Origin of the sequence: Methylocapsa sp. S129, assembly GCF_009765995.1 — a bacterium.
In the GTDB taxonomy this organism is placed as follows: Bacteria; Pseudomonadota; Alphaproteobacteria; order Rhizobiales; family Beijerinckiaceae; genus Roseiarcus.
In genome coordinates this window covers 73,882-129,426 of record NZ_LMUI01000024.1, presented here as the reverse complement: position 1 = coordinate 129,426, position 55,545 = coordinate 73,882, and the positions used below count along the sequence as shown (strand labels likewise).

The 55,545-nt window shown below is 62.5% G+C and carries 60 protein-coding genes (1 of these 60 only partly in view); 44 read left to right on the top strand and 16 right to left on the bottom strand.

Annotated features, from left to right (window positions below):
- Positions 1-77: the 3' portion of an outer-membrane lipoprotein carrier protein LolA gene (locus GSQ90_RS16145; protein WP_158815881.1), read on the top strand. The gene continues 628 nt to the left of window position 1, outside the view; 77 of the gene's 705 nt are visible here — the last part of the coding sequence; its start codon lies beyond the left edge, outside the window; the stop codon is at positions 75-77.
- 141 nt (positions 78-218) lie between these two features.
- A complete protein-coding gene (locus GSQ90_RS16140; protein ID WP_158815880.1) occupies positions 219-1,025 on the top strand; it encodes an exodeoxyribonuclease III in 807 nt (268 codons plus the stop codon).
- A 155-nt stretch (positions 1,026-1,180) separates the two neighbouring features.
- Here the strand turns inward: GSQ90_RS16140 and GSQ90_RS16135 are convergent, their stop codons facing one another.
- Positions 1,181-2,107 carry an SDR family oxidoreductase gene (locus tag GSQ90_RS16135; RefSeq protein ID WP_158815879.1) on the bottom strand — a complete coding sequence of 309 codons (927 nt, stop codon included), beginning with the start codon at positions 2,105-2,107 and terminating at the stop codon, positions 1,181-1,183.
- A 149-nt stretch (positions 2,108-2,256) separates the two neighbouring features.
- On the opposite strand from GSQ90_RS16135, the gene GSQ90_RS16130 reads away from it, so the two are divergent.
- Complete coding sequence (locus tag GSQ90_RS16130) at positions 2,257-2,619, top strand: helix-turn-helix domain-containing protein (protein WP_246731629.1); 363 nt, start codon at positions 2,257-2,259, stop codon at positions 2,617-2,619.
- 175 nt (positions 2,620-2,794) lie between these two features.
- On the opposite strand, the gene GSQ90_RS16125 is transcribed toward GSQ90_RS16130, so the two are convergent.
- Both GSQ90_RS16125 and GSQ90_RS16120 read right to left on the bottom strand, forming a co-directional pair.
- Positions 2,795-3,151: a hypothetical protein gene (locus GSQ90_RS16125; RefSeq protein ID WP_158815877.1), complete on the bottom strand. Its 357-nt coding sequence runs from the start codon at positions 3,149-3,151 to the stop codon at positions 2,795-2,797.
- A 631-nt stretch (positions 3,152-3,782) separates the two neighbouring features.
- On the bottom strand, positions 3,783-4,115 hold the full coding sequence (locus GSQ90_RS16120) for a hypothetical protein (protein ID WP_158815876.1): 333 nt from the start codon (positions 4,113-4,115) through the stop codon (positions 3,783-3,785).
- A 387-nt stretch (positions 4,116-4,502) separates the two neighbouring features.
- On the opposite strand from GSQ90_RS16120, the gene GSQ90_RS16115 reads away from it, so the two are divergent.
- From GSQ90_RS16115 to GSQ90_RS16105, 3 genes are read left to right on the top strand one after another with little or no spacing between them, the layout of a single operon-like run.
- A complete protein-coding gene (locus GSQ90_RS16115; RefSeq protein WP_158815875.1) occupies positions 4,503-5,114 on the top strand; it encodes a TadE family protein in 612 nt (203 codons plus the stop codon).
- Positions 5,115-5,142: 28 nt separating this feature from the next.
- A complete protein-coding gene (locus tag GSQ90_RS16110; protein ID WP_158815874.1) occupies positions 5,143-6,852 on the top strand; it encodes a pilus assembly protein TadG-related protein in 1,710 nt (569 codons plus the stop codon).
- Positions 6,853-6,882: 30 nt separating this feature from the next.
- Complete coding sequence (locus GSQ90_RS16105; RefSeq protein WP_158815873.1) at positions 6,883-7,521, top strand: hypothetical protein; 639 nt, start codon at positions 6,883-6,885, stop codon at positions 7,519-7,521.
- A gap of 120 nt (positions 7,522-7,641) precedes the next feature.
- Here GSQ90_RS16105 and GSQ90_RS16100 read toward each other — a convergent pair whose 3' ends face one another.
- Positions 7,642-9,075 carry an MFS transporter gene (locus tag GSQ90_RS16100; RefSeq protein WP_158815872.1) on the bottom strand — a complete coding sequence of 478 codons (1,434 nt, stop codon included), beginning with the start codon at positions 9,073-9,075 and terminating at the stop codon, positions 7,642-7,644.
- A gap of 216 nt (positions 9,076-9,291) precedes the next feature.
- Between GSQ90_RS16100 and GSQ90_RS16095 the strand changes: the two genes are divergently transcribed.
- From GSQ90_RS16095 to GSQ90_RS16085, 3 genes are all read left to right on the top strand, one after another.
- Positions 9,292-9,750 carry a GNAT family N-acetyltransferase gene (locus GSQ90_RS16095; protein WP_158815871.1) on the top strand — a complete coding sequence of 153 codons (459 nt, stop codon included), beginning with the start codon at positions 9,292-9,294 and terminating at the stop codon, positions 9,748-9,750.
- 97 nt (positions 9,751-9,847) lie between these two features.
- Entirely contained in the window at positions 9,848-10,714 is an 867-nt protein-coding gene (locus tag GSQ90_RS16090; protein WP_210254907.1) for an AraC family transcriptional regulator, read from the top strand.
- A gap of 37 nt (positions 10,715-10,751) precedes the next feature.
- Positions 10,752-11,162, top strand: a complete 411-nt coding sequence (locus GSQ90_RS16085; protein ID WP_158815870.1) for a DUF2000 domain-containing protein — start codon at positions 10,752-10,754, stop codon at positions 11,160-11,162.
- Between the two features lie 30 nt (positions 11,163-11,192).
- Here the strand turns inward: GSQ90_RS16085 and GSQ90_RS16080 are convergent, their stop codons facing one another.
- The gene (locus GSQ90_RS16080; RefSeq protein ID WP_158815869.1) at positions 11,193-12,419 is read right to left on the bottom strand and encodes a DUF1501 domain-containing protein; all 1,227 of its coding nucleotides are present in this window, start codon (positions 12,417-12,419) and stop codon (positions 11,193-11,195) included.
- A 5-nt stretch (positions 12,420-12,424) separates the two neighbouring features.
- Positions 12,425-13,921 carry a DUF1800 family protein gene (locus GSQ90_RS16075; RefSeq protein WP_158815868.1) on the bottom strand — a complete coding sequence of 499 codons (1,497 nt, stop codon included), beginning with the start codon at positions 13,919-13,921 and terminating at the stop codon, positions 12,425-12,427.
- 165 nt (positions 13,922-14,086) lie between these two features.
- On the opposite strand from GSQ90_RS16075, the gene GSQ90_RS16070 reads away from it, so the two are divergent.
- Entirely contained in the window at positions 14,087-14,773 is a 687-nt protein-coding gene (locus tag GSQ90_RS16070; RefSeq protein ID WP_158815867.1) for a response regulator transcription factor, read from the top strand.
- Between the two features lie 20 nt (positions 14,774-14,793).
- Positions 14,794-15,255, top strand: a complete 462-nt coding sequence (locus tag GSQ90_RS16065) for a Crp/Fnr family transcriptional regulator (RefSeq protein WP_158815866.1) — start codon at positions 14,794-14,796, stop codon at positions 15,253-15,255.
- A 27-nt stretch (positions 15,256-15,282) separates the two neighbouring features.
- Here GSQ90_RS16065 and GSQ90_RS16060 read toward each other — a convergent pair whose 3' ends face one another.
- Positions 15,283-15,540 carry a hypothetical protein gene (locus GSQ90_RS16060; protein ID WP_158815865.1) on the bottom strand — a complete coding sequence of 86 codons (258 nt, stop codon included), beginning with the start codon at positions 15,538-15,540 and terminating at the stop codon, positions 15,283-15,285.
- A 153-nt stretch (positions 15,541-15,693) separates the two neighbouring features.
- On the opposite strand from GSQ90_RS16060, the gene GSQ90_RS16055 reads away from it, so the two are divergent.
- The 4 genes from GSQ90_RS16055 to GSQ90_RS16040 all read left to right on the top strand — a co-directional run bounded on the left by GSQ90_RS16055 (position 15,694) and on the right by GSQ90_RS16040 (position 18,682).
- Positions 15,694-16,119, top strand: coding sequence for a metallopeptidase family protein (locus tag GSQ90_RS16055; RefSeq protein ID WP_158815864.1), 426 nt, complete (start codon positions 15,694-15,696; stop codon positions 16,117-16,119).
- Between the two features lie 112 nt (positions 16,120-16,231).
- Positions 16,232-16,798 (top strand): HNH endonuclease, encoded by a 567-nt coding sequence (locus tag GSQ90_RS16050; RefSeq protein WP_158815863.1) that lies wholly within the window; start codon positions 16,232-16,234, stop codon positions 16,796-16,798.
- 236 nt (positions 16,799-17,034) lie between these two features.
- Positions 17,035-18,435: a YeiH family protein gene (locus GSQ90_RS16045; RefSeq protein WP_158815862.1), complete on the top strand. Its 1,401-nt coding sequence runs from the start codon at positions 17,035-17,037 to the stop codon at positions 18,433-18,435.
- A gap of 10 nt (positions 18,436-18,445) precedes the next feature.
- A complete protein-coding gene (locus tag GSQ90_RS16040) occupies positions 18,446-18,682 on the top strand; it encodes a hypothetical protein (protein ID WP_158815861.1) in 237 nt (78 codons plus the stop codon).
- A 284-nt stretch (positions 18,683-18,966) separates the two neighbouring features.
- Here the strand turns inward: GSQ90_RS16040 and GSQ90_RS16035 are convergent, their stop codons facing one another.
- Positions 18,967-19,551, bottom strand: coding sequence for a flavin reductase family protein (locus GSQ90_RS16035; protein WP_158815860.1), 585 nt, complete (start codon positions 19,549-19,551; stop codon positions 18,967-18,969).
- A gap of 124 nt (positions 19,552-19,675) precedes the next feature.
- Between GSQ90_RS16035 and GSQ90_RS16030 the strand changes: the two genes are divergently transcribed.
- Both GSQ90_RS16030 and GSQ90_RS16025 read left to right on the top strand, forming a co-directional pair.
- On the top strand, positions 19,676-20,992 hold the full coding sequence (locus tag GSQ90_RS16030; protein ID WP_158815859.1) for an O-acetylhomoserine aminocarboxypropyltransferase/cysteine synthase family protein: 1,317 nt from the start codon (positions 19,676-19,678) through the stop codon (positions 20,990-20,992).
- A gap of 24 nt (positions 20,993-21,016) precedes the next feature.
- Positions 21,017-21,805: a sulfite exporter TauE/SafE family protein gene (locus tag GSQ90_RS16025; RefSeq protein ID WP_158815858.1), complete on the top strand. Its 789-nt coding sequence runs from the start codon at positions 21,017-21,019 to the stop codon at positions 21,803-21,805.
- A gap of 243 nt (positions 21,806-22,048) precedes the next feature.
- Here the strand turns inward: GSQ90_RS16025 and GSQ90_RS16020 are convergent, their stop codons facing one another.
- The 4 genes from GSQ90_RS16020 to GSQ90_RS16005 form a co-directional block, all read right to left on the bottom strand.
- Positions 22,049-23,071, bottom strand: coding sequence for an NAD(P)-dependent alcohol dehydrogenase (locus GSQ90_RS16020; protein WP_158815857.1), 1,023 nt, complete (start codon positions 23,069-23,071; stop codon positions 22,049-22,051).
- 7 nt (positions 23,072-23,078) lie between these two features.
- Complete coding sequence (locus GSQ90_RS16015) at positions 23,079-23,432, bottom strand: type II toxin-antitoxin system PemK/MazF family toxin (RefSeq protein ID WP_158815856.1); 354 nt, start codon at positions 23,430-23,432, stop codon at positions 23,079-23,081.
- Positions 23,429-23,653, bottom strand: a complete 225-nt coding sequence (locus GSQ90_RS16010) for an antitoxin MazE family protein (protein ID WP_158815855.1) — start codon at positions 23,651-23,653, stop codon at positions 23,429-23,431. The genes GSQ90_RS16015 and GSQ90_RS16010 overlap by 4 nt, the downstream gene beginning before the upstream one ends.
- 123 nt (positions 23,654-23,776) lie before the next feature.
- Complete coding sequence (locus GSQ90_RS16005) at positions 23,777-24,553, bottom strand: hypothetical protein (RefSeq protein ID WP_158815854.1); 777 nt, start codon at positions 24,551-24,553, stop codon at positions 23,777-23,779.
- A gap of 185 nt (positions 24,554-24,738) precedes the next feature.
- Here GSQ90_RS16005 and GSQ90_RS16000 point away from each other — a divergent pair, with 185 nt between their 5' ends.
- Together GSQ90_RS16000 and GSQ90_RS15995 are read left to right on the top strand one after the other, a co-directional pair.
- Positions 24,739-25,227: a hypothetical protein gene (locus GSQ90_RS16000; RefSeq protein WP_158815853.1), complete on the top strand. Its 489-nt coding sequence runs from the start codon at positions 24,739-24,741 to the stop codon at positions 25,225-25,227.
- Between the two features lie 350 nt (positions 25,228-25,577).
- The gene (locus GSQ90_RS15995; protein WP_158815852.1) at positions 25,578-26,579 is read left to right on the top strand and encodes a GGDEF domain-containing protein; all 1,002 of its coding nucleotides are present in this window, start codon (positions 25,578-25,580) and stop codon (positions 26,577-26,579) included.
- Positions 26,580-26,591: 12 nt separating this feature from the next.
- Here GSQ90_RS15995 and GSQ90_RS15990 read toward each other — a convergent pair whose 3' ends face one another.
- The 3 genes from GSQ90_RS15990 to flgF are packed head-to-tail and all read right to left on the bottom strand — an operon-like array spanning position 26,592 to position 29,409.
- The gene (locus tag GSQ90_RS15990; RefSeq protein WP_158815851.1) at positions 26,592-27,230 is read right to left on the bottom strand and encodes a hypothetical protein; all 639 of its coding nucleotides are present in this window, start codon (positions 27,228-27,230) and stop codon (positions 26,592-26,594) included.
- Positions 27,231-27,275: 45 nt separating this feature from the next.
- A complete protein-coding gene (gene fliI / locus GSQ90_RS15985; protein ID WP_158815850.1) occupies positions 27,276-28,631 on the bottom strand; it encodes a flagellar protein export ATPase FliI in 1,356 nt (451 codons plus the stop codon).
- Positions 28,632-28,683: 52 nt separating this feature from the next.
- Complete coding sequence (gene flgF, locus GSQ90_RS15980) at positions 28,684-29,409, bottom strand: flagellar basal-body rod protein FlgF (RefSeq protein ID WP_158815849.1); 726 nt, start codon at positions 29,407-29,409, stop codon at positions 28,684-28,686.
- Between the two features lie 178 nt (positions 29,410-29,587).
- On the opposite strand from flgF, the gene motA reads away from it, so the two are divergent.
- The 17 genes from motA to GSQ90_RS15895 all read left to right on the top strand — a co-directional run bounded on the left by motA (position 29,588) and on the right by GSQ90_RS15895 (position 43,049).
- Positions 29,588-30,484: a flagellar motor stator protein MotA gene (gene motA, locus GSQ90_RS15975; protein WP_158815848.1), complete on the top strand. Its 897-nt coding sequence runs from the start codon at positions 29,588-29,590 to the stop codon at positions 30,482-30,484.
- Positions 30,485-30,488: 4 nt separating this feature from the next.
- A complete protein-coding gene (locus tag GSQ90_RS15970; protein ID WP_158815847.1) occupies positions 30,489-31,430 on the top strand; it encodes a flagellar motor switch protein FliM in 942 nt (313 codons plus the stop codon).
- Positions 31,431-31,534: 104 nt separating this feature from the next.
- Positions 31,535-31,864, top strand: a complete 330-nt coding sequence (gene fliN, locus GSQ90_RS15965; RefSeq protein WP_158815846.1) for a flagellar motor switch protein FliN — start codon at positions 31,535-31,537, stop codon at positions 31,862-31,864.
- Positions 31,865-31,877: 13 nt separating this feature from the next.
- Positions 31,878-32,903: a flagellar motor switch protein FliG gene (locus tag GSQ90_RS15960; protein ID WP_158815845.1), complete on the top strand. Its 1,026-nt coding sequence runs from the start codon at positions 31,878-31,880 to the stop codon at positions 32,901-32,903.
- 18 nt (positions 32,904-32,921) lie between these two features.
- Positions 32,922-34,019 (top strand): EscU/YscU/HrcU family type III secretion system export apparatus switch protein, encoded by a 1,098-nt coding sequence (locus tag GSQ90_RS15955; RefSeq protein WP_158815844.1) that lies wholly within the window; start codon positions 32,922-32,924, stop codon positions 34,017-34,019.
- Positions 34,016-34,471 carry a hypothetical protein gene (locus tag GSQ90_RS15950; protein ID WP_158815843.1) on the top strand — a complete coding sequence of 152 codons (456 nt, stop codon included), beginning with the start codon at positions 34,016-34,018 and terminating at the stop codon, positions 34,469-34,471. Before GSQ90_RS15955 ends, GSQ90_RS15950 begins: the two co-directional genes overlap by 4 nt.
- A 156-nt stretch (positions 34,472-34,627) precedes the next feature.
- Entirely contained in the window at positions 34,628-35,005 is a 378-nt protein-coding gene (flgB, locus tag GSQ90_RS15945) for a flagellar basal body rod protein FlgB (protein ID WP_158815842.1), read from the top strand.
- 6 nt (positions 35,006-35,011) lie between these two features.
- Positions 35,012-35,428 carry a flagellar basal body rod protein FlgC gene (gene flgC / locus GSQ90_RS15940; protein WP_158815841.1) on the top strand — a complete coding sequence of 139 codons (417 nt, stop codon included), beginning with the start codon at positions 35,012-35,014 and terminating at the stop codon, positions 35,426-35,428.
- 3 nt (positions 35,429-35,431) lie between these two features.
- Entirely contained in the window at positions 35,432-35,746 is a 315-nt protein-coding gene (locus tag GSQ90_RS15935) for a flagellar hook-basal body complex protein FliE (protein ID WP_158815840.1), read from the top strand.
- Between the two features lie 10 nt (positions 35,747-35,756).
- The gene (gene flgG / locus GSQ90_RS15930) at positions 35,757-36,545 is read left to right on the top strand and encodes a flagellar basal-body rod protein FlgG (protein WP_158815839.1); all 789 of its coding nucleotides are present in this window, start codon (positions 35,757-35,759) and stop codon (positions 36,543-36,545) included.
- A 94-nt stretch (positions 36,546-36,639) separates the two neighbouring features.
- Positions 36,640-37,059, top strand: a complete 420-nt coding sequence (gene flgA, locus GSQ90_RS15925) for a flagellar basal body P-ring formation chaperone FlgA (protein ID WP_158815838.1) — start codon at positions 36,640-36,642, stop codon at positions 37,057-37,059.
- Entirely contained in the window at positions 37,059-38,153 is a 1,095-nt protein-coding gene (flgI, locus tag GSQ90_RS15920) for a flagellar basal body P-ring protein FlgI (protein WP_158815837.1), read from the top strand. Before flgA ends, flgI begins: the two co-directional genes overlap by 1 nt.
- 79 nt (positions 38,154-38,232) lie before the next feature.
- Positions 38,233-38,757, top strand: a complete 525-nt coding sequence (locus tag GSQ90_RS15915) for a MotE family protein (RefSeq protein WP_158815836.1) — start codon at positions 38,233-38,235, stop codon at positions 38,755-38,757.
- Positions 38,754-39,446, top strand: coding sequence for a flagellar basal body L-ring protein FlgH (locus GSQ90_RS15910; RefSeq protein ID WP_246731627.1), 693 nt, complete (start codon positions 38,754-38,756; stop codon positions 39,444-39,446). The genes GSQ90_RS15915 and GSQ90_RS15910 overlap by 4 nt, the downstream gene beginning before the upstream one ends.
- A gap of 75 nt (positions 39,447-39,521) precedes the next feature.
- On the top strand, positions 39,522-39,971 hold the full coding sequence (gene fliL, locus GSQ90_RS15905) for a flagellar basal body-associated protein FliL (protein ID WP_158815834.1): 450 nt from the start codon (positions 39,522-39,524) through the stop codon (positions 39,969-39,971).
- Positions 39,968-40,702: a flagellar type III secretion system pore protein FliP gene (fliP, locus tag GSQ90_RS15900; RefSeq protein WP_158815833.1), complete on the top strand. Its 735-nt coding sequence runs from the start codon at positions 39,968-39,970 to the stop codon at positions 40,700-40,702. The genes fliL and fliP overlap by 4 nt, the downstream gene beginning before the upstream one ends.
- A gap of 43 nt (positions 40,703-40,745) precedes the next feature.
- Positions 40,746-43,049 (top strand): tetratricopeptide repeat protein, encoded by a 2,304-nt coding sequence (locus GSQ90_RS15895; RefSeq protein WP_158815832.1) that lies wholly within the window; start codon positions 40,746-40,748, stop codon positions 43,047-43,049.
- A 146-nt stretch (positions 43,050-43,195) separates the two neighbouring features.
- On the opposite strand, the gene GSQ90_RS15890 is transcribed toward GSQ90_RS15895, so the two are convergent.
- Positions 43,196-44,317 carry a flagellin gene (locus tag GSQ90_RS15890; RefSeq protein ID WP_158815831.1) on the bottom strand — a complete coding sequence of 374 codons (1,122 nt, stop codon included), beginning with the start codon at positions 44,315-44,317 and terminating at the stop codon, positions 43,196-43,198.
- A 402-nt stretch (positions 44,318-44,719) separates the two neighbouring features.
- On the opposite strand from GSQ90_RS15890, the gene fliF reads away from it, so the two are divergent.
- The 8 genes from fliF to GSQ90_RS15850 form a co-directional block, all read left to right on the top strand.
- A complete protein-coding gene (fliF, locus tag GSQ90_RS15885; protein WP_158815830.1) occupies positions 44,720-46,387 on the top strand; it encodes a flagellar basal-body MS-ring/collar protein FliF in 1,668 nt (555 codons plus the stop codon).
- A 107-nt stretch (positions 46,388-46,494) separates the two neighbouring features.
- The gene (locus tag GSQ90_RS15880) at positions 46,495-47,010 is read left to right on the top strand and encodes a hypothetical protein (RefSeq protein WP_158815829.1); all 516 of its coding nucleotides are present in this window, start codon (positions 46,495-46,497) and stop codon (positions 47,008-47,010) included.
- 9 nt (positions 47,011-47,019) lie between these two features.
- Entirely contained in the window at positions 47,020-48,312 is a 1,293-nt protein-coding gene (locus GSQ90_RS15875) for a MotB family protein (protein ID WP_158815828.1), read from the top strand.
- Entirely contained in the window at positions 48,309-49,463 is a 1,155-nt protein-coding gene (locus tag GSQ90_RS15870) for a chemotaxis protein (protein WP_158815827.1), read from the top strand. Before GSQ90_RS15875 ends, GSQ90_RS15870 begins: the two co-directional genes overlap by 4 nt.
- Positions 49,460-51,031, top strand: coding sequence for a flagellar hook-length control protein FliK (locus GSQ90_RS15865; RefSeq protein ID WP_158815826.1), 1,572 nt, complete (start codon positions 49,460-49,462; stop codon positions 51,029-51,031). Before GSQ90_RS15870 ends, GSQ90_RS15865 begins: the two co-directional genes overlap by 4 nt.
- 49 nt (positions 51,032-51,080) lie before the next feature.
- A complete protein-coding gene (locus tag GSQ90_RS15860) occupies positions 51,081-51,548 on the top strand; it encodes a transglycosylase SLT domain-containing protein (protein WP_158815825.1) in 468 nt (155 codons plus the stop codon).
- A 290-nt stretch (positions 51,549-51,838) separates the two neighbouring features.
- On the top strand, positions 51,839-52,222 hold the full coding sequence (locus GSQ90_RS15855; RefSeq protein ID WP_158815824.1) for a hypothetical protein: 384 nt from the start codon (positions 51,839-51,841) through the stop codon (positions 52,220-52,222).
- 128 nt (positions 52,223-52,350) lie between these two features.
- Positions 52,351-55,545 (top strand): efflux RND transporter permease subunit (locus tag GSQ90_RS15850; protein ID WP_174247494.1); only part of this gene is annotated, 3,195 nt, incomplete at its 3' end.

Here is a 55,545-nt window from a genome sequence, read left to right as displayed (position 1 = left end):
ATATCGACCTGACGACGAAACCGGACGAAAGCCTGTTCACGATCGACGAACAGCGGATGATCGGGCAAAAGCACTGAGCGCTGCGCAATCGTCGCGCCGATAACAGGCCGTTCGAGAGACCTGTGCGGCGCATGGTCTGTGGGCAAGTGCGCGCGCGCTCTTGCAACGGCGCGGGAAGCCGCCATTGTCCGCCCGCTCTCTTGGCATAGCAGGCTCCCTTGCGCTTCACCGTCTCGACCTGGAACATCAATTCGGTGCGGCTGCGCATCGGCCTCGTCGCGCGTTATCTGCAGAAGCAGCAGCCGGACGTCCTGTGCCTGCAGGAGACCAAATGCCGCGACGCCGAGTTTCCCCTGTCCGAATTTCACAAGCTTGGTTATCAGCATATCGCGATCAACGGCCAGAAGGGCTATCACGGCGTCGCCATTGTCTCGCGCTTTCCCATCCATTCCAGCCGGAAGCGCGAATTCTGCGGCAAGGGCGATTCGCGCCATATGCATGTGACGTTAGGCGGGGCGGCCGCGGGCCTCGACATCCATAATTTCTACGTGCCGGCCGGCGGCGACGAGCCGGATCCCGAAATCAACGAGAAATTCGCGCACAAGCTCGCCTTCCTTGATGAAATGGAGGCGTGGACGCGCAGCGACAAGATCGCGGCGGGGCGAGCGATCCTTGTCGGCGATCTCAATATCGCGCCGCTCGAACATGACGTCTGGAGCCATAAGGCGCTGCTCTCGGTCGTCAGCCACACGCCCATCGAAGTCGAAAAACTCAACGCGGTCCAGGCGGCGGGCGAATGGGTCGACGCCTTGCGCAAATTCGTGCCCGATAGCCAAAAGCTCTATACGTGGTGGAGCTATCGCTCGCCGGATTGGGCGCTCGCCAACAAGGGGCGCCGGCTCGACCATGTCTGGGTCAGCCCAAAGCTCGGCGCCAATCTGCGCGCGATGGAGATATTGCGTGACGCGCGCGGCTGGGAGCGCACGTCCGATCATGTCCCGATCATGGTCGAACTGGACCTCTAGCGCGCGCCGCAAAGAAGCGGATGCCGGTTTGTCGCGAAGCGCGCGCGTTTTCGGGGAATATAGAGCCTGTTGCGATTCAATCGAATCGTAACAGGCTCTACGCGCCGCTCTCTCCCCGCTATGCGTTCGCTTTTGGGAAGCCGAGCTGTTTGCAGCTAACGCGGTGGGCCGATCTCTGCGTGGCTCAACGGTCGGCCCGCCAAAAGCTTATTCTGGACGAACTCGGCGACTGTGGCGCGGAAGGGGGTGGTTGGCCGCCCAATCAGCCGGGCAAGGTCGCCGCCACCCTCAAATAGCGCCCCCTTCGCCACGCCCGCATCGGTGTCCGACAAGATCATGGCGAATTTTTCGGGCACGCCGGCACTAAGCAGCGCCGTTCGGTAATCTTCCGCGTTCATGTTCCGGTAGGGGAGCGGCTTGCCTGAGGACTCCGCCACAGCGGCGACAAAATCCGCCAGCGTGTAGGAGGCGTCGCCGGCCAACTCGTAGGTGCGGCCGGCATGGTCGCCGCCCGCCAGCACGACCGCCGCAGCCCTGGCGTAGTCGGCCCGGGCGGCGGACGAGATACGGCCCTCCCCGGACGCGCCGAGAAACGCGCCATGCTGCAAGGCGGGCGCAATCCTCCACGTATAAACCTCCGTGTACCAACCGTTCCGTAGCAGCACGAACGGCACGCCGGACTCCGCCAAGGCGGCCTCCGTTTCGCGATGCTCGCCCGCGAGGAACAGCGGGGACGTGTCCGCATGAAGGATGCTCGTGTAGGCGATCAGGCCAACGCCCGCGTCCTTCGCGGCGGCGATGACGTTGCGGTGCTGCGCCGTGCGCTGGCCTAGCTCACTGCCGGAAACCAGGAGAAGCCGATCCACGCCCGCAAGCGCGCTGGCCAGCGTCTCCGGCCGGGAATAGTCGGCGACGCGGACCTCCACGCCTCTGTCGCGAATCGCGACCGCCGCCTCTTTGGCGGGATCGCGCACGCCCGCCACGATGGCGCTGGCGGGCGCTGTCTCAAGGAGCGCGTCAATGACCAGGCTTCCGAGCTGGCCGGTGGCGGCGGTGATAAAGAGCGTGGGCGTGGCGGGCATGATCGTTTTTCCCTGTGGTTTGCATCCGACACAAGGTAACTAAGTGAGACCATGGGCGGCGTGAAGGAGGCAGGATTTTGGGACAAGGTGAGGCAGCAGTAACCGCCCCGGCAGCCGTTGACGCGGCCAGTCACTCCTTCGTCGAAGACCTGCCCGATTGGTCGCCCGACGCCCAATGCCCAGTGCGGGACGTTCTCGATCGCATCGGGGATAAGTGGTCAACGCTGATACTGGTTACTCTCGCGGCGGGCCCGCGCCGGTTCAGCGCCGTCCAGCGCGCGATCCCGGACATTTCCAAGCGGATGTTGACGCAGACTTTCCGCGACCTGGAGCGTGATGGCCTGATCGCGCGCGCGGTATTCCCGACCAAGCCGCCCAGCGTCGAGTACCGGCTAACTCCTCTTGGCGCCACGATCCTTGAACCGCTGGCTTCTCTTGTCCGTTGGGCCAATCGAAGCCATGCCGCAATTAAGGACGCCCGCTTGGCGTTCGATGAGGCCGTCTACCGGTGACAAAGCTACGGCGCTTCGTCAGATTTCCCGCTGTCTGTCCGTTGACCACCAAACGCAGACGCCACGCCCGTCCGCATGAGGGGCGCCGAGCGTATGATTTGACCGCTGGCGCCGGCGCGGGTCCGGCGGCGCGCTTGGCCTGATTGGGGGGTTGCGCGAGGGCGAAACGCGCGCGCTACGCCGATTCCGCCAGTTGATTCGTCCCGTGCCGCAACCGGATCTTGCGGTCCGGGTGCTGTTTCACCGCTTCCTCGAAGGCCGCACGGGCGATCAGGGCGTCTCTGACGACCGCCAGCACTTCCTCGGGCCAGCCCCGGCTATCCATCGCCTCGACCTGAAACATCTGTCGGGTTCGTTTGATTTTGGGAGGCCCCAACATGTCGCCATAGGCTCGAAGCGCCGCCAAGGCGAGATCGACGCATTGCGGCGTCAGATGCGCGCCGGCGCCGCGTTGGGAATGTTGCGCCAATTGATCGGCAAGTTTGTGGATGTCGCCACTCGCCAAGCTGTCAATCGAATCGGGCTCAATCATGAGGTGACACACCGCCGTAAGGTTAAGCGCCGCCGACTATGAATCCCGGAATCGCCGCGAAGAGAATTGGCCCTCATCTCAGCTACCCGTTCTTTCCACTCAGTAAACGATCGGAATGATTTCCACTGGAGCGGAAATCGAGCGAGACACAGAACGGCTCTCTAACATTAAGCGGCGTCGGACACATTTCCCGTAATCGACGTGGGGAGAATTGGCCTTCACGCCTGCGGCCCGTTCTTCCGAGTCAGTAAACGTTTGCGCGACAAAACGACACATCAGCGATATCGGATAATAGTATGAGGGGACGAGCCGGAAAACGGCGAATCCCCTAGTTTCGATATGCGGCAAAGTGACGCATAGAGGGGCGAATTTCCCTTGATTTCATTCTCCGCGCGGGACGCCGGCGAAAATCGCAGGCGACTTTGCCCCCCAAACGAGCCTCATTGATTGCACGGCATGTCGCATAATTTTCACGGCAAAGGTGTTACAAAATGTTTACCATAAAGTTTCACCGCAGGCTTGGCGGCGGGGGTTTTCCTTAGCGGCGGCGATTTTCGCGACTTTTAGCCGCCGCCAGGCGATGCGCCTTTCCATTGGCCTGGCGCGGCTTTCACAATTCGAACAAAGGGCGCTACGCCGATTCAGCCAGGACGCGCGCGTGGTGTTTCAATCTGATTTTGCGGCCAGATTGCCACTCCGCCGCCTCATCAAATATGGCCCTGGCGATCAACGCGTCGGAGGCAAGCGCCAGAATCTCTTCGGCGCTCCCTTCGGCGACCACGGCCACCACCTGGAATGGGTGCGCCTCGAACGCTGGCTGGGACTGCTCGACGGCCTCGATATGGGCGCGAAGCGCGACCAGCAGCCGTTCAACCAAATCGGGCGTCAAATGTGCGCCCGCGCCGGTTCGCGCACAGATTTCAAGATGTGCGACCAACTTTCCGATGTCGTCGACTGATTCCATAGCCGACTCCTCTGCGCTGCGGCCGATTTTCTCCGTCCCTTTGGCTACCGGGGCGCGACAAAAACTCATGCCTGCAAAGCCCTGAAAACTCCGTCGTATTTTCCGTCAGACGTCTGCGACTCACCAGCCTAATTTAGAGGGGAGGCGTCTCTTCGCGACCGTTTGGAAGCCTGCATCTGTAGCCGCCTGCTGTTCGACGGTCGCGACCGTCATGTCGCCGTCAGAGGGGCAGTGCGCCGCGACGATGACGATTCATGGGCAGGATATGGGCTATTATATGACGATATAAATTAGTACAATATTAGATTGCTTTTATTATGCTGACTTCAATGCCGCCATTGCGGCGCATGCCGGGGAAACAGGAAACCAGCCGACGCCGAACGAGGCATGATTATCGCGGCGGCTACCCTTGTCGCAATATCGCGGCGCAGGCGGACGCCGATCCGTAAAACGGGAGGAGCAGGCATGGGGCCGTTATGGAACAAAGGCCGCAACGCCGCAGACGAATTCGCGATGGGCGCGCCGAGCTTCCTTCCGCCTTTGACGCGCGAGATGGCGATCTTCTTCGACCCTTCCGCCCCCGATCAGGCCGATGACAGGAGCGTCAGAGGCGCCAGCGCCATAGAATTCGCGCTAGTTTTTCCGATGTTCGTTCTCCTTATATTTGGATTGATTTGTTACGCTACAGTAGAAAATACGTACATTGGAACTCAAGAGCTTGCAGCAGAAGCTGCTCGGGCGTCGGTCGCTGGAATGTCTGATACAGAGCGCTCAAGCATAGTTACGACATTTATCAGCAGCAATATAGGATCTTATACTTTCCTCGATCCAAAGAAAATTTCAGTGACGTCAGCGACAGTTAGCACCAGTCCATCCACCTATCAGGTGAATATTACTTACGACATGTCCGGTTCATTCGTCTACCAGTTCAGCAATCTGCTCCCGCTGCCCTCGCCGACGATCCACAGGACAGCCGTCGTCTTGAACGGGGGCGCGTGAAGCGCGCCATTGCCAATGGGAGGCCGGCATGAATCTTAGGCATTGTCGTCGCTTCGCCGCGGATAGCCGCGGCGCCGTCGCCATAGCGACAGCGCTGTTGTCCGTCATTCTGCTTGGCTTCGTCGCGATCGCGGTCGACATCGGTTTTTTCTACTTCCAGAAGCGCGATCTCCAGACTTATACCGATCTTGCGGCCATCGCCGCCGCCCAGAATCTCGCCACCGCCCAGCAGACGGCGACCAGCGAACTGCAGTTGAACGGCTATCCCGCCGGCGTCCTGCAAAGCGTCGCGACCGGAATCTATTCCGCTAATAGCGCGACGCCCGCCGCGCAAAGATTCCAGGCGCAGGCGAGCGGCGCCAATGCGGTGCTGGTGACGACGCAAGCGACGGCGCCGGTGTTCTTTAGCGGCGTCTTCAGGGCCCTCGCCTCCTCCAGCAACAACACGTCGTCGAACACGGTCAGTAGCAGCAGCGGCGTGACCATCGGCGCGCAAGCCGTCGCGATGCAGCAGACCAACGCCTCCTTCGCCATCGGCTCCAGTCTCTTGACGGTCAATGGCGGATTGCTCAACTCGCTGCTCGGCAGTCTGCTTGGCGGCAGTCTTTCGCTTTCCGCGATGAGCTATCAATCGCTAGTCTCGGCCAACATCGACATGTTCTCGTTCTCCAACGCGCTGGCGACCCGCGCCAATCTTACCGGCGTCACCTATAATTCCCTCGCTAATTCCAACGTCACAGTCGGTCAGGTGTTCGGCGCCATGCTCGACGCGGCGCAGGCGAGCTCCGGCTCCAATGCGACGGAAATTAGTGCCCTCACCCAGATCGCCGCGCTGGAAGCGAGCTCGTCGACGGTGATGCAGCTCAATTCCCTCATCAATTACGGCCCCTATGCGCAGAATACGGTCGGCTCGACGGGGCTCATCGGCGCCGCGGTCTCCGCCCTCGATCTCGTCTCCGCCGCCGCGCAGGTCGCCAATGGGCAGCATCAGATTACGACGACGCTCAACGCCGGCGTGCCGGGCATCGCCAGCGCAAGCCTGCAACTGGCGATCGGCGAACGCCCTGTCGGCACAAGCTGGGTGACGGTGGGGAGCGCAGGCGCGAGCGTTCACACCGCCCAGACCCGGGTGCTGCTGACGGTGGCGGTCGGCCAGGTTCTTGGCGTCGCGGTCAATCTGCCGATCTATATTGAGATCGCGTCCGGCACGGCGACATTGAATGCGATCCAATGCCCATCGTCGACGCAGGCCGAATCGGTGACGCTCGGCGTCACGCCCGGAATCGTCAGCGCGTTCATCGGCAATGTGTCGAACGTCCAATTCAACGATTTCACCACCGCCCCATCGCCAGGCCCGGCGACGATCCTCAATGTGTTGGGACTGGTGACGGTCACGGGATCGGCCACAGCATCGATCGCCAATATGCAGGCGACGCCGGTGACGTTCACCGCCGCGCAGATCAGCGCCGGCACGAAGCAAACGGTGTCGACGACCGATTACATCTCCTCGCTGCTCTCGAGCCTCATCGGCGGCCTGCACTTGACCGTCAACGTGATCGGGCTGCCGCTGTTGGTGCCCGCCAATCTCTCGCAAACCGTGGCGGGCGTGGCGGCGGCGGCGGTGAGCCCGATCGACCAGGTTCTCGCCAGTCTGCTCGGCACGCTCGGCGTCGGCCTCGGCAACGCCGACACATGGGTGATGGGCGTCAATTGCAATCACGCGGTTTTGGTGAATTAGGCGGCCGTCCCGCGAAACTGGAGACCTCCTTTGCCGATCATGTTCAATGCTCTTCTCGAAGCGGCGGAGATCGATCCCCGGAACGTTCGCCTTCTCCGCCATCAAGGCGCCGGCGCGGACCGCGACTTCGCGCCTTACAAGCTGTGGCGCGACAGCTATGACGACTTCATGGCGCACCAATCGCGTCAGAGCGCGCGGGCGGAAAAAATAATCGGACACGCGAAATTCTGGGCGTCGTTTGTCGTAACGCCCGATGAGGAGACCCTGTTCGTCGGGATCTACGGCGTCCTATCGAAGCGACCGGAAATATTCTCCACACCCGGCGCCTCAAAGCGGGATAGGATCGAGGCGGAACCCATCGTTTACGAATTGGGGGAACGCCCCGAGCTTTCCGAACTGATCGCGAAAGTCGTCATCGATTGGGGCGGCGGCTTTCTGCCGCAGGTGCAGCGGGCGGAAACCAACGACAAGCAAATCATCGAATTGCGCCGCGAATCCACGGAAGCTCAATCGCACGGCTGTCTGACGTTCATAAAGCGCCTGGCTGATGGCGAAGGCGCGAGAGGCCGCCCATGGCGCGGCCCGCAGAAGCCCGCAAAATCGGAGCCTCCAGGCAGACCAACGGCCGGCGGCGCGCCCACGCCCCACTTGCGGGCCGTCTCTTCGTAACAACGGCGAGATCGAAACGCTATTGAAAGCGCCGCGGCGCCTGGAGCGCACGGCGAAAACGTGGACGCCGGCTTTTCCCAAATCGCGCACGCTTTCAAGCAATCGAGAGCCGGGTCCGAATCAGGACGCCGCCGACAGCGGCGTCGCGACGTCTTCGAGCGATTTGCGTTCGGCCCGCACGGCGAAAAGCGCGGCGATGATGGCGGCGCCGAGCATCAATGCGGCCGCGACGGCGTAACCTGCAAAGACGCTCTGGCGGGAGCCGCTCTCGATCAGCTTGCCGAAAATGAAGGGCGCGGCGACGCCGCCGATCCCCGTGCCGATCGCATAGAAAATGGCGATCGTCACCGCGCGAATTTCGATCGGGAAGGTCTCGCTGACGGTCAGGTAAGCGGCGCTGGCGGCGGGCGAAGCGAAGAAGAAGACGATCATCCAGCCGAGCGTTTGCGTGAACGCCGTCAGCAGGTTCTGCTCGAACAGCGCGCCGCAGCCGACCAGCAGCAGACCGGACAGAGCATAGGTGATCGAGATCATCCGGCGCCGGCCCAGCGTGTCGAAAAGGCGCCCGAGGACCACGGGTCCGAGGAAATTGCCGGCGGCAAAGGGCAGGATGTACCAGCCGACGCGACCGGCGTCGACAGAATAGAATTTGGTGAGAACCAGCGCGTAAGTGAAGAATATCGCGTTGTAGAAAAACGCCTGCGCCGCCATCAGCGCGAGGCCGACCAAAGTGCGCAGCCGATATTTTCTGAACAATGTATCGAACACTTCTAAAATTGGCGTGTGGGAACGCCAGCGCAACCGGATGCCGGCGCCGTCTTCGACCGGCGCAAGCTCGGCGCCGGCGCGGCGAAAGCGCGCCTCGATCTCGCCGACCGCTGCTTCCGCCTCGGCCGCGCGTCCGTGAATGATCAGCCAGCGCGGGCTCTCCGGGATCCACATCCGCATGACAAAGACGATCACGCCAAGAGCCGCGCCGACGAGAAAGGCGAGCCGCCAGCCGGTCTCGGGATCGACGAGAGCGGGGTTCAAAAGCGCGACCGCGACGAGCGCGCCGAGCGCCGCGCCCACCCAGAAGCTGCCATTGATGACCAGATCGGTAAAACCGCGATAGCGCGCGGGAACGAGTTCCTGGATCGTCGAATTGATCGCGGCATATTCGCCGCCGATGCCGGCGCCGGTGAGAAAGCGGAAAAGAAAAAAGCTCCAGGCGCTCCACGAGGCGCCCGTCAGCGCGGTCGCAGTGAGATAGACAGCGATGGTGATGAAGAACAGTTTTCTGCGCCCGAGGCGATCGGTCAGCCATCCGAAAAAAAGCGCGCCGACCACCGCGCCAAAGAGATAGGCGCTGCCGGCCAGGCCGATTTCCGGATCGGAAAAGCCAAGCGCCGGGCTCGCCTTCAATGCGCCAGCCACCGAGCCGGCCAACGTCACCTCAAGCCCATCGAGAATCCAGGTGATGCCGAGGGCCGCGACCACGAGCGTATGGAACCGCCCCCAAGGCAGGCGCTCCAGGCGCGCGGGGATATTTGTGGTGAGGAGGCCCGGATCCATGCTCTCGCCGGATGAAGAGGAATCCGGACATCAACGCGGCCGCGGGCTTTCGGTTGCCAGCGCCCGCGGACCAAAGTCGGCGCGACGCGCGCGCGCCAAGGCGAAGAGATATCTTTTGCGGGCCGTTATGGGCGGAACGCCCTCATTTTCTCATGATTTCCGCGCCAGACCAAAGGGCATTGGACAAGAACAAATCATCTCGGCAATCATCTGGCGATGAAAAGCGTCCTGATCCGCGCCGCGCGCTCGTCTGACCTACCCGCAATCATCGCTCTGATCGCCAACGATCAATTGGGGCGTCAGCGCGACGATGCGAGCTTGCCGTTGCATCCGGACTATTCAGCCGCTTTTCAAGCCATTGAAGCCGATCCCAATCAATGGCTCGTCGTCGCTGTGATCGACGACCGCATCATCGGAACGCTCCAGCTTTCTTTCATTCCGGGGCTCGCCAGGCGAGGCGCATGGCGCGGACAGATCGAAGCGGTTCGCATCGCCGCCGATTGCCGCAACGCCGGTCTCGGCCGGCAAATGATGGATTGGGCGATCGCCGAGTGCCGGTCGCGCGGCTGCGCTCTCGTTCAACTGACGACAGACAAGAGCCGTCCTGACGCGCATCGTTTCTACGAACGGCTCGGGTTCAAAGCGAGCCACGAAGGCTATAAACTCGCGCTGTGAAGCCGGGCGTGGCGGATGGGAGCGCTTGCGCAATTTTCCGCCTCGGTCGATTCCACTATGCTGGGTGCGCCATGATCCTATCCGAGCCTTTCCCGCATTGACCGCGCCGCCCGCCGGGATCAATGCGCCGCCCGACCGCATCCGTTTCACGCGCGACGGCGCGAGCGGTGTGGAGGCGATCCGCGCGCGTTTTGCCGGCCACGCCTATGATTTGCATCGCCATGACGATTGGCTGGTCGGCGTCACCGATCGCGGCGTGCAGGATTTCTTCTGCCGCGGCGCTCGCCAGCGCAGCACGCCAGGGCGCGTCATCCTGATCGAGCCGGGAGAGATGCATGACGGGCAAGCGGGAAACGCCGGCGGCTTCGCTTACAGTATGCTGTATCTTCCGCCAGCCTGGTTGCGGGCCGGCCTCGCCGGCGCGCCGGGCGGCGATCCGGCCTTCCGGGCCACCCTGTCCGATGACGCCGCGCTCGGCGGCGCGGTCCGCGCGGCCTGTAGCGCCCTTGCAGAGCCCGCCGGGCGGCTGGCGCGCGATGCGGCGCTGGACGCGGTCCTGCGGCTGCTGCGGCGCCATCTCGGCCGCCCCGAGCGGCGCGCGACCGCGCAAAACGATGCGCCCGTGGCGCGGCGGGCGCGCGAGCGGCTGCACGACGAAATGGATCGAGATATCGGCGCCGACGCGCTCGCGCGGGCGGCGGGCGCCGCCGATCGCTTCCAGCTCGCGCGCGCCTTCCGCGCAGCCTATGGCGCTTCGCCGCACGCCTATCTCGTGCAAATTCGCTTGCTGCGCGCCCGCGCCATGCTGGCGGGCGGAGAAAGACCGGCCGCCGTCGCGGCGGCCTGCGGCTTCGCCGACCAGAGCCATCTCGGCCGCTGGTTCCGCCGAAGCTACGGCCTGACGCCGGCCGCCTACCGCGCCTGCTGCACGGGCGTTCCAGACAATGGGGCCGACATCGGCTGAACTGCGGTTCCCAATGGGGATCACGCAGGCGATGGACATGATTTTTGATACGAAGGTAGCGATTCTGGTGCTGGACGATCTCCCGGTCTGGCAGAAGCTGAATGTGACGGCTTTCCTCGCGACGGGCATTGCCGGGGCGGCGCCGGAGGCGATGGGCGACCCCTATGAAGATTCGGTGGGCCGCCGGCACGCCCGGCTGCTCGGCCAGCCCATGCTGATCTTCGCAGCCGGGCCCGAGGCGTTGCAGCGCGCCTGGCGCGCCGGCATCGAGCGCGGCCTGACCCGCGCCGTCTATGTCAGGGCGATGTTCTCCACCGGGCACGACGCGGCCAATCGCGCGGCGTTCCGGGCGGAGCCGGCGGACGCACCCGATCTTGTGGGCGTCGCGCTGCGGGGACCGAAAAAGGATGTCGACAAGGCGACGAAGGGCGCCGCGCTGCATCCATAGTCAGCGCTTTTCAGCAAAGTGTTCGCAGGTTTACGCCGCCAGCAGCCCGTTCATCGGCTTCACGCCCAATGTGTCTGGAAACACCGTCCGCCCCAGCGCATCCGCGGACAGGCCGAATTGATCGGCCAGCAGGCCTTTGAGCACCGCGCGCAGATCGGTCGTCGGCTTGAGGTCGCGATTCTCATAGAGGTCCGCAGTCTTGAGGCCCGGCCAATCGGCGATGACGCGCCCGCCATTGAGCGCGCCGCCGGCAAGGAACGCCACCGTGCCCGTGCCGTGATCGGTGCCCGTCGTGCCGTTGATATGCACGGTGCGCCCGAACTCCGTGGCGGCGACGATCACGGTGTCCTTCCAGCGCGGACCCATTTCCGTCTCGAACGCCGCGATCGCGCCGTCGAGACCGCCGAGCAATTGCGCGAGGCGTCCAGTGGCGCCCCCCTCGTTGACATGCGTATCCCAGCCGTCGAAGGCGAGCGCGGCGACGCGAGGTCCGTCATCGGCGCTGATCAACCGCGCCGCCCCTTCAGCCGCCTTGCGCATGGCCAAAGCGATGTCGCCGCCCGGCTTGATCCCATCCATGCCGTTTTTCGTCGCCATATGGTCGGCGTCGATGCCCGCCCGCAGCGCCGCCGCCAAGGCGGGATCGCGATGGGAATAGAGGTCCATCAACCGGGCGGTCAGATCGTCGGTCGGCGCGGTTAATCCGGACGGCGCCCAGCCGAGAATCGGCGCGGCCCCGCGCAACACCAGCGGCGGCGTGGCGCCGACCGCGAGACCGCCGCGCTCGGCAACGCGCTCGCCTTTGGGGAGCGCCGCGATCGCGCGGTTGAGCCAGCCGCTTTGCACCTGGCCGGGGCCGGGCATGCCGCTTTCGAGCACGTCCTGTCCGTCGAAATGCGAGCGTTCGCGGTAATTCGTCGCGCAGGCATGCACGGCGATCGCCTGTTTCGCGCCATAGAGGCGCGCAAAATTCGGCATGGCGGGATTGAGGCCAAAGAAGGAATTGAGCGCGAGAGCGGGATGAGCGCCCGCCCATTGCAGCGCCAGTTCGCCATGCAGCGCGGCATAATCAGGATCGCCGATCGGGGCCAAGGCGGAGAGGCCGTCGAGCGCGCCGCGCAAGATCATCACAACAAGACGGGGATCGCGCGCATCGGCGGCCCTGGCGAAAGACGGGATATGCGCCCAGGCGTAAAGCGCGCCGCCCGCTGTCAGAAGCGCGCGGCGGGAAAGTTTGGGCGTTTCGCAAAGGAGCATGGCCGTTACCTCCGCTGAAATTCGGGCGACATGATGAGCAGCGCGAAGGCCTGTTCGCGCGACTCGGCGCGCGTCACCGCCTCGCGCGTTTGCGGCGAGACGGTGGGGCCGAGAATGTCGTCGACGAGGGCCGCCGGCGCGGGCGCGTCTTTAGTCTGCCGCGCGAATTGAGCCGCAAGCTCCAGGCGCATTTTCATGCCTTCGGGCGAAGCCCAGGCGGCCGTATCGTCGGAAAATCCGTTGGGGCCGCCCGGCTGCCAAAGCGGCATGCCCAGAAGGTTCATCGCATTAAGCGCCGGTCCCGGATCGGCGACGGGGCGATTGAAGGCGCGCTGAGAGGCGACGACGATTTCCCAGGGATTGCGTATCTTCGTCGCCAGCGCGCTCCAGGCGGCTTCGTCCATGACGAGGGCATGCGCCAGCGCGCCCAGATCGCCCTCGCTGTCGCGGAAGAGTTTGGCGAGCCGCGCCACAAGCGCGGGATCGGGGTCGTCGGCGACGAAATGGCGCGCGATTTTTTTGGCGATATGGGCCGCTGTCGCGCCTTGACGCGCGATGTCGGCGAGCGCCGCTTCGCCCTGCGCCACGCCATCCTGGGCGTAAACGCGCCCCAGCAATGTCGCCGTCCCCGGTTCATGCGCGTTGGGGTTGAAAGCAAAGGCGCCAGGTTCGCCAAGCTTGCCCTCGCGCCCGACGATCGTCCAGCCCGTGAGGACCTGCGCAAGCTGCGTCACATCGGTCTGGCTATAGCCTGACCCGACGCCCATCGTGTGCAATTCCAGGATTTCGCGCGCCAGATTCTCGTTCAAGCCGCGTTTGCGATTCTGCCCCGCTTTGGAATTGGGGCCAATGGATTGCGCATTGTCGAGGAAATTGAGCATGCCCGGATGCTGCTCGACCGCCCGCAGCATGTCGGCGAAACGGCCGGTCACATAGGGGCGAATCGCCTCGCGCTCGAAGGCGCCCGCGCAGGCGCGCCCGATATTGCTCTTGGCGAGCGAAATGCAAAAATGGTTCGACCAGAAGGCCACGAGCCTCTCGACAAAGCCGATCGGCGCGGCGCAGGCGCGGGCGAAGCGCGCCGTCGCTTCCGCGCGGAAAATCTGTTGTTCGACCGGAACCTGCGGCGTCATGGCGGGGGCCGCGATGGCGGCGGGCGCGCCCGTCATCGCAGGCGCGGACATGGCGGCGGGCGTTGGCGGCGCGGCGGGCGGCGTCTCGATCAACGCCGCGACATTGGGCGCAGGCATGCCAAGGCGCGCGAGATTGGCCTGCGCCAGGCGGTCGCGTTCTTGTTTTTTGCGGTCCTCGTCCGCATAAACCGCTTGGAGGATCAGAGGCGTGCGTTGCAAGGCGGGATCGGCGAGAAGCGCGCTCTGGGGCGCGTTCAATTCGGCGAGGATCGCCTCGCGCGGATCGCTCGTCCGCGCAAAATCGCCCGGGCGCGGGCCAAGACCGAAGCGATTGAAGGCGACGAGCAAGCGCGGGTCGGGAATCGCCATGAATTGAGCCATCCTCTGCGCCCCCGCGCAGCCGATAGAAACACTCCAATCATGACCACAAAGTGAACAATTCGCTTTTGCCGCGCCGACATTGCGGGCGTCTATGCGGATTACGGGAAAACCGGATATGATCGAAGCCGAACCGACCCTACGAGAGAATCATTCATGGTCCAGACCCGCCATATCCTGATCGTCGACGACGATGCCGAGCTGCGCGGCGCTTTGGCTGAACAATTGGCGCTGCACGAGGAATTCGCGGTCTCCGTCGCCGACAATGCGACGTCGGCCCGCACGATCGCGCATGACAATCCGCCCGACCTCATCGTGATGGACGTCGGTTTGCCCGACATGGACGGGCGCGAGGCGGTCCGGCTGATGCGCAAGGACGGCTTCAAACGGCCGATCATCATGTTGACCGCGCATGATTCGGACGCCGACACCGTCCTGGGGCTCGACGCGGGCGCGAACGATTACATTCCAAAGCCGTTCCGTTTTGCGGTGCTGCTGGCGCGCCTGCGCGTCCAGTTGCGCCAGCACGAGGCGAGCGAGGACGCCGAATTTCAAATCGGCCCCTATACGTTCCGGCCCGCCTCAAAAAACCTCGTCAACGCCAAAGGCGCGAGGCTTCGCCTGACCGAGAAGGAGGCGGCCATTCTGCGCTTCCTGCATCGCGCCGACCGGCAGGTCGTCTCGCGCGAAGTGCTCCTGAAGGACGTCTGGGGCTATAACGCCAATGTCACGACCCACACGCTGGAGACGCATATCTATCGGTTGCGGCAGAAAATCGAAGTCGACCCGGCCGACGCCCGCCTGCTGGTGACCGACGCCGGCGGCTACAAGCTGCTGCCGTGAGCGTTGCGGGAGGGAATTAGATGGCGCTTGCCGACGACATCGAACGCCTATCGCGGACAAGGCCGTTCAATCTGCTGCCGCGCGAAGCCATCCAGCTCGTCGCCTTCTCCGCCGAAAAGCGGATGCTGTCCGCCAATGAAAGCCTTTTCGAGGAAGGCGATCTGGGCGATTGCGGCTATTTCGTTCTTTCCGGCGCCATCATCTTGACCGCGCGCGGACACGCGGGAGAGCGCGCGCATATCGCGCATGCGGGGACGCTGATTGGCGAGAATGCGATGGTCGCGGAAGTTCACCGCCCTTCCAGCGCGCGGGCGCGGGAAAACTCTATTGTCTTGCGAATCCCGCGCCAGGTCTTTCATCGCGTGCTGGGAGAGTTTCCCAAGGAGGCGGCGCGCATACGGGCCAATCTGGCGACGCGGATGCGAAAAATCTCCGGAGAGCTTGAGGAATTGCGCCGGCGGGCGATTGATCCCGTCCGCTAGGGGCGAGCCGCCCCGACCTTTGTCCGCTTATTGCTGGTTCATCGCCAGAACCGGCTGCGCCACCACCATCTGCGGCGCCTGGACGCCCGCGATTCTGTGCGGCGCGGCCGTTGCGACGGTCGCTTCGTCATGAGGCGCGCGCACCGCCATCATCCCGGCCACGGCCAGAAGAGCGAATGCGACGATCAGCGATATCCCGAACTGGCGCTGCGCCATGGCCCGGACTTCGCCATCGGCCGTACTGGCCTCAAGGGCGTCTTCATCGAAATAGGGGGCGTTTGTCATGTTCGCCATCTCCCGTGCTTCCCGTCTTCCTGTTACGGTCTGATATAATTGCCGGATGCGGGCGCCCGTCGATTTTCACAAAAGATTGACCGGACAGGCGGGCCGCAGCAGGCTTGCGGAGACAACGCGCCCCTTGTTCGAAGGTTCCCCGGAATGAACGAGACCTCGCGATTGGAAGATTGGGCGGTCGTCGGCGCGCCGACGGCTGGCGACATCGAGCGCCTGGCCGAAGCCGCGTTCGCACGATTGCCCGACGGGTTCCAGAAGCTTTGCGAGGGGCTGATTATCCAGGTCGTCGATTTTCCCGATGAGGAGACGCTCGACGAAATGGGCGCGCAGACGGAATTCGACCTGCTAGGGCTGTTTCGCGGTCGCGGCATGATTCATCGCCCTGCGGTCGCCGAAACCGGGACCTTGCCCAACATGGTCTGGCTCTACCGCCGCCCCTTGCTCGACTTCTGGTGCGAGGGGGAGGATAGTCTGGGAACTGTCGTGACCCATGTCCTGGTTCACGAGATCGGCCATCATTTCGGCCTCTCGGACGAGGATATTGAGGCGATCGAGGCGGCTGCGGCTTGAGGCCAACGCCGCCATCTATGGCGCCTTCACAAGTCCGTCACGCCAGTTGTAGACTATTATGACAATCGGATTCGCATCCGGTTGCCTGTTCGCGGAGAAACGGAGCGTCGGATTGACGGTTCATGTCCGAGCGGTGTCGCCGGAAGCCTGTCCGGCCTTGGTGCTCAATGCGGATTTCCGTCCGCTGAGCTATTACCCCCTCTCGATCTGGTGCTGGCAGGACGCGATTAAGGCCGTGTTCCTCGATCGCGTGAATATCGTTTCGCTCTATGACCTGACGGTGCGCAGCCCCTCGTTCGAAATGCGGCTACCCTCGGTCGTCTCGCTGAAAACCTATGTGAAGCCGTCGCGATTTCCCGCTTTCACAAGGTTCAATGTCTTCCTGCGCGACCGCTTCACCTGCCAATATTGCGGCGAACGCGACGAACTGACCTTCGATCACGTGGTGCCGCGCTCCAAGGGCGGCCTCACAAGCTGGGAGAACGTCGTCGCCGCCTGTTCCTGCTGCAATTTGAAGAAGGGCGACCTCCTGCCCGCCGCCGCCCGCATGTGGCCCGCCACCATGCCGTTTCAGCCGACCGTCCATGACCTCCACCAGAACGGGCGCCTGTTCCCGCCCAATTATCTGCATGAGAGCTGGATGGACTATCTCTATTGGGACAGCGAACTGGAGCCGTGATCGGGGCGCGAATCGGCGCTGGCGTCCGCACGCCTTCACTTTTCACACGATCTTCCGTCAATGGCGTCCAATCTTCCCCGGCGGGGCGTGTCGTGTTTTTCCACGCGTGGAAGAAGTGAACCCCTGTCCGCATATGTAGACTAAATTGATAGACATTATTACTTCGTAGAGATAACAATGATCGGGCGGATTCCGGCTGAAGGCGCGCTGACCTTCACCGCAGAGAGCGAACGATCATGAGCACGACCGAATTGGGAACCCGGGCCGATTTCACGCCATCATCGACACTAGGCTGGCGCGAACTCTGGCTGAAAGAGGATTGGTGGGCGATCTGGCTGGGTCTGGGCATCGTCGTCGTCGGCTATGTCCTGTTCGCCAATGGCGCGAGCCTCAAATGGATCGCCGTAACGCCGGAGAAATGGTCCAGCCTCGGTCAGCTCGGCGCGCATTTCGCGGCCAATGGCGTTCGTTATGTCGCGCAATTCGTCTTCTGGCTGGCGATTTTCAGCGTCGCGCTGGTTGCGCTCGGCCATAGCGCGCGGGAATTCATCCCCTCCTTCGTTTTCCTCTACGTCGCCTCGGTCGTCATCTTCGCGCTCGGCCAATGGACGCAGGCCAATTACTACAATCTCGAACCGCCGCTTGTCGCGCTCGTCCTCGGCTTGCTGATTTCAAACCTGATCGGCCTGCCGCGATGGATGGACGCCGGGTTCCGCGTCGAATTCTACGTGAAGACCGGCATCGTGCTGCTCGGCGCCACCCTGCCCTTCTCGCTGATCGTATGGGCGGGCCCGGTCGCGATTCTGCAGGCGTCGATCGTTTCGATCGCGACCTTCCTGGTGATTTTCGCCGTGGCTCGCCGCTTGGGGCTGGACAAGCGTCTGGCGGCGACGCTCGCCGCGGGCGGCGCGGTCTGCGGCGTCTCGGCGTCGATCGCCATCGCCGGCGCCGTCGGCGCCAAGAAGGGCGATGCGCCGATCGCCATCGCCGTGGTCATCCTGTGGGCGATCGTCATGATCTTCGTTCTGCCCTTCGCCGCGCGGTTCCTGCTCCTCCCGACCGGCGTCGCGGGGGCCTGGATCGGCACATCCGAGTTCGCCGACGCCGCCGGCTTTGCCGCCGCGCAGACCTATGGCGAATTCGCCGGTCAGGTCCCTGGGATCGCCGGGACGAGCGATCAGGCGGTCTGGGCTTTCACGTTGATGAAAGTGGTCGGCCGCGACGTCTGGATCGGCGTCTGGGCGCTCGTCCTCGCGATCATTTCGACCACCCGCTGGGAGCCGGCAGAATCCGGCCGCAAGCCGGAAGCGGCCGAAATCTGGTGGCGCTTCCCGAAATTCGTCATCGGTTTCGTCATCGCCTCGCTGATCGTCACCTTTGCGGCGCAGGGCTATAGCCTCGCCGACTACAACAAGCTGGTGAATCCGACGCTCGTCGCGCCGATCAAGGATCTGCGGACCTGGGCGTTCATCTTCTGCTTCTTCAGCATCGGGCTGACGACGAGATTCGGCGAATTGGCGCAGGCCGGCAGGAAGCCGTTCGCCGCCTTTAGCGTCGGCGTCGTCGTCAATGTGGCGCTCGGCTTTCTCCTGTCGGCGATCGTGTTCGCGTCGCACTGGGCCAATCTCGCGCGTTAGGAGAGAGAGGATGGGCGGCGGTCCGGTCAAGGCGCAGTGTGGGCGCTGCGTCCACTTCCACAACGACCGCGCCTATCTCGAAGCGGCCATGCCAGGATTGTCGAGCATGAGTTCCGGCGACGCGTCAGTGCGCGCCGACGACGGCGTCTGCGAGCGGCATGACCGCTATCTCAGCGCCCGCGCCTCCTGCGCGGACTTCAAGCCGGTCGGTGAGCCGGAGGCAGCGGAGGCGGAGCGGCTGCTCTAGGACGGTGATGATTCACGGTGGAATCAAAGAGCTGTCATTGCGAGCGGAGCGAAGCAACCCAGGTGTCGTGACATCTGCTGGCTGTGCGCTGGGATAGCGACGATCTAAGTACCTTTTCCAACGTAGACAGCTTAAACATCGAGTTCCAAGGTCATAATGAGCGAGACGCCCATATTTCGATAGGGAGGCCTCGACCCGCGACCGAGCCAGCAATCGTCACGACACCTGGGTTGCTTCGCTCCGCTCGCAATGACGGCTGGCGGGCAACCGGATGTCATCTTGCTCTAAGAACGACGCGCCAAGCCGACGGCGTTGGATATTTCGTCCTGCGACCAGCCCAATTGATCGTAGTCGCCGCGCCAATAGACAAGCGCGCCGCCGCCGCCGCGCCGCCGCACGGCTTCAATCCGGCCGATCACGATCGCATGGCTGTGCCGCTCGATGATTTCTTCGACCGAACAGTCGAACGCGGCGAGCGCGTCGCTGAGCAGCGGTGCGCCTGTGGCGAGGGTGATCCAGTGGCCGCCCTGATACCGCTCCGCGCCTTCGGCGCCGGTGCGGCCAGCAAACCGATGCGCCAGTTCGCGATGCGACGCCGAGAGAACGTTGACGCCGAAGCTGCGCGCTGCGCGCAAAGTCGGCCAGGACGATGAAGCGCGATTGATGCAGAGAATGAGAGTCGGCGGATCGGCGGATAGCGATGAAACCGATGTCGCCGTGAAGCCGACGCGACGCTCGCCCTCCCCGCATGAAATGACGCTGACGGCGCCGGCGAGTTCGCGCATCGCCGCGCGAAACTCCTCACGCGGCGTCTCGAACGGGGTGGCGCTCGATCCGTTCACGAAGGCATTCTTCAACGTCGCTCCCATGTTTGGGCGCTCCTGTTCGATTAGCACGTCGCCAGATTGGCCACTTGCATATGAACTCAGTCTATAGTATTTGTCAACTTATAGATTGAACGCCGTCACACGGCAAATAGGGAGCGCCCAACCCATGTCCGACCACCCGCAGAAGCCCGAAACCCTTGTCGTTCACGCCGGCTGGCGGGCCGATCCCGCCACCGGCGCGGTCGCCGTGCCGATCTATCAAACGACATCCTATCAATTTAACAGCACCGAACATGCCGCCAATCTTTTCGCGTTGAAGGAGCTTGGCAATATTTATACGCGCATCGGCAATCCGACCAACGACGTGCTCGAAAAACGCATCGCCGCGCTTGAAGGCGGCGTCGCCGCTCTCGCTGTCTCTTCAGGGCAGGCCGCCTCCGCCTTCGCGATCCAGAATCTGGCGCGCGCCGGCGACAATATCGTCTCCTCGACCGATCTCTACGGCGGCACCTGGAATCTTTTCGCCAATACGCTGAAGGACCAGGGGATCGAAGTGCGCTTCGTCGACCCGAGCGATCCGGAAAACTTCCGCCGCGCCACCGATTCCCGCACGCGCGCCTATTACGCCGAGACGCTGCCCAACCCGAAACTCGTCGTATTTCCGATCGCCGAAGTCGCCGCGATCGGGCGTAGCCTCGGCATCCCGCTGATCGTCGACAATACGGCGACGCCTTTGATTGCGCGCCCGCTCGATCATGGCGCGGCGATCGTCGTCTATTCCTCGACCAAATATCTTGGCGGCCATGGCAATTCGATCGGCGGCCTCATTGTCGACGGCGGCAATTTCGACTGGGAGAAATTCCCCGAACGTCAGCCCGCGCTCAATACGCCGGACCCCAGCTATCACGGCGCGGTCTGGGTTGAGGCGGTCAAACCGCTCGGCCCCGTCGCCTATATCATCCGCGCCCGGGTCATTCTGCTGCGCGATCTGGGCTCCGCGATTTCGCCGTTCAACGCCTTCCTGACCTTGCAGGGCGTCGAAACGCTCGCCTTGCGCATCGAGCGCCATGTCGCCAACGCCAGCGCGGTGGCCGCTTGGCTCGAGAAACGCCCGGAAGTCGTGCGCGTCATCCACCCCTCGGTACAGACCGGCGCGGCGCGGCAACGCGCCGACAAATATCTCAATGGCAAATTCGGCGGCCTCGTCGGCTTCGAACTCGCCAAGGGACGCGAAGCGGGACGGCGCTTCATCGACAGCCTGCAATTGTTCTACCACGTCGCCAATATCGGCGACGCGCGCAGCCTCGCCATTCATCCGGCCTCGACGACCCATTCGCAACTTTCGGCCGAGGACCAGATCAAGACCGGCGTCTCGGATGGTTATGTCCGCCTGTCGGTCGGCATCGAACATATCGACGACATTCTCGCCGATCTCGATCGCGCGCTGAACGCGGCGGGCTCATACGCCATCGCCGCCGAATAGTCGCAAGCGGGAGCGGATTGCATCATGGATTTTCTTCACACCCTCAATCCGCTCTATTCGCTCTCCGGCCTCGCCATCGGCGCGCTGGTCGGCTTCACCGGCGTTGGCGGCGGCTCGCTGATGACGCCGCTGCTGGTGCTGTTGTTTGGCATCCATCCCGCCACCGCCGTGGGCACCGACTTGCTCTATGCCGGGCTCACCAAAATCAGCGGCACCGCGGTGCATGGGCTGAACGGCGCGGTCGACTGGCGCATTACGCGGCGCCTGGCCGCAGGCAGTGCGCCCGCCGCCGCGCTGACGCTGCTGGCGCTCGCCTATTTCGGCCATGACAGCAAGACGGCGAGCGATGTCATCACCACGACGCTGGGCTTTGCTTTGATCGTCACCGCCGTGACGCTCATCTTCCGCACCTGGCTGCTGGCCAAAGTCGCCAGCACGCTCGAGACACTGAACGATGGGCAGATCCGGTTGCTGACTAATCTTCTGGGCGCCGTGCTCGGCGTGCTTGTCTCGATCTCATCGGTGGGCGCTGGCGCCATCGGCGTGACCGCGCTGCTGATGCTTTATCCCAAATTGCCGACGGTCAGGATCGTCGGCTCGGATATCGCTCACGCCGTGCCTTTGACCCTGATCGCCGGAACAGGCCATTGGTTCCTCGGCTCGATCGACTGGTCGCTGCTTGTCTCGCTCTTGATCGGCTCCCTCCCCGGCATAGCGATCGGCAGTCAGCTCGCCTCGCGCGTGCCTGATAAAGTGCTGCGCCCGGTGCTGGCGGGCACGCTCGCGCTGGTGGGGGCAAGGCTGGCGATTTAGCGCCTGAAGAAACGAACGAAGCGAAGCGCAATTCACTAGACGGCTTAGCGTTCGTTATTGAGCCATTGTTCGCATGCAGGCCATTCTTTTTCACCTTTGAGAACTTGTCCAGGACGCGCGAAGCGCGCCGCCTCCGGCGGTCGCCCGCAGGGCGATCCTTGACAAGTTCTCAAAGGTGAAAAACGCTCCGCCATGCGAAACGATGGATCACACCCGACCCTTTGATGCGTGATTCGCCCCGCATCAACCATCCATCGCCACCACGATTTTGCCGACGTGCTCATTTCTCGCCATGCACTGGAACGCCTCGCGCGCCTCGCCGAACCCGAAGCGATGCGAGATAACGGGATCGATTCCATGTGCAGCGATAGCGCGCAGCATCGCCTCGAAATTCTCGCGATGCCCGCAGGTGACGCCTTGCAGGCGCACCTGACGCATCACGGCGAGCGGCAGATTGATCGCGGCCTTCGCGCCGGAGAGAACGCCGATCAGCGCGATCGTGCCGCCAGGGCGAATGAGGCGTAACGAGGCGTCGAGCGTATCGGCGCCGCCGACTTCGACAATGAGGTCGATGGGGCCGCCAGCCAGTTCGCGGGCGCGGCGCGCCCAATCGGGATCGGTGCGATAATTGACGATCGCGTCGGCGCCGAGTTCGCTTAAAGTCGCCGCCTTGGCGTCGCTGGACGTCGTCGCGACAACGCGCGCGCCAAGCATTTTGGCGAATTGTACTGCGAACAGCGACACGCCGCCCGTACCCTGGGTGAGCACGACCGAGCCCGGCCTGACGCCGCCCTGTTCGACGATCGCGCACCAGGCGGTCAGCGCGGCGCAGGGCAAGGTCGCCGCCGCCTGCGTCGAGAGGGCTTCGGGCAGGCGAACAAGCGCTTGCTCAGCGATAACAAGCGTCTGCTGCAGCGTGCCGTCGCCGCCCGGTCCGCCGAGCCCGGTCGCAAGCTTGGCCATATCAGGCTCGCCGGCGATCCAGCCCGGGAAGAAATGCACGACGACGCGATCGCCGACCTGGACGCGCTCGCATCCCGCGCCTAAAGCCTCGACGATTCCCGCACCGTCCGAACAGGGAACGATCGGCAAGGCCTGCCGCGGATTATAGATGCCTTCGACGAGCAGCAGGTCGCGCCTGTTGAGGCTGACCCATTCGATCCGCACCCGCGCCTCGCCAAAGCCGGGCTCACGCTCAGGCCGCTCCTCAAGCGCGAGCCTGTCGATGCCGAACCCGCCCCGCAGCGCCCATGCTTTGTTGGTCATTGTCGAATCATGCTCCGCGTTTCGCCCTGGGCGACACAGCCAAACCGAGAAACACCAGCAGCGCCTGATTGAGACGCAATATGTCTTCGTCGTCGAGGCGCCCAATGCGGGCGCCGACTTTGGATTTCGGCACGGTCGTGATTTTGTCCGCCATCAAACGGCACGGCGCGCGCAACCCATTGCGATCGTTCGGCTCGACGGGAAGACGAAACAGCGGCGCTTCCGTCGCGTCGATAGTGAAGGCGCAGATCGCGATCGAGTCGGTTGCGTCAAAGCTGTCATCCTGCACGATGACGATGGGACGCGGTTTGCCTGCGCAATCCTTGCCGCCTAAGACCGTCCAGATGTCGCCCCGCTTCACTCATCGTCCCGATCCGAAACCGCGTCGATGAAGGCCTGATCGTCGCGCGCCGCAGCACTGGCGGCGACGGCCAGAGACTGGCGATGCGCCTCAGCGCGAAAGGCCGGCGCGCGCACGTCCGGCGCCCAAATCTGGATCGGACGCAGGCCCTGCTTGTGCAGCCGCGCGCGTTGGTTTTGCACCTTAAGGCGCGAAGATTTTGGCGTCGGCGCCGAGGCCATGACCGTTCTCCCGCTTAGGTCACATGTAACCTATTCCGAGCGAGAAATCTCTGCCAGAACCTTACGTAGCGCTGCTGTGGGTCTTGTCATTCGAAGAATCGGCGCGGCGCAATCCCTGGCGGCTCAGCCAGCCGCGCGCATCGCTTCGACCGGCGCACGCGCCGCATAGCGCCCCGTGCAATCGCCGTCGTAATAGCTCATTCCGGCATGAGTCAGCCGGCTCTGCAGATCGAGCCAGATCTCGCCGCCCAGCGCGCGCCAGCGGCCGCAGAACGCATAATCCTCGCTCAGATAGACTCCCGTTTCACGGTCGATCGCGCATTCGAACAGAGCATAGAGATTGTCGCTGTTCGGCGTCTCATTGGTCAGCGTATGGACCGCCCTGAATTTGAGTTCCGGATGGGCGTCGATCAATTGCTCGAAGACATGGCGCCGGATCAGTTGAAACCCGGTGCCGGCGTATTTCGCCGTTGCGAAGCCGCCTTCGCGACGCAGTTCGTCGCCCTCGCAGATTTGCCCGACATAAGAGAGACCCGCCGCCGCCAGAGGTTCCCCGTTGACCGCGCGCTTTGGCAGCGCGCGCCAATCGATCTGCTTGAGCGGATAGGCGCCGGCCGCGAAGGGCTTGTCGATCCGCAGCAGGCGCAGGAATTGATCGGGTTCGAAGGCGATGTCAGCGTCGATGAACATGAGATGCGTGGCGCGCGGATTGTCGAGGAAACGCGAGACCAGCACGCTGCGCGAGCGGGTGATCAGCGAATCGCCCCCGAGCAAGACGACATCGAGTTCAAACTCGCCGCCGGACGCCAATTGCATCAGCTTGAGGATCGACAGCATGTAGCTCTGATTGACCAGCCCGCCGAAACAGGGCGTCGACACGACGACAAAAGGTTTGGACATCCGCTCTCACCCCGCGCCGCGCGCCCGGGGATCGGGCGCTGCCGGCTCATCGCCGAACATGAAGCCTCAGCCTTTCGCCAGCCTTGCAACAGCGGTGTCGGTCGGCGCCACCCGCCTCGAAGGCCATTTACTGGATGTCAATTTGTCAGGTGTTGGATTGCCCGTCGCGTTGCGGGTTCTTGTTCATGTTGCATATCCCAGAAGAATCTCCCGAGGAAACGCCGGGCGCCAGATTTCGGCAAATATTGGCCGAGGTGCAAGGCGCCAAGGCGAATCCGGCTGCGCTGAGCGAGGAAGACGGCTTATCTTCGCTCTTCTCGGCCAATCCTTTCGCGAATACGATATTTTCGGTTGACGATCGACCGCCGACGACCGGCGGCGGATCGCATTGGGACGCGGCGCTGGCCTGGATCGGCGAGCAGGATGGGCCAACGGCGATTGTCGAATCGCGGCGCCCGGCCGGGGACACCGCGGAAGCGATTCTGGATGAACTCGGCCTGAGCGAAAACCTCACCTACGAGGAGCTCAATCAGGCGCGGCGTCTCTACATGTGGCGCAATCACCCCGATCGCCACGACGAGGCGCAGCGGGAAAGCGCGACGCGCCGGGTGGCGATCGCCAATATGCTCGTCGACCGCGCCCAGGCGCGCCTTATCAGCGGCGGCCGGACGTAAAAATATCTTCCCGCGACGCCGAAACTTCACCTTGCGTTAGCCTTCACAGAATTAATCTTTCGCCGTTAACGCCTTGAGAAGGGTCGGCGACGACGCGGGTGGGGGCTCGCCGAGACCGGACCATCGAGACTGCGCAAGCGGATCGGTCGGTTCGTTATCTCTACGAGAATGGATTGACCCTCGCGCGAAATTTCTCAATGGATAGTTGTGCTGTTTCGTTGTGTTGATTCGCGCTCGGGGGGAGCCTGTCATTCGCACGCGCGCCTTTGACCGCAAGAAATTTTTGGCGAGAAAAATTTGGCGGCGACGCCGAATGCTTTCTTTCGTCAACCTCGATTGAACGGTCCGCCATGAGATTTTTTAAAACACCCTGGCTGCAATTGGCGATCGTCATCCTGATCGCCCTCCTGGGCATGGTCGGCGCGATCGACAATATTCAGAACCCTTACGCCCTGGCCTGCATTCTTGGGCTGATGGCCCTGGGTTTTATCGGCATGGGCCTGGGCGAATTGCGCGGCGCGGGCGCTTCAGCCCATTCCTCGGACGGCGCCAATCTCAAGGACGATTTCGAAGCAAGGCGCGCGCAGCTCGATCGCGAACTCGACACGATCGCCAATCTTATCCAGTCGCATCTCGACGCCAACGGCCGCTATTCGGATTCGCTCGCGCAGGCGGACCAGGGCCTGCTCCCCTCGACCAATCCGGAGAAGGTTCGCGCGATCGTCCGCCTTCTGATTGACGCCAACGAGAAGATGCGGCGCGAAACCGGCGAACTCTCAACCAGCCTTGAAAAGTCGCGATCGCAAGTGGCGGCGCTGCGTTCCAAACTGGTCGAGGCCCAGGCGATCGGCATGCGCGATTCCCTCACTTCTCTGAGCAACCGGCGCGCGTTCGACAGCAACCTGACCAAGGAAATCGCTCAGGCTCGGGCGCAGGGAACGGAAATGTGCCTGATGATGGGGGATCTCGATCATTTCAAAAAGGTCAACGACAATTACGGCCATCCGTTCGGCGACCGCGTCCTGAAATATTTCGCCGAGCTTCTGCTGAAACATATCAAGGACGGCGATATTGCAGCGCGGCTTGGCGGCGAGGAATTCGCGGTCATTCTCCCGCAAACGACGCTCGAGAGCGCGACGCGGCTGACCGATCAGATTCGCGGCCGGCTCGAAGCCCAGCAATGGATGAACGCCCAAAGCGGCCAGCTCTTCAGCAAGATAACGGCGTCTTTCGGAATCGTCCGGCTCAGTGAAAAAGACGATTCCGAAACATTGGTGAAGCGGGCGGACACCATGCTCTACGAAGCCAAACGCACCGGCAGAAACCGCATCATCATCGAAGACACCGCGTAAAGCCCGCGTTCCTTAGCGCGGCGAGGTCTTCTTGTAAGGCTCCGGCGCGGCGGAGGCCGGCGCTGGCTCAGGCGGCCATTCGAGAGACACGCCGCTCTGGGTCAGCAGGACCCAATGGTCCCCCCTTTTCTCGATCGTATTGATTCGGCCGAGGTCGGGCAGCAAATCCCCGGCCTTGACGTGGCGCAGCCCGACGTCGGTCTGGACCAAGGCTTCGCCATTCAGCACGTCGAGAAGCTTGTAGGGCGAAGACGACGGCTTGAGATCGGCGACGCGCATGGGCGCCACGATGACATTGACCGTTCGGCTGGCGCCTGCCTTGTCGGGAATAGACCCCGTCGGGGTCCGGTCGATCGCTTGCGGGGCATTGTTCGAGGCATCCGCCTCGACGAGCGTCGCAGGCCGTTCCTGCGCCGTCGCGACCGGATGGCTCGGGCGGGCGAAGATCGAAAGATATTCCAGGCCGGCGATTCGCGGCGGCCTGTCGACATCGGCGACCATGTAACCGGCGAAGCCGAGGGAAGACAGCGCGATCAAAACGCCGAAGGCGGCGAGCATGCGGTCGACCGATGAACCGTGGCTGATCGCGGCGGGCGAATATCGCCGCGGCGGTTTCTTGGGCGAGGCGTTTGAGGCGGGGTTGTCAGACATGACGACGGGGGCGCCTTTCGCGGTGAAAAAGTCGGAGCATCAGGGTCACGGCGATTTCCCCGGCTTCTCCGCCTTTGTGTCGGGCTTCAAAGCCGCCGCCAGTTCCTGGAACGCATCCACACTCGGGCCGGATGACAGAACCTGCGTCATCGCCTCGTAGATTCGCGGCACGACGCTGATGGCCTGATCAAGCGCCGCGTCGGAACCGGGCTGATATCCGCCCATGAGGCGAAGATCGCGGGTTTCCTCGTAGCGCGAGACCAATGAGCGCAGTCTTGCAACAAGCTTGCGTTGCTCCGGCGTCCATCCAAAATGAGCGAGGCGCGAAATCGACGATAGAATATTGACGGCGGGATAGCGGCCCTGGTCGGCGATCGTGCGATCCAGCACGATATGGCCGTCCAACGTGCCGCGAATGCTGTCGGCGACCGGATCGTTGTGATCGTCGCCGTCGACCAGCACCGAGAAAATGCCGGTGATCGAACCGCTGCCCTCAAGGCCAGGACCGGCCCGTTCAAGAAGCCGGGGCAACTCGCTGAAGACGCTTGGCGCATAGCCGCGGGCCACGGCCGGCTCGCCGGCGGCGAGCGCCACATCGCGCGCGGCATGCGCAAAGCGTGTCACCGAATCGATGATCAGAAGGACGGAATCGCCGCGATCACGAAAATATTCGGCAATCGTCATCGCGGTCTTGGGGGCGAGGCGCCGCATCATTGGGCTCTCATCGCCGGTGGAGACCACCGTGATCGCCGAGGCCTTGTTGGAGCTGAGCGTGTCGTCAAGAAACTCGCGCACTTCGCGCCCGCGCTCGCCCACCAAAGCGATGACGACCGTATCGAAATCGGGCGATTGCGCCAGCATCGCGAGCAGCGATGATTTTCCGACGCCCGATCCGGCAAAGACGCCAATTCTTTGCCCCGCGCAGAGCGGGGAAAAGAAATCGATGACCCGGATGCCGCTCTTGATGGGATCCTTGACCCGCGCCCGGCGCATGGCGGGCGGCGGCTCGGCGTCGAGCGGCATGACGCGCTCGCCCTGTTCAAGGGGCAGGCTGGTGTCGATCGGCCGGCCAAGGGCGTCGATCACCCGGCCCTTCCAAAGGGGGTGCGGCGACAAAGACAGATTTTCCGTGCGGAAAGCCCTGGTGCCGATCCCCGCGTCGCATCGCGAATCGAACGGCTTGAGGGTGACGGTGCCGCCATCGATGCGCACGACCTCGCCGATCTGGGCGCGCCCCCCGGCGTCGAGACTGACGCATTCGCCAAGCTTGAGGAAGCGCGAAAGGCCCGCCACGCGGTAGTGCGACATGGCGACTTCGGTCACGACGCCGCCCAGGCGCACCGGCTCGATATATTTGCGGCCCCAGGTCATGCCGGCTTCAAGACGATCGAGAGCGTTCATGGTTGCTTGGTCCGGCTGTTCGTTTCAGGAAGTTTGCGCCGCGGCGGCCTCGTCAAGCGCTTGAGCCCAGCGTCTTGATCGCGTCCGTCAAAGAGGACTCGGTCTTTTCCGTTGCGGCGTTGATGCCGTCGAAAGCCCGGGTCACGGTAATGAGTTTGGTCATTTCCATGATCGGATTGACGTTCGAGTTTTCGACAAAACCCTGGGCGACGCCGTTCACGGCAAAATCGAGGATCGGGGTCGCCGGCTTGCTGGGGATGACGCCAGAATTGGCGAAGCGCGTCAGTTTGGCGCTGTCGTCGATCGCAAACAGACCCAATGCGCCGACCTGATTGCCCTTCTGGCTGATCATACCGTCGCGCGAGATGTCGGGGGGACCAGCGCTGGAGTCGAGCAGGATCGGCGCGCCGCCGGCGTCGAGGATGGAATAGCCGTTCAGAGTCGTCAGCTCGCCTGAGTCCTTGATCGTCATCCGGCCGTCGCGGGTGTAGACGGTTCCCGCCGGCGTCTTGATGCCGAGCCAGGCGTCGCCCTGAACGGCGACATCGAGCGGATTGTCGGTCTTGCTGGTCCCGCCGGACCGGCGCGAAATGAAATCGGCGCCGCTGCCCGCAAAAGCGACCGTGCTGTCCCCCGCCCTCGCCATTTGCGCTTCAAAGCTGACGCCGTCCGCCCGATAGCCGACAGTGTTCATATTGGCCACGTTGGAAGCGATCGTCTGCAGACGCCGCTCAAGCGCGACTTGTCCGGAAAGAGCGACATAGAGCCCAGATTGCATGGAGAAGACCCGTCGTGCGGCCGGTGAACCGGCTGGAAGGTTCGACCGGAAATATCCCGATCGCGCCGATCTCATCCTCCCATCCTTGACTTGCGCGAAGCTGGTTTGACCGGAACAGCCTCACGCAAGCTCAACGACGCAACCTAGAGGGGCCTTAAGAACGCGGCAGGAGAGCCAGTTGAATTTCATCGTGGGTCTGGTCATCGCCATTGGCTGCATGCTTGGCGGGTTCGCGGCGCTCGGCGGCCATCTCGAAGTGCTGATGCAGCCCTTCGAATTCGTCATTATCGGCGGTTCTTCCTTAGGCATTTTCGTGGTCGCCAATCCTTTGTCGACCATCAAGGACTGCGGCAAGGCGATCGTTGAAGCGATTCTGGACAAGGGGCCGAAGGCGCGCAATTTCCTCGACGTTCTCAGCGTCCTCCACGCCCTGATGCGCGAATTGAAGGGCAAGTCGCGCAGCGAAGTTGAAAATCACTTCGAGAATCCGAAGGAATCGGAAATCTTCAAAGCCTTTCCGAACCTGCTGGCGGACAAGGATCTTGTCACCTTCATCTGCGACTATTGCCGCCTCATCATCATCGGCAATGCGAGAACGCACGAGATCGAAGCGCTGATGGACGAAGAGATTCAAACGCTGACCTACGACAGATTCAAACCCGTCCATGCGCTGAACGCCGTGGCCGATGGTTTGCCAGCTCTTGGCATTGTCGCGGCGGTGCTGGGCATCATCCATGCGATGGGCGCGCTGGACCAATCGCCCGAATTGTTGGGCGGCCTGATTGGCGCGGCGCTTGTGGGCACGTTCGCCGGCATTTTCCTGTCCTATGCCGTGATGTCGCCAGTCGCCAGCAAGATCAAGGTGGTGCGTCAGAAACAATTGCGGCAGTTCGTTCTGATCAAGCAGACCTTGCTGGCCTTCATGAACGGCGCAATGCCGCAGGTCGCCGTGGAATTCGGCCGCAAGACCATTCCCGCCAAGGAACGACCAACAATCGACACGGTCGAAAACGAGACGATTTCTGGCGGCGCGCCGAGCGGCGGAGCGGAAGCTCCACTCAAAGCGGCGGCCTGACATCATGATCGCCAGCCAACAGAGGACGCCGCCGTCCCAGCGCAAGAGCGCTGATCCGCTGCTCGATCAGTCCGGCTTTGCGGTCGAACGCCTGCCGATGCTCCGCGTCATCTTTGACGAGCTCGCCACGAGCCTGGTCGAAGGCCTGCGCCTCCTGTGCCGCGCTCCGACGATGTTTTCGGTGGACGCTATTGCGACGGGCGACCTTTTCGAGGTTCTGGCGACTTCCAGGGAATCTGTCGGCGCCGTGCTCCATTCCCCGGAACTGGACTGCCGTTCCCTGGCGATTTTCGATCGCAGCTTCGTTCTTTCGCTTGTGCAGATCTTGTTGGGCGGGGACGCCTCGGATGCCCAGGAGCAGCCGGACCGTCCCTTTACAAGAATCGAGATGAATCTGCTCCAGAAAATCTCGGAACTGACGGCCAAATCGCTGCAATCCGCGTTGACCGGAATCATCGAGACCTCCTTCAAGCTGGAGCGTCAGGAAACGCTTGTCGACACGACCATTCTGGGGCGGCGCGACGCGCCCGTCGTCACGGCGAATATTCTGTTCCAGGCCTCAGGCATGCGCGGAACAATGACAATCGTCATCCCGCAAGCGGCGCTGCAGCCGGTCCGGCAAAAACTGGCGCGCGAATTATCCAACGAAAGCGCCGCCGGCGACCCGCGCTGGGCGCGGCAGATGCAAACCGGGGTCAGCTTCGCCGAGATCGCCGTCAAGGGCGTACTCGAGGAAATCCCGATGACATTAGGCGAAGTCGCCGCGTTCGAGATCGGGCATGTTCTCAAACTGCGCGGCTCGGGCATGGGCCGCGTAAGGCTCGAATGCGGTGAACACGATCTGTTCTGGTGCAAACTCAGCCAGGCCGATGGGCGCTACAGCCTGGAGATCCAGGAGCCCATCGTCAAGGAGAAGGATATTCTGGACGACCTTATCTTGAGCTAGAGTATTTTCGGAGAGATTGAGCCGCGCTTCGATCCAAACGAAGAAGCGCCAGACGCTGCGACGCTCGGCCCCTTTTGTTGAACAATGAAAAGGCGAACTATCCAATGTCCGACACTGACGCCCCGATCAACCCATCCGCCGCGGCCGGCGCCGGGTCGCGAGAAAATGCGGGCAATTACGAGACGATCCTGAAAATCCCGGTCACGGTTCAGGTTGTTCTCGGCTCGACATCCATGCCGGTCGCCAGCCTGATGAAACTGGGGCGCGGCGCCGTCATTTCCCTGGATCAAAGGGTCGGAGAGCCCGTCAACGTCGTCGTCAACGGACGCGTCGTGGCGCGCGGCGAAGTGGTGGTCGTTGACGAAGACAGTTCACGCTTTGGAGTCTCGCTGACCGAAATCGTTTCCTCATCGAGCAGCGAAAACACGGCCTGACCGGAGCCAATCCATGACCGTGACCTCCACCGTGCGAATTCCCGCCTCAACGCGCAACCTGAAGGGTTCCGATAAGGTCGCGGCGCTGCTTCTGGCGATGGGCAAACCGGTCGCGGGGCGGCTTCTGAAGCATTTCGATCCCCTGGAATTGCGCCAGATCACGAAATCGGCTTCGGGATTGGGCGCGGTGCCGACGCCTGTGCTTGAGGCGCTCGTTGAAGAATTTTCCGCCCATTTCTCCAATGGTCTCGACCTTCTGGGCAATGCGGGTGAGGCGGAGCAATTGTTGACCGGCGCGTTTTCGCCCGAACAGGTCGCCGATATCCTGTCGGATGTTCTGGGCAGCTCCAATTCGAGCATGTGGGAGAAGCTGGCGGGCATTCCCGAAAATGTCTTCGCTACTTATCTTCTTAAGGAACACCCGCAAACCACCGCCTTTATCCTTTCCAAGCTGAGCTCCAGTCACGCCGCCAAAATATCGGCGCAACTTCCGCGCGATTTCCGCAATGACGTGATGCGCCGCATGCTCGCCCTCGAGCCCGTCCAGGACTCGACCTTGCGCAGCATCGAAGGCGTCCTGCAGGAAGATCTGCTCAACGCCGCCGCGCGGCACAGCGGCGCCAGCCCGCATTCGCGCATGGCCAACATCATCAATCAACTGGAGCCGGAGGAGATGGAGGATGTCCTCCAGAGTCTGACCCTGGCCCGGCCCAAGGAAGTCGAAATCCTCAAGCGATTGCTGTTCTCCTTTGACGACATGCTCAAGCTTTCGGTCAAGGCGCGCTCGACGCTGTTCGACAAGATACCGACCGAGCGCGTCGTTCTGGCGCTCAGGGGCACCGAAGCCGCGTTCCGCGACGCCGTTCTTTCATCGCTGACTTCGCGCGCGCGTCGCCTGGTCGAGAGCGAGCTCGACGACGGCTCGGTCGTTTCGCCGCGCGACGTGGCGAAGGCGCGCCGTGCGATCGCCGATCTCGTGCTGGAAATGGCGCAACGCAACGAAATCGAAATTACCCCCACCGAACTCGACGCGGCCTAGTCGGCATCCGGCGCGCAGATGAGCGAGGAAACCGACAAGGAAAGTCAAACCGAAAACGCAACAGAGAAAAAACTCAACGACTCGATGGAGCGCGGCGATGTTCCGATGTCGCGCGAAGTGGCGCTCGTCACGTCTCTGGCCTGTATCCTTGTCTCGATGATTTTTCTGTTACGCGACGGGGCGCAACGCCTGGTCGCCGCGCTTGTCTTGTTTCTGGACGATTCGGGCCAGTTACGGCTCGAGAGAGTCGACGACGTCATGGCTCTCTACAAGATGCTTGTGAGCGACGCCCTCAGTTTCCTCGCGCCGATCATCGCCTTGCTGATTGTCGGCGGCGTTGTCGCCTCGATGGCCCAGAACGCGCCGCGCTTTGTGCTCGAACGCATTCAACCCGATTTGGGCAGGCTGTCTCTGATCAAGGGGTTTTCGCGCACCTTCGGTCTAAAGGGGTTGACGGAATTTCTCAAAAGCATCCTCAAGCTTGGCGCGGTGGGCGCCATTGTCGCGATGGTCCTGAGCGGCGAACGCGTTTCACTCGTGAACGCCATGTATATGGACATAGGCGACTTGCCCGAGCTTATTCTTGGCGATGCGATACGGCTCCTCGCGGCGGTGGTCGTCGCGACCCTAGTTATCGCCGCCGCCGACGTCGTGTGGTCGCGGATTCACTGGCGTCGCGATCACAGGATGAGCCGTCACGAGATCAAGGAGGAAATCAGGCAGACGGAAGGAGACCGAATGCTGAAGGCCCGCCTTCGCTCGATCCGTCTCGACCGTTCCCGCCGGCGAATGCTGGCGGGCGTGCCAAAGGCCACGATGGTCATCGTGAATCCGACGCATTACGCCGTCGCCTTGCGTTATGTGCGCAGCGAGGGCGGCGTGCCGATGGTGGTGGCCAAAGGCCAGGATCTGATCGCCCTCAAAATCCGCGAGATCGCCGAACAAAATGACATTCCCCTTATCGAAGACAAGGCTCTCGCAAGGTCCCTGTATGAAGTTGTCAGCGTGGACAGCATGATTCCCGCGGAATTCTATCGAACCATCGCCGAGGTCATACACCTCATCCAGACAAAGAAGAGCAATTGGCCCATCGTCAGACATGGACAGCGCGCATGACCATACAAGCCGCCAAGACACACTTTCGGGACGCGGAGAAGATCATTGCCGAAAGCATCGTCGATGTCGCCACGGAATTGCGGCTGACCGACGTCTCCGACCTGATGCTCTTCATCCGAAGCGATCAAGCGGCGAATATCGAGGATCTCGTCAATTCGTCGACCGAACTCTATTTCAAGAATGGAACGCTGAAATACGCGTTGGCGGCCGGATGCAGCGTGCGATGGGACACGTCGCCGACGATTCTGCTCGATATGGAATTTCGCCACGCTGCGGTGAGCGTGTTCTTCCGATTGGTGCTGAGCCAGTCGCGCGCCGCGGTCGAGGTCATCGATATTTTCTTCGATGAGACCGGGCTCGATCAAGAGCTCAGGGTGCAAAGGCTGACTGACGCCGTCGCCGACGCCAAATTGCCGGACCCGAGAACGCAATTGCGGTCGTCGGCGGCTTGACGTGCACCGCGGGGCCAGGCCTGCCGCCCAGCGGGGCGGCGCCAGGCCCTCCCGGCGAAAGGACAAGCAATTGCACTGCGACCGGCCCAACGCCAGCCTCGGGCAAGATATGTCCGATAATCTGCGATCAAGCGTTAGCTTCACCGGAGTTCGGCCTTGTCACCAATCTATCTCCTGGAATTGGCGTCGCAGCAGGCCCAATGGCTGTCGGCGCGGCAGCGGACCACGGCGAGCAATATCGCCAACGTCAATACGCCGGGATACACGGCCATGGACGTCCAGCCATTTACCGACGTGCTGGACAAGACCCGGATCACAATGGTCGCGACCAACAGCGCGCATATGCTCCCCGAAGGCAATGATTTCACGGCGACCCGCGCCGCGGCGACCGATTCCTGGGAAACCAGCTATTCCGGCAATTCGGTGAGCCTGGAACAGGAAATGATGAAAGAGGGCGACATCAATCGCTCCTTTACGCTCAACTCCAACATCAAGCGGGCGTTTCACCAGATGCTTATGCTCGCCGTGAAGTGATCGATCATGAATGACGCCCTGCAAGCCTCTTTGAAAATCGCCAGTTCGGGCATGGAAGTTCAATCGACGCGCCTGCGCGTCATCTCCGAAAACGTCGCGAACGCCGAATCGACGGGCCAGACGCCCGGAGCGGACCCCTATACCCGCAAGACCATTTCATTCGACAATGAGATGGACCGCGCCTCAGGCATTCAGACCGTGCGCGTCAAGCGCATCGGCCTGGACGACCAGCCGTTCAAGATGGAGCTCGACGCCGGCAATCCGGCGGCGGACGAGAAGGGCTTCGTCAAAATGCCCAACGTCAACCTTCTCGTCGAACTCGCGGATATGCGCGAAGCCAATCGTTCCTATGAGGCGAACCTACAGGTCGTCAAGCAATCGGGCGACCTGACATCAATGACGATCGGTCTTTTGAAGGACTAAAAAATGATAGACGGCATTTCCGCCCTTACGGCATCCAAATCATCCATCGCTTCCCTGGGCGCGCCGAGCGCGGCCGGATCAACCGTCAACGCCGCAGGCGGTGCTGACTTTGGCCAGATCATGAACGAGGTTTCCGGCGACGCCATCGGCAATCTGAAAACTGCGGAGGCTGCTTCGATCGGGAGCCTGCAGGGTACGACGCCGGTGCATGAGGTGGTCGAGTCGATCATGTCGGCGCAGCGCTCGCTGCAGTCTTTCCTGGCGGTGCGCGACAAGGCTGTCTCGGCCTATCAAGAAATCAGCCGGATGGCTATTTAAGGATTTTATCATGCTTACGCTTGCCATTGCTGCGACCGGAATGAGCGCCCAGGAACAAAACCTGGAAGTCATCGCCAACAATATTGCGAATATCAACACGACGGGATTCAAGCGCTCGCGCGCCGAATTCACCGATCTGATGTACCAGTCCGAACGGCTGATGGGCGTCTCTAACCGCGGCCGCGACGCGACGATTCCCGAAGGCGCGCAGCTTGGTCTGGGCGTGCGCACCGCCGCCATCCGCAGCCTGAACCTGCAGGGATCGCTGACCAATACGGGCAACAGTCTCGATCTTGCCGTGAACGGTCGAGGCTGGTTCCAAGTGACCATGCCCGACAGCACCATCGCCTATACGCGCGACGGCGCCTTCAACACCAACGGAACAGGCCAACTCGTGACGACGGACGGCTATCTGGTCACGCCGCCGATCCTGATACCGGTCAACTCGACCGCTATCACGGTGAGTCAAACCGGTCTGGTGACCGCGACGGTTCCAGGCACTGTGGCGCCGCAAACGCTCGGCCAGTTGACCCTCGCCAATTTCGTCAATGAGGCAGGACTGAAGCAGCTTGGCAGCAATCTCACGCAGCAGACGGAAGCCTCCGGGCCGCCGACTGTGAGCGTTCCTGGCGACACCTCCTTTGGCACGTTGCAACAGGGTTATCTTGAATCGTCCAACGTCGACCCCGTCACCGAAATCACCAATCTGATCGCGGCGCAGCGCGCCTACGAGATGAATTCCAAGGTGATCCAGGCGGCCGATCAGATGTCGAGCACCATCACCAATATCAGACAGTAAAGCAAGAACGATGTCTTTTGGCCCTAAGCGGCGATCGAGACGAAGCGCATTGGCGAATCTGGCGCCATCGTGCCTGCTGCTGGCGAGCCTTCTTATGCAAGGAACGCTCCCCGTCCTTGCGCAGGAACGGATGGTCCCGACGCCCAGCCACGTTATCTATCCCGGCGACATTATCCGCGAGTCCATGCTGAACGATGTCTCTATCTATGACCTTCCGGCCGCCGACGGTTCGATTGTCGAAAGCCGCGCCGCGCTCGTTGGCAAAGTCGCCAAGCGCACGCTGCTGCCGGGTCGGGGAATTGTCGCGCTCGCGGTCGGCGATCCCAGAGCCGTCGCCAATGGCGCTCAGGTCAAACTCATTTACCGCGACGGCGGCCTGATGATCGTCACCTCCGCTCTGGCGCTTGAGGCTGGCGGCGTGGGCGACACGATCAAGGTTCGCAATTCAGACAGCGGCCTGACCATTTCGGGCATCATTCAGCCCGATGGCTCCGTCAGCGTGGGCGACAGCTAATGAGACGCCTGTTTCTGGTCGCGATCGCCTGCCTTCTCAGCGTCCAGGCTTCCGCCGCGGTGCGCATCAAGGACATCTCGTCGTTGCAGGGCGTGCGCGACAACCAATTGCTCGGCTACGGTCTGGTCGTGGGCATGCAGGGCTCAGGCGATACGTTGCGCAATTCGCCGTTTACGCAGCAGGCCATGCAATCCATGCTCGACCGGATGGGCATCGAGGTGCGCAACACGACGCTGGGCAGCCGCAACGTCGCGGCCGTCATCGTCACCGCCGACCTGCCGCCGGCCGCGGGCGTCGGCTCACGCATCGACGTGACGGTTTCTTCGCTTGGCGATGCGACTTCCCTGATGGGAGGAACGCTGATTCTGACTACCCTGTCGGGCGCCGACGGACAGACCTACGCCGTCGCGCAGGGCGCGGTTTCCGTGACAGGATTCGACGTCGCCGGACAAGCGGAAACCCTGTCTCAGGGCGTGCCTACCGCCGGGCGCATATCCAATGGCGCGCTGGTTGAGAAAAGCCTGCCGCCCATCAAGGATGGCGGCGTGCTGACCCTGGAACTGCGGAATCCCGATTACAAGACGGCGGTGCGGATCGCCGACGCGATCAATGATTATGCGCGCGAGCGCTTCCACAAGCAGGTCGCCTACGACCAGGATTTCCGGACGATCACGCTGTTCCGCCCCCCGCAAATCGGCGTCGCGCGCTTCATGGCGGAAATCGGCGATCTCATGATCGAACCGGACATGGCGGCCCGCGTCGTTCTTGACGCGCGCACGGGCACGATCGTCATCGGGCAGGATGTGCAAATATCCACCGTCGCCGTGACGCATGGGACGCTGTCGGTTCGAATCACGGAGACGCCCACGGTCTCTCAACCTGCGCCCTTTTCCGATGGCAAGACGGTGGTGACGCCGCGCACGCAGATTGAAGCCACCGAACAAGGCGGCCAGGTCGCCATTATCGGGGGCACCAGTTTGCGCTCCCTGGTCGCCGGCCTCAACCGGATCGGGCTCAAGCCCCCGGGGATTATCGCTATTCTGCAGGCGATCAAAACAGCCGGCGCGCTACAGGCGGACCTGGTGGTCCAGTAAGGCTCCGTCAGCCCGGCGCAAGCTGTACGCGGCACTCTGACGCCATCGACTCCCAGCAGCCCGGCGTGCAGACCCAACCATGTTGAAGCCCAAGCCATTCACCCTCGGGATTCTGACTGCGATGGCGATCGCAATGTTTCCCACGCCTTCGCTGCCGCAAGATCCCCGAAAGCCCGAGGCCGAGGCCAAAAGGGCGGAGACCGACGCCGGCGACGGCGTGCAGCAATATTGCTCCAATATCGCCAGTTTCGCCGCCGACGCGCGCATCGCCTGGCAGATGAAGCGGATGGACGATCTGGAGGCGCAGCTCAAGCAGAGAATCGCCGATCTCGAAGCAAAAGAAACCGAATCCAAGGAATGGATCGACAAACGCGAGGCGCTGATGAAAAAGGCGCAGGACGGCGTCGTCGCCATCTACGCCAAGATGCAGCCGGAGGCCGCCGCCGCGCAGATGGGCGTCATGGAGGACGACACCGCCGCCGCTCTTCTCAGCAAGCTCAATCCGAGGGTTTCCAGCGCGATCCTCAACGAGATGGAGGCCGGCAAGGCCGCCAAGCTGACCGATTTGATATCCGGCGCGATGGCCGACCGAAAGAAGTCATGATGAAAAGCCATGCAGGGATTTTCGCCGTCGCCGGTCTCCTTTCGATCGGGCTTGCCGGATGCGCCGCCGATATCGGACGCGAACCCAGTATGACGCCGATCGGCAGCGGGCTGGCGACCAATGCGGATCCCGCGATCGCGGCCTTTACGCCGCCTGCCGCCCATTCCGCCCAGTCCCTGTTCGTCGAGAGCGGCGCCACGATCTACAGGCAGCGGCGCGCCTCGAAGGTCGGGGACATCGTGACCGTCAATATCGCGATCAACGACCAGGCGACTTTGGGCAATACGACAGGGCGATCCACAGCGGCCACGGCCACGGCTCAAGCCGATTGGAGCCTGTTGTATACGGGCTCGTCGAAAAACGATCTCAGCTCCACCTCCACCTTTCAAGGTCAGGGCAACATCGCCCGGTCGGAGCAAATCCAGGTTTCCGTCGCAACGGTCGTCACCGCGGTGCTCCCCAATGGCAATCTCCTCCTGAGCGGGTCGCAGGAAGTCCGAGTGAACTACGAACTGCGCCTTCTGACGGTCGGCGGCATTGCGTGGCCCGGCGACATCAACCAGAACAATGCGATTCCCTACGACAAGATCGCCGAAGCGCGCATTTCCTACGGCGGCCGCGGACGGCTCGACGAGGTGCAGCAGCCGGCCTGGGGTCAGCAAGTCTACGATCGCCTGAGACCATTCTGACCCGCGCCGGATCGACATGACAGTCACCACGCCCATGTTTCGTTTCTCTCGCCGCCTTGCTGAACGGGCGCGGCTATGAAGCAGCTCATCATCGCCATACTGATCGTCACGACGCTGGCGGGGGCGTCGGGCGGCTTCTATGGCCTTCGGGTCGTCGCGCCGGGATCGGAACGTTCTGAAAAAGAGACGCGCGCCGAAGACAAGCCGGCGGCCGCTGCGAGCCTTCAGCCGAATTCAGTCCTGTTCGACCTTCCTCCGATCGTCACCAATCTGAGCATGCCGCAAGATACGTGGATCAGGCTCGAAGCCTCGTTGTTGCTTGACGAGAAGGCCGTGCCGCATCCCGAAGCTCTGGGCGCGGAGATCGCCGGCGACATCCTCGCTTTCCTGCGCACGACCACATTGACGCAAATCCAGGGAATCGCCGGCCTGCAAAACCTGCGTCAGGATCTCAACGAGCGCGTCGCGATCCGCTCGAACGGCAGCGTCAAGGAACTCGTCATCCGAACCCTGGTGCTCCAGTGAAGCGCCTTCTCGTCGCGGTTCTCCTGCTTGCTCTGACATGCGCGAGCGCGAGCGCCCAGACGATCGATCTCGGCTCGCTGATTCCCGGCGGCGGCGGTTCGGCAACCGGCCGCATCATCCAACTGGTCGCGATATTGACCATCCTGTCCGTCGCGCCGGGCTTGCTCATCATGGTGACAAGCTTTACGCGCTTCGTGGTCGCCCTTTCCTTCCTGCGGTCGGGACTGGGACTGCAAAGCTCCCCGCCCAATCTGGTGATGATCAGCCTGTCGCTGTTCATGACCTTTTACGTCATGGCGCCCACGTTCGACCGCGCGTGGGAGACGGGCCTGAAGCCGATGATGGACAATTCCATCACGGAACAGGAGGCCTACGGCAAGGTGACGGAGCCCTTTCGCCAGTTCATGCTCGCGCAGGTTCGCGACAAGGATCTGAACCTGTTCGAAGACCTGTCGAAGGGCAGTTTCCAGATCAAGGATCGCGCGACGATCGACCTGCGCCTGCTCATTCCGGCGTTTATGATCTCCGAATTGCGGCGCGGCTTCGAGATCGGCTTTCTCGTCGTTCTGCCGTTTCTGGTCATCGACATGATCGTGGCGACGCTGACCATGTCGATGGGCATGATGATGCTGCCGCCGTCCGTCATCTCCCTGCCGATCAAGATCCTGTTTTTCGTGCTGATCGACGGCTGGAACCTGCTGATCGGCAGTCTTGTGCGGTCCGTGAATTGAAAGACCGCGGGCAATGAGCGTGAACTCTGTCAATGGGTCTCGCATGAATCGGCAACAGCGGCGCGCCGCCGCGAAACAGGGCCCCGGACCTGTTGGACTGGCCACTGGAGGCGCCAACCCCTCACACGAAAAAGTGTCGGCGCTGTTCGGCGCGGCCGTCGCGCATCAGCGATCGGGCAGGCTCGCGGAAGCCGAGCGTATTTGTCGCCAAATTCTTGAGATAGAACCCAATCACTCCGACGCCCACCATTGTCTCGGCGTTCTTGCATTTCAGGTCGGACGTTGCGACATCGCGGCGGCTTTCATCGCCAACGCGATCGCGCTAAAGGGCGACGAGCCGACGATGCACAGCAATCTTGGCAATGCGCTCAAGGGCCTTGGCAAGCTCGACGAAGCGATCGCGTCTTACCGGCGGGCGATCGCGCTGCGGGCGGATTTCGCCGACGCTTATAGCAATCTGGGCAATGCGCTCGGCGACCAGGGCAGACCGGATGATGCGATAGAATCGTACCGTCGGGCGCTGGCGATCAATCCAAGATTTGTCGACGCCCACAAAAACCTCGGCAATGCGCTTCTCAAACAGGGCAAGTTGAGTGAGGCGGCGGCCTCTTACGCGAAAGCGCTCGCGTTGAATCCAAACGCGGCCGACGCTCACAACAATCTGGGCGTGACTCTTAAGGACTGGGGCAAGCTCGACGAGGCCGCGGCCTCCTATCGCAAGGCTTTGGCGATCAATCCGGACTATGTCGACGCGCGCATCAATTTAGGAAACCTGTTCAGGGAACGCGAAGACCCTGACGGGGCGGTGGTTTCCTATCGCCAAGCCTTGGCGATCGAGCCGAACAACCTCGATGCGCATCATAACCTCGCAACCGCGCTTGGAGATCAATGCAAGTTCGGCGAGGCGATAGAATCCTATCGGTTCGTACTGGCGCGAGAACCAAACCTCGCCGAGGCGCACAACAATCTCGCCAACGTCCTGAAACATCAAGGCAGGCTGGACGCGGCGCTTGAATCCTACGAACGGGTCATCGCATTGAAGCCCGACTTCGCCGGGGCGCACGGCAATCTGCTGTTGACCCAGCATTACGCGGATGGGATTTCGAACGCGGAGCTGCTTGCCGCCGCGCGCCGCTTCGGCGACCAATTCGACCGCAAGGCCGAGGGCGAGGTTTTTTCAAACGACCGTTCGCTCGGACGGCGGTTGCGCATCGGCTATGTCTCCGGCGACTTTCAACAGCATCCCGTCGGTTTCCTTCTGGCTCGAGTGCTCGAGGCGCATGATCGCGCGGCGTTCGAGATATTCTGCTACGCCAACAGCACAAACGTCGATCATGTCACCGAGCGTTTGAAGAAAGCCGCCGATCACTGGCGCAGCATCGTCGGCGTGTCGGACGCCGACGCCGAGGCGATGATCAAGCGAGATCGCATTGACATATTGGTCGATCTCTCCGGCCATACCGCCAAGAGTCGACTGCTGCTGTTCACGCGTCGGCCGGCGCCCGTACAGGCGTCCTGGCTCGGCTATTTTGGCACGACCGGCCTTCGGTCGATCGACTATCTGGTGATGGACGAAGCGACCGTGCCAGCCGGCGAAGAGCGTTGGTTCACCGAAGCGGTCGTGCGGCTGCCTTACGGCCGTTTCTGTTATGCGCCGCCCGAATATGCGCCAGACCCGGTCGATCCGCCCTCGCTGAAGCGGGGCTACGTCACATTCGGCAGCTTCAACAATGTCGCCAAGATCGGCGCCGGCGTCATCAGCCTCTGGGCCGCGGTGCTACAGGCCACGCCGGGATCCCGGTTGTTGCTCAAATGGAAATCCTTCGACAATGAAGGCGTCCGCCGCCGCTTTGGCGATGCTTTCCGCGCCGCCGGCGTCGTCGAGGAGCGGCTGGAGCTTCGCGGCTTTTCGCCCCACCGGGAAATGCTGGCGCAATACGGCGATATCGACATCGCCCTCGATCCCTTCCCCTTCGGCGGAGGCCTCACGAGCTGCGAGGCGTTGTGGATGGGGGCGCCGGTCGCGACATTGCCGGGCGATCGACCGGCTTCGCGCCAGACCATCGGATTTCTCAATCTTCTCGGTTTGAGCGATTGCGTCGCGCATTCGCCGACCGAATATGTGAGCTGCGCGACGGCGCTCGCCGCCGATTCTGACCGACTGATGGCGCTGCGGCATTCGTTACGACGCCGCATGACGGCGTCGCCGCTGTGCGACGGCGCCCGCTTCACGCCCACGCTCGAAACGGCTTTCAGGCAAATGTGGAATCGCTGGCGCGCCGGAGAGCCTGCCGCGTCCTTCGAAGCGCAAGGGATGGGCGAGAGAAACCCCGCCGAGGCGGCTTAGGCAATCGGCGCGACCGTCCCACGTGACGCGCCTGGCCCCGAACTCAAGATCAATGAAAAAAGGCCATACCCTTCCTGAGGAGTATGGCCCTGATATTGTCGAAGGCGGCGAAGCCGATATGCCGGCGTCGCCTGCCTATGCGCGTTTTACTGGAACAGTTTCAGGATAAGCTGGCTGCTCTGGTTGGCGATCGACAGCGACTGGACGCCGAGTTGCTGCTGCGTCTGCAGGGCCTGCAGGCGGGTCGAGGCCTGGTTCATGTCGGCGTCGACGAGGGCGCCGATGCCGGTCGTGTAATTGTCCGACAAAGCGGAGTTGAAGGTCGCCGCATTGGTCAGGGTGTTGGAGACGGAGCCGATGATCGAGGAATAGCTCGTGATCGCCGACAACGCCGCGCTGACGTCCGTCATCTGCTGAGCCGCCGCCGTCGTGCTCGTGACGATATTCGTCAGGTCGGTGGTGCCCTGAGTGAACAGACCGGCCGGCGGCGTCGTCGTGACGCTGACGCTGAGCGAGGCAGCCCCTGAAACGGTCGTCGCATTGCCGTTGGCGTCGAGACCGCTATAGGTGGTGGTGGTCGTCACGCCGGACAGGCTCATCGAGGAGACCGTGGTGGAATCCGCGGCTGTCGTGATCGCGTCGACGCCATAGCTGGCGGTGTAGGTATTGGCGACGAGAGCCGCGATGCCGGTGATCGTGGCGGCGTCGGTGATATTGGGTTGCACGGTGGTCGATGCGACGCCGCCGGTGCCGGTCAGGGACTGCGCCGTCAGCGAAATGTTGTCGAAGCTGGCGACGCCGGTGCCGCTGACGTTATAGCCGGAGACAAAGCTCAGCGCGCCTGTCTGGCTGCCGTCGAGCAAGTTGACGCCGCTGTACGAGGCGCTGTTGACCGCCGCGGTCAACTGCTGGCCGAGCGACTGCAGGGTGGTGTTGAGCGTGGCCATCGTGGCGGCGTCGGAGCTCGGATTTTCCGCTTCGCCAAGAACGGTCTGGATGCTCTGGATGGTGGTGATGACATTGTTGATCGCCGCTGTCGCGGCGCCCAGGACCGACTGGCTCTGGGCGATCGAATCATTGACCGCGCCAAGGACGCCGGTGTTGGATTGCAAGCTCTGAGCGATCGACCAATAGGCGGCGTTATCAGACGCATTGGCGACCTTCAGGCCGGTGGAAATCTGGGCCTGCGTGGTCGCCAGATTCTGCTGCGTCATATTGAGCGACTGAAGTGCGGTAAGAGCCGAGGCGTTCGTGAGAAGTGAAGACATGGGTGTGCTTCCTGACAAATGAATGACATTACTAGCGACATTCGGACTCACACCGGTACGACGAAACGGCCTGATGCCTATAGGTTCAATCTTGTGAACCTAACTCGTCGTGTATTTCTCTGAGGCATCGCGCCGCTTGGGCGATCGATGTCGGTCAGACAAGGCGACAGTGCATCGCCGGCATTAAGAAACGGTGAATGGCGCCGCCTCATTCGCGTCCCATCCGCTTGTCGTTAACAGTTGGTTTCAAGGCCCCGCCGAGCGAGGCCCGCCTCCTTCCGCCTTCGCCTCACGTGGTCGCCATAGCTCGGACCGAACGCAAAGTTTTTCGTCCGGCAACCCCCGCGCAAGCTCCCGCGTGAAGAGTGGGCTCGAAGCAGCGGGAATATCGCGAGGAACTGAATGGCCGCGTGGGAACAAGCGCAACGTTTATGGAATAATCTGCTCGCGCTTGGGGCAAGGCGGCTTGCCGTTCTCGGCATGATGGGCTTCAGCATTGTCGCCGCGACAGTTTTTGGCGGCTATTACCTCAGCCGCCCGACGATGGAAACGCTCTATTCCGGCCTCGATCGTCAGGACGTCGCGGGCATCGGCTCAGCGCTGAAGGAGGCCGGCATTCCGTTCGACGTGAGCACGGACGGGGCGTCGGTCGTCGTGCCTGTCGGACAGAGCGCGATGGCGCGCATGACGCTGGCGGAAAAAGGGCTTCCCCACAGCAGCAGCGTCGGCAACGAACTTTTCGACAAGCTCGGCTCCCTGGGCCTCACGTCCTTCATGCAGGAAGTCACCAAGGTGCGGGCGATGGAAGGCGAGCTCGCACGCACGATCCAGATGATGCGCGGCGTGAAGGCCGCGCGCGTGCATATTGTCATGGCCGACGCAGGTTCGTTCCGGCGCGAGCGCCAGGCCCCGTCTGCCTCCGTCGTCATTCGAACCGAATCGGCCGATGACCGCAGCACCGCACAGGCCATTCGCCATCTTGTCTCGGCCGCTTTGCCTGGCATGACCGTCGATGAGGTCACGGTTCTGAACGTCGACGGCCTGCTTCTGGCGTCAGGATCGGATTCGGGCGATCAGGAGCCGGGCAATATGCTCGCGCTCGAAAAAAGCGTCTCGCAGGACATACAGGACTCCGTTCGCAAAACCCTGGCCCCTTACCTCAGCCTGCGCAATTTCCAGATCAGCGTCGCCGCCCGCCTGAACACGGATAAAAAACAGGTGAACGAGACGACCTATGATCCGGAATCGCGGGTCGAACGATCGGTGCGCACCGTCAAGGAAAACTCGAATTCGCAGAACACCACCCCCTCGACCGCCACCGGGGTCGAACGCAATCTGCCGCAGGCCAAGCCGACTGCCAACGACGCCAAACAATCGACCGACGAAACCAAAAAGAACGAAGAATTGACCAATTACGAAGTGTCTTCCAAGACCGTGTCGACCGTCAGCTCGGGCTTCGTCGTCGAGGGACTGTCGGTCGCCGTTCTGGTCAATCGTTCGGGAATAACCGCTTCGCTGGGCGACAAGGCGACGCCCGAGGCGGTCGACAAGCAGGTCAAGGAAATCGAACAATTGGTCTCCTCGGCCGCTGGATTGCGCAAGGATCGCGGCGACACGATCAAGGTTTCGGTGGTCGATTTTGTCGACAGCGGCCGCGAACTGGAGCCCGTCGAGGGGCCGTCGCTGACCGAACAACTCATGCGCCAGTCCGGCTCCCTGGTGAGCGCGGGCACCGTGCTGTTGGTCGCCGTCCTGCTGATCTGGCTGGGTTTGCGGCCAGCCACGAGGGCGCTGCTCGCAACGCCCAAGCCCGCGGCGGAGGCGCCGATCGCATTCCTGCCAGACGGCCGGCCGGCAATGGGCGAATTCGCCTCCATCGTCGACAATTTCCCCAAGAGCGGCGCGGCAAGTCTTCTGCCCGAGCCGGCCGAAGGCGACGACATGCTGCGCAATATTCTCGCGCGCAAAAACAAGAATCCGCAAAAACAACTGGAGCAGTTGGTGGATTACGATGAAGGGCAAGCGGCGGCCATCCTCAAGCAGTGGATTCGCCAGGGAGAAAACGCATGAGGCCGATACCGATCGCCCAATATCTCAATCATTTGGGGAGAGCGGAGCCCACGCAGACTGACCGCGCCCCACGCGACAGCGTATTGCTAAGACCGAGGGTTCTTTCGATGCCTGCTGATATCGACGCGCGAATCGAGGAGGCGCTGGAGCGCGGCAGGCAGGAAGGCCTAGCCGCCGGGCGCGCCGAATCGGCGGCGGCCATGGCGCAGGAGCAGGCCGACAGGGCCGAAGGGGAGAATGAGCGGCGCCTCGCGTGGCAAGCGAATGAATATGCGCGGTTCGCGGAGAAAATCGAACACGCCATGGCGTCGATCGAGGATAGCCTGGCGCTGGCCGTCGCGCGGATATTGAAGCCCTTCCTCGTTGAGGAGCGCGTCAAGAGCATCACCGAGGCTCTTTCCGAGAACCTTTCCAGAATATTGTCCAAAGATACGCCCGCGGTGCTCAAGATCACCGGCCCGGAGGCGCTTTTGAGCGTGTTGCGCGACAAGATGTCGGCGCATTCGGCGGCGGTGGAATATGTCGCGGCGGACGATCTCGACGTGACCATCGAAGCCAATCAGACGATCATAAAGTCCCAGCTCCAGGCCTGGATCGACCATATCGAAGCCATCGGCGAATGAGAGACGACGATGGAAGATAAGCATCCCGAAATCATCATCATCAAGCGCCACAGCAGCCATGAGGAAGAGCATCATGGCGGCGCATGGAAGATCGCCTTCGCCGATTTCATGACCGCCATGATGGCGTTTTTTCTGGTGCTTTGGATCATCAACGCGACCGACAAGAACACCAAGACGATCATTGCCCGCTATTTCAATCCGCTGAAGCTCGAGGACATGGCCAAGGCGCAAAAGGGCATCCGGCTGCCCCAGGGCGACGACGCGCGGGAGACAAAAATCAGCGTCGAGGATACGACGCAAAAACCGGCGGACCCCGCCAAAGATTCAGGCGAGAGCGACAAGAAAGATCCAACCGCCAAGGACAGCAGCGAGAAGGCGAAAGACTCCGTCGACTCCATCGATTCCGCGCAGCCCAAGGCCCATCTTTCGGAAAGCACGCTCGCTGGCGACCCCTATGGCAGCCTGGATCAGATCGCGGGCAAAGTCGCGCCGCAGGAAGCCGCGAAGGCGCGCGGTTCGGCGGGCAGCGAAACGACCGGAGAGCCTACCGCCCTCGATCTCGATGCCTTTGTGGACCCGTTCAAGCCGCTTGCGCGAGGCGCCGTCGATTCCCCCAACGCCGCAAGGCCCGAGTCCGCGCAACCGCCGGCGCCCGCAATTGCAGATACAGCCCCCGCGCCGCAAACGGGGCCAGGGCCGTCGCCGGGGGCGACCGCCGCCGCCGCCCAGCCGCGTCCTGAGCCAAGCGTCAAAGAGCCCGCCGCCGCGCAGCCGCCAGCCGCCGCGCCGTCGGCGACGCATCCGGCCGAGGCCGAACATCCCTCCGCCACGACCGCCGCAGAGGCGACGAAGCTTCAGAGCGAGCTCGTGAAAGAACTGCGCGCGGAGATCCACGCGCAACCGGCCCCGGGAATCGACGTTCAGGCGACGTCCGAAGGCATCCTCATCAGCCTGACCGACGAATTCAATTTTGGCATGTTCGCCGTCGGATCCTCCGAGCCCCAGGCCAAGGTCGTGCGGATCATGGAAAAAATCGCTCAAAGCTTGAAAACGCGCCCTGGCTCCATCGTCGTGCGCGGCCATACCGACGCGCGCCCGTACAAAGGAACAGGCTACGACAATTGGCGGCTGTCGTCGGCGCGCGCGCAGATGGCCTATTACATGCTGGTTCGCGGCGGGCTGGACGAAAAGCGGTTCGAGCGCATCGAAGGCTATGCCGACCGTCGCCTGAAAACGCCGGACAAGCCGGAAGGCGCGGAGAATCGCCGCATCGAAATATTGCTGCGAAAGGAAAAGCCGTGAAGGCGAGGCGGCGGATCGCCGCGAGCCTCCTGGCCTGCGCATGGATGGCGACGCCATTGGCGCGCGCTGAGGACGCGGCGCTGACGCCAATTCAACTCGTCAGCAACCTGCAAAATACGCAGGGCGAAATTGCGCGGGGCAATCTGGCCGCCTATGCCGCACAGCCCAAGCTCCTGCGCGACATTTCCGAGGCGTTTTCCGCGACCAAGCCAGAGGTCTGGAAGAATTCGAGAGAGGCCCGCGCCGCGATCATCTACATCCTCAGCGGCGGCCAGCCTCGGGTCATCATGCATCTGATCGAGAGCGGCAATATTCCCGCCGACGATGAAAAGCTGATGAGGGGCGCGCTCGCCTATGTGCTCGGCCATGAAGCGGAGGCGCAGAAATTATTGGGCGACGCCGATCCGAAAACGCTCGATCCCGCCCTTGGCGGTCAGATCGCCTTTGTGCAGTCGGTGCTGCTGACGGCGATCGACGCCAAAAAAGCGGTCGCGCTTCTCGATCTCGCCCGCCTGCTGATGCCCGGAGGATTGGTCGAGGAAGCCGCCTTGCGCCGCGAGGTTTTTCTGGTCGGCGAACCCGACAGATTCCTGACGCTTGCGGGGCAATATCTCGGCCGTTTTCCAAAATCGCCCTATGCCGACAGTTTTCTCCGGAGCTTCACCGCGACTGTGATCCGCCTGCGGCTCGATGAAGATGTCGACAATTTTCCGAAGCTGGAAGCGGTGACGGAAAACCTCGGCGACGACGACCGCCGCGGCGTCTTTCTGGCGATCGCGCGCGCCGCCCTCGTCAGCGGTAAAATCGCCATGGCCGACGTCGCCGCGAGCAAGGCGTTGACGCTGGCGCTAGCCGATAGCGGCGACGAGGCGCGCGGCAAGCTCTATCAGGCCGCTGCGCGGACCTTGACGGATCAATATGAATTCGGCCTCGCCCAATTGCAGGCGATCGACGCCAAGAAGCTGCTCAAGCGGGACGTCGCCCTGCTTGCGGCGGCGCGAACCGTGGCCCGCCGCGTGCGTGAAAAGACTCCCGCGCCAGCGGCCAGTGCGCCGCCGGCCGCGGCGGACGATCCGGCCGTCGCGACGATCCATCTGGCGGAAGCCGCCTTGTTGAAATCCCAGCATCCCGCGAGCGAAGGGGCGCCATGACGAGCCTCGCCCTGCCCTCTCAAAGCGCGATGCCGCTCGCCAACAGCGCCGCCGCCGCCAACGCTCTGGCCAGCGACCGCAGCGCGGGAGGCCAGCCCGACTCCCAGGAGAGTTCGGCGTTCGCCGCATTGCTCGGCGCCCTTGACGATTCCAGCCCCCAGACTCATCCCGCCAGTGGGTCGGCGAACGGAACAAGCGCGACGGGCGCGCCGCTTCCCGCCCAACTGGCCCCCGAGACCCTGCCGGCGGCCACGTCTTGGCGGTCCGTTTCCGCGGTTCACAGTCTGGGATCGGGCGTCCTCATCGCCTTGGACAAGCGGCTCGATTCGACCGCAACCGGCGATCCGCAACCGGCCTCTTCGAAAACCCTCAAAGCCAATGCCGACGACAGCACGGACGCCTCGACGCTGGCGACTATCGGATGGGCCTCGCTCGTTGGCGGCATGACAGGCGCGACGACAACGCCCACGGCGGCGGCGCCCACAGCAGCGGCGACGACGGCCGGCCTCACATCCGCGCCCCTTATCGGCAAAGCCAGTGTCGCCGCAAGCGCCCCCGCCGCCGGCGCAGCGATTCAAGACGTCATGCCTTCGGACGCCGCGCCGGCGGCGACGGCGCAAACGGTCGCGTTGAATGCCGGAACGGCGCCGGTCGACGTCAAGGTCGTGCGGTCCATCACCTATCTCGGCCTCGACACGACCGCCCGCAACGTCCAGGCCGCGACGAGCGCGCCGAGCCGGTCGACCGCTGCGGGTTCGTCCACCGCCGCTTCCCTTCAGACGGCGCCTGAAAATAATGCGCCCGTCGCATTGCCAAACGCGCAGGGCGATTCCTCCGCCATGTCGAGCGGCGACCAACGCAAACAGAATACGCATGACGCGAGCGTCAATGAATCTGCGTCGGCCAAGATCGCCCGCGCAACACAGGAAGCGACAAGCGACAGCGGCCAGGCCGCGCCGGCGGTGGTGACCGGCGTCACTCAGGCGAGCCTTAGCGCAATGCCTGGAAATAGCTTGCCGTCTGTCCCGATCGCTCAGCTTGCTGACGTCGTCGCAAGCGTCGCGCAACAACTGGATTCGTCAAGCGGCGACGCGACTTCGTCCGCTGCAACCGCCAATACCGCCGACGCCGCGCGCATGAGCCCCATCAAAGAACTTGATGTCCAATTGAACCCGGCCAGCCTCGGCTCTCTCTCGATAGAAATGAGACTGTCCAACGGCAATTTGAACGTCACCATCAAGGCTGAAAAACCGGACACGCTCAAACTGATCGATAATGAACGCGGCGCGATTTCAGACAAATTGAAGTCGCTTAATTTCTCAGTCGAGTCTCTCACGGTCAAGGCGTCGGACGCCGTCGCGTCGGGTAGCGCGAGCGCCGATTCGTCGAACACAGGAACATCAGGCTATGGCGAGGCCCAGCAAGGTCAATCGGGACAAACCGCCGATGGTTCAGGCAATGGACGATCCCTCCAAGGCCAGGGCGATCAACGGCAGTCGGCGCGGCAGAATCGCGCGAACGCGGGCGAGCCTGGCGGCGACAGTAATTTTGGCCATCGCGTCGTTTAGCGCGTCGCGCGCGGCCGTCGCCGAAGACGCTCAGGTTTGCGAGCGGGAAATGGTGCGCGCTGCCCAAGCCAATGACATTCCCCTTAACGTTCTCTACGCGGTCGGGCTGACCGAGACGGGCCACAGGGGCACGCTCAATCCCTTCGATATGAATGTCGATGGACGAACCGTCTCCTCCGCAAGCCTGAGCGAGGCGCTTGATAAATTCGCGGCCGAGCGGGCCAGAGGCGCCCAATTGATCGACATCGGCTGCATGCAGATCAATCATCATTGGCATGCGTCGGACTTTCACTCCGTGGCCGAAATGTTCGACCCGGCCAAAAACGTGCGCTACGCCGCCAATTTTCTCAAAGATCTGCGCGCGCGCGAGGGAACCTGGACGCTCGCAGTCGCCCGCTACAATGCCGGGCCGGGCAATGAGGTTGCGCAGAAAAGATATGTCTGTTCCGTGATCCGCAATATGGTGGCGAGCGGCATGGGACAATGGACGCCGAACGCGCGCGCGTTCTGCGGATAGCGGGACAATCCGCCGCAGGCGCCGCCTTCGACGCGTTCCATAAGGATCGCCTCGCCGCGATCGGGCATGGCGTTCGTCAAAACGCATGAACCTGTGCGGCTCGACCGGCTTGCGTGAAAACGGGTAAAGCCCGCATCCGCTCGAACGCCCGATCGGAAACATGTCTTAATATCACTTAACACCTCATCGCTCATACGCGGCCTAACAATGGACATGCTCGTGGCAAAGATTGCTGCACGGTCGCGGCTCGCCGCGAGGGTGTGAATTTTCCAACGATGGAGGGCGTAGCAATGGCGCCCGTGCTCTTGTTTGTAGCGCTCGCAGCTTCTGTGCCGACGATGGACCTGCCAAGGATTTGCCGGGGCGAACAAACGGGGATTGCCGCCGATCAGCGAGCGCAGGTCTATCAGAGCTGTATGCGCGACGAGCAGGCGGCGCGAGAGGCGCTCAAGAAGGAGTGGATGCAAATTCCAGCCGCCGCGCGTGCGACTTGTGCTGAACTAGGGCGCGAAATTCAAAGCTATGTCGAGGTGCTGACCTGCATCGAGGTTACAATGGGGAGCAACTCTCCCGCCTGGAAATCGCAAGAGCTTCCAGCCGGTCCTTCGTCGCCGGCACCGATTCAACCTGGCGCTCCCGATGTGACGATCTCGCCAGGGCATCCAGTCCATTGACGCGCAGATAGGATTGGCGAGATGCCCAGCTTTTTGCATATTTCGCCAAAAGCCTCAGCCTTCACGCCGCGCCGCCGCGAGCGCCCAGGCGCTTTGACTGCATTAGGTCAAATTGCGGCGGAAGCGCCGTGAACAACAATATTTCCGCCGTTTTTATTCGACGGCCGGTCGCGACGACGCTGCTGACCATCGGCATCGCGCTTGCCGGCGCTTTCGCCTTCCGCCTCCTGCCGGTCTCGCCGTTGCCTCAGGTCGATTTTCCCACCGTGTCGGTGCAGGCGACCATGCCCGGCGCAAGTCCGGACACTATGGCCTCCAGCGTCGCTGCGCCGCTCGAGAAACACCTCGGCCAGATCGCCGACGTCACGGAAATGACTTCGCAGAGCTCTTTGGCGAATACGCGCATCACGTTGCAATTCGGGCTCGACCGCGACATCAACGGCGCCGCGCGCGACGTGCAAGCCGCGATCAACGCGGCGCGCGCTGATCTGCCGACCAGCCTTCGTTCAAACCCAACCTATCATAAGGTCAATCCATCCGATTCGCCGATCCTCATTGTTGCGCTGACTTCGCCGACGCGCACGCAAGGCCAGCTCTATGACGCGGCGTCAAACGTAATGCAGCAGCGGCTGTCGCAGCTCACGGGCATCGGCGAGGTCGATGTCGGCGGCAGCGCCTTGCCGGCGGTGCGCGTCGAACTCAATCCGACAGCACTCTTCAAATATGGCGTCGGCCTCGAAGACGTGCGCGCCGCGCTCGCATCCGCCAACGCCAACAGCCCGAAGGGCGCGATCGAGGACGACACGCTCCACTATCAGATTTACACCAACGATCAGGCGAGCCACGCCGACCAATATCGCGACCTCGTCGTCGCTTACCGCAACAATGCGGGAATAAAGCTCACCGACGTCGGCGAGGTCGATGATTCGGTCGAAGATCTGCGCAATGCGGGGCTCGCCAATGGTAAGCCTTCCGTGCTGGTCATTCTTTACCGCCAGCCGGGCGCCAATATCATCGACGCTGTCGACGCCATCAAGGCCGAACTGCCGCGCATGGCCGCGTCCCTGCCCGGCGATGTCGATATGAACGTCGTGGTGGACCGCTCCAAAACGATCCGCATCTCTTTGGCCGATACCGAGAAGACGCTGGTCACATCGGTCGGACTGGTCACACTCGTCGTTTTCGTATTCCTGCGCAATTTGCGCGCCGCCGCGATTCCGAGCATCGCCGTCCCGGTGTCGATCGTGGGCACGTTTGGCGCCATGTATCTTCTGGGGTTCAGCCTCGACAATCTCTCGCTGATGGCCTTGACGATCTCAACCGGTTTCGTCGTCGACGACGCCATCGTCGTGCTAGAGAACATTTCCCGCCACATGGAGCTCGGCGCGACGCGGATGCAGGCCGCACTGATGGGCGCGCGCGAGGTCGGCTTCACCGTCATTTCGATGAGCATTTCGCTGGTGGCGGTTTTCCTGCCGATTCTTCTGATGGGCTCGATCATCGGGCGATTGTTCCGCGAATTCGCAATCACCCTGTCGATGGCGGTGATGATTTCGCTGTTCATTTCACTGAGCGCGACGCCAATGATGTGCTCGCGTTTTTTGCCCAATCCGGCCGAACATTCCAACGGCTGGTTCTATCGGGTCACCGAGCGCGGCTTCGACGCGATGCAGAATTTCTATCGCCGCACGCTCACCGTCGCGCTGCGGCATTCGCTGATCGTCGCGCTCGTTCTGATCGCAACCATCGGCCTCAACGTCTATCTCTTCACGCATATCGCCTACGGCCTTTTTCCGGCCCAGGACACCGGCCTATTGATCGGCAACATCCAGGGCGATCAGAGCATTTCGTTTCAGGCGATGAAAGTGAAACTGGCCCAGTTGCAGAACATTGTGCAGACTGACCCGGCGGTCGACAGCGTCGTCGGCTTCACCGGCGGTCGGCAGACCAATTCCGGCTTCGTGTTCGTTTCGCTCAAGGCGCTTGCCGAACGCAAAGTTTCCGCGGATGTGGTTGTGAACAGGCTGCGCGGCAAACTCGCCGAGGTGCCCGGCGCGCGCCTGTTTCTGCAGGCGGCCGCCGATTTGCGCACAGGCGGGCGACAAAGCAACGCAATGTATCAATTCACATTGCAGAGCGACGACACGGAAACGCTTTATCGATGGGCGCCCCGGCTGGCGGCCGCAATGCAGAAGATCGACGTCCTGACCGATGTCAATTCCGATCAGCAGCAAGGCGGCCTGCTGGCCGATATCAATATCGATCGCCCGACCGTGGCGCGTCTTGGCCTCAGCTTGAACGCCATCGACGCCACGCTTTACGACGCCTTTGGTCAGCGCCAGGTGTCGACGATCTACGCGGCGGTCAACCAGTATCATGTCGTGATGGAGGTGGCGCCGCGTTACTGGCAAGATCCGCAGACCCTGAAGGACGTCTGGGTCTCGACTTCGGGCGCCAACCCTTCGGGCACGCAGACGACAAATGCGGTCGCCGGCACCTATACCGCCACGACGACCATCGCCAGCGCCGCGCCCGTTTCGACAGTGACGACGGCAACCGCGAATAGTGCCGTGACGACGACCGTCAACAACGCCGCATCGACAACCACCAACAATGCCGCCTCGGCGGCGACCAGTTCGTCGGCGGCGACCAGCACGGCCTCGACGATCGCCGCCGATTCGGCGCGCAATCTGGCGATCAATTCAATCGCCGCGACGGGAAGCTCGAGCTCTTCGGCCGGCGCTTCGGTGTCGACCAGCCAGGAAACGATGGTTCCGCTCGCCGCTTTCGCTCGTTTCGGCTCCGCCCTGACCCCGCTGGCCGTCAACCATCAGGGCCCGTTCGTCGCCACCACCATTTCGTTCAATCTCGCGCCCGGCCATGCGCTCAGCGAAGCGCAGCAGGCCATCAAGGATGCGATCATCGACATTCGCATGCCGTCGACAGTTCGCGGCTCCTTCGCAGGGACAGCCCTGACCTATCAGCAGTCCCTGGCTAACGAACCTTTGTTGATCGCCGCGGCGTTGGCGGCGGTCTATATCGTGCTCGGCGTCCTCTACGAGAGCTACATCCATCCGCTCACCATCATCTCGACCTTGCCCTCCGCCAGCGTCGGCGCCCTGCTCGCAATGAAGATGTTCAACACCGAGTTCACGATCATCGCCTTGATCGGCATTATTTTGCTGATCGGCATTGTCAAAAAGAACGCGATCATGATGATCGATTTCGCCCTGCAGGCGCAAAGGGCCGGCCTCGCGCCGCCCGAGGCGATCTTTCAAGCCTGCATGCTGCGTTTTAGGCCCATCATGATGACGACTTTCGCG

Coding starts and splice junctions, on each gene's coding strand:
- GSQ90_RS15910 (WP_246731627.1), top strand. CDS start 38,754: ATGATGAAAAGCCATGCAGGGATTTTCGCCGTCGCCGGTCTCCTTTCG.
- GSQ90_RS15990 (WP_158815851.1), bottom strand. CDS start 27,230: ATGTCTGACAACCCCGCCTCAAACGCCTCGCCCAAGAAACCGCCGCGG.
- GSQ90_RS16025 (WP_158815858.1), top strand. CDS start 21,017: ATGGATTTTCTTCACACCCTCAATCCGCTCTATTCGCTCTCCGGCCTC.
- flgG (WP_158815839.1), top strand. CDS start 35,757: ATGCTTACGCTTGCCATTGCTGCGACCGGAATGAGCGCCCAGGAACAA.
- GSQ90_RS15890 (WP_158815831.1), bottom strand. CDS start 44,317: ATGTCTTCACTTCTCACGAACGCCTCGGCTCTTACCGCACTTCAGTCG.
- flgC (WP_158815841.1), top strand. CDS start 35,012: ATGAATGACGCCCTGCAAGCCTCTTTGAAAATCGCCAGTTCGGGCATG.
- GSQ90_RS16045 (WP_158815862.1), top strand. CDS start 17,035: ATGAGCACGACCGAATTGGGAACCCGGGCCGATTTCACGCCATCATCG.
- GSQ90_RS16005 (WP_158815854.1), bottom strand. CDS start 24,553: ATGTCCAAACCTTTTGTCGTCGTGTCGACGCCCTGTTTCGGCGGGCTG.
- GSQ90_RS16020 (WP_158815857.1), bottom strand. CDS start 23,071: ATGACCAACAAAGCATGGGCGCTGCGGGGCGGGTTCGGCATCGACAGG.
- GSQ90_RS16110 (WP_158815874.1), top strand. CDS start 5,143: ATGAATCTTAGGCATTGTCGTCGCTTCGCCGCGGATAGCCGCGGCGCC.
- GSQ90_RS15865 (WP_158815826.1), top strand. CDS start 49,460: ATGACGAGCCTCGCCCTGCCCTCTCAAAGCGCGATGCCGCTCGCCAAC.
- GSQ90_RS15960 (WP_158815845.1), top strand. CDS start 31,878: ATGACCGTGACCTCCACCGTGCGAATTCCCGCCTCAACGCGCAACCTG.
- flgF (WP_158815849.1), bottom strand. CDS start 29,409: ATGCAATCTGGGCTCTATGTCGCTCTTTCCGGACAAGTCGCGCTTGAG.
- fliN (WP_158815846.1), top strand. CDS start 31,535: ATGTCCGACACTGACGCCCCGATCAACCCATCCGCCGCGGCCGGCGCC.
- GSQ90_RS16100 (WP_158815872.1), bottom strand. CDS start 9,075: ATGGATCCGGGCCTCCTCACCACAAATATCCCCGCGCGCCTGGAGCGC.
- GSQ90_RS16030 (WP_158815859.1), top strand. CDS start 19,676: ATGTCCGACCACCCGCAGAAGCCCGAAACCCTTGTCGTTCACGCCGGC.
- flgI (WP_158815837.1), top strand. CDS start 37,059: ATGAGACGCCTGTTTCTGGTCGCGATCGCCTGCCTTCTCAGCGTCCAG.
- GSQ90_RS16070 (WP_158815867.1), top strand. CDS start 14,087: ATGGTCCAGACCCGCCATATCCTGATCGTCGACGACGATGCCGAGCTG.
- GSQ90_RS15875 (WP_158815828.1), top strand. CDS start 47,020: ATGGAAGATAAGCATCCCGAAATCATCATCATCAAGCGCCACAGCAGC.
- GSQ90_RS16125 (WP_158815877.1), bottom strand. CDS start 3,151: ATGATTGAGCCCGATTCGATTGACAGCTTGGCGAGTGGCGACATCCAC.
- GSQ90_RS16085 (WP_158815870.1), top strand. CDS start 10,752: ATGATTTTTGATACGAAGGTAGCGATTCTGGTGCTGGACGATCTCCCG.
- GSQ90_RS16010 (WP_158815855.1), bottom strand. CDS start 23,653: ATGGCCTCGGCGCCGACGCCAAAATCTTCGCGCCTTAAGGTGCAAAAC.
- GSQ90_RS15970 (WP_158815847.1), top strand. CDS start 30,489: ATGATCGCCAGCCAACAGAGGACGCCGCCGTCCCAGCGCAAGAGCGCT.
- GSQ90_RS15895 (WP_158815832.1), top strand. CDS start 40,746: ATGAATCGGCAACAGCGGCGCGCCGCCGCGAAACAGGGCCCCGGACCT.
- GSQ90_RS16035 (WP_158815860.1), bottom strand. CDS start 19,551: ATGGGAGCGACGTTGAAGAATGCCTTCGTGAACGGATCGAGCGCCACC.
- GSQ90_RS15995 (WP_158815852.1), top strand. CDS start 25,578: ATGAGATTTTTTAAAACACCCTGGCTGCAATTGGCGATCGTCATCCTG.
- GSQ90_RS16135 (WP_158815879.1), bottom strand. CDS start 2,107: ATGCCCGCCACGCCCACGCTCTTTATCACCGCCGCCACCGGCCAGCTC.
- flgA (WP_158815838.1), top strand. CDS start 36,640: ATGCAAGGAACGCTCCCCGTCCTTGCGCAGGAACGGATGGTCCCGACG.
- GSQ90_RS16060 (WP_158815865.1), bottom strand. CDS start 15,540: ATGACAAACGCCCCCTATTTCGATGAAGACGCCCTTGAGGCCAGTACG.
- GSQ90_RS15950 (WP_158815843.1), top strand. CDS start 34,016: ATGACCATACAAGCCGCCAAGACACACTTTCGGGACGCGGAGAAGATC.
- GSQ90_RS15955 (WP_158815844.1), top strand. CDS start 32,922: ATGAGCGAGGAAACCGACAAGGAAAGTCAAACCGAAAACGCAACAGAG.
- fliL (WP_158815834.1), top strand. CDS start 39,522: ATGAAGCAGCTCATCATCGCCATACTGATCGTCACGACGCTGGCGGGG.
- fliI (WP_158815850.1), bottom strand. CDS start 28,631: ATGAACGCTCTCGATCGTCTTGAAGCCGGCATGACCTGGGGCCGCAAA.
- GSQ90_RS16065 (WP_158815866.1), top strand. CDS start 14,794: ATGGCGCTTGCCGACGACATCGAACGCCTATCGCGGACAAGGCCGTTC.
- GSQ90_RS15935 (WP_158815840.1), top strand. CDS start 35,432: ATGATAGACGGCATTTCCGCCCTTACGGCATCCAAATCATCCATCGCT.
- GSQ90_RS16000 (WP_158815853.1), top strand. CDS start 24,739: ATGTTGCATATCCCAGAAGAATCTCCCGAGGAAACGCCGGGCGCCAGA.
- GSQ90_RS16075 (WP_158815868.1), bottom strand. CDS start 13,921: ATGGCGATTCCCGACCCGCGCTTGCTCGTCGCCTTCAATCGCTTCGGT.
- GSQ90_RS15860 (WP_158815825.1), top strand. CDS start 51,081: ATGGTGCGCGCTGCCCAAGCCAATGACATTCCCCTTAACGTTCTCTAC.
- GSQ90_RS15855 (WP_158815824.1), top strand. CDS start 51,839: ATGGCGCCCGTGCTCTTGTTTGTAGCGCTCGCAGCTTCTGTGCCGACG.
- fliF (WP_158815830.1), top strand. CDS start 44,720: ATGGCCGCGTGGGAACAAGCGCAACGTTTATGGAATAATCTGCTCGCG.
- GSQ90_RS15880 (WP_158815829.1), top strand. CDS start 46,495: ATGCCTGCTGATATCGACGCGCGAATCGAGGAGGCGCTGGAGCGCGGC.
- GSQ90_RS16040 (WP_158815861.1), top strand. CDS start 18,446: ATGGGCGGCGGTCCGGTCAAGGCGCAGTGTGGGCGCTGCGTCCACTTC.
- GSQ90_RS16115 (WP_158815875.1), top strand. CDS start 4,503: ATGATTATCGCGGCGGCTACCCTTGTCGCAATATCGCGGCGCAGGCGG.
- GSQ90_RS16055 (WP_158815864.1), top strand. CDS start 15,694: ATGAACGAGACCTCGCGATTGGAAGATTGGGCGGTCGTCGGCGCGCCG.
- GSQ90_RS16095 (WP_158815871.1), top strand. CDS start 9,292: ATGAAAAGCGTCCTGATCCGCGCCGCGCGCTCGTCTGACCTACCCGCA.
- GSQ90_RS16120 (WP_158815876.1), bottom strand. CDS start 4,115: ATGGAATCAGTCGACGACATCGGAAAGTTGGTCGCACATCTTGAAATC.
- GSQ90_RS15915 (WP_158815836.1), top strand. CDS start 38,233: ATGTTGAAGCCCAAGCCATTCACCCTCGGGATTCTGACTGCGATGGCG.
- GSQ90_RS16080 (WP_158815869.1), bottom strand. CDS start 12,419: ATGCTCCTTTGCGAAACGCCCAAACTTTCCCGCCGCGCGCTTCTGACA.